This window comes from Streptomyces sp. NPDC004788, assembly GCF_053601115.1.
On record NZ_JBSGBF010000002.1, the window covers coordinates 1 to 56,064 of the forward strand.

The 56,064-nt window shown below is 74.4% G+C and carries 51 protein-coding genes and 1 pseudogene (1 of these 52 only partly in view); 26 read left to right on the forward strand and 26 right to left on the reverse strand.

The window, feature by feature from the left end; translation table 11 throughout:
* Positions 1-471: 471 nt before the first annotated feature.
* Positions 472-1,239, forward strand: a complete 768-nt coding sequence (locus ACWEJX_RS01115) for a hypothetical protein (RefSeq protein ID WP_451605460.1) — start codon at positions 472-474, stop codon at positions 1,237-1,239.
* Between the two features lie 101 nt (positions 1,240-1,340).
* Here ACWEJX_RS01115 and ACWEJX_RS01120 read toward each other — a convergent pair whose 3' ends face one another.
* On the reverse strand, positions 1,341-2,378 hold the full coding sequence (locus tag ACWEJX_RS01120) for a LacI family DNA-binding transcriptional regulator (RefSeq protein ID WP_451605637.1): 1,038 nt from the start codon (positions 2,376-2,378) through the stop codon (positions 1,341-1,343).
* Between the two features lie 192 nt (positions 2,379-2,570).
* Here ACWEJX_RS01120 and ACWEJX_RS01125 point away from each other — a divergent pair, with 192 nt between their 5' ends.
* Positions 2,571-3,515: an ROK family protein gene (locus tag ACWEJX_RS01125; RefSeq protein WP_451605461.1), complete on the forward strand. Its 945-nt coding sequence runs from the start codon at positions 2,571-2,573 to the stop codon at positions 3,513-3,515.
* 188 nt (positions 3,516-3,703) lie between these two features.
* The gene (locus tag ACWEJX_RS01130) at positions 3,704-4,795 is read left to right on the forward strand and encodes an NUDIX hydrolase (protein WP_451605462.1); all 1,092 of its coding nucleotides are present in this window, start codon (positions 3,704-3,706) and stop codon (positions 4,793-4,795) included.
* Between the two features lie 140 nt (positions 4,796-4,935).
* Here the strand turns inward: ACWEJX_RS01130 and ACWEJX_RS01135 are convergent, their stop codons facing one another.
* The 3 genes from ACWEJX_RS01135 to ACWEJX_RS01145 form a co-directional block, all read right to left on the reverse strand.
* Positions 4,936-5,514: a hypothetical protein gene (locus ACWEJX_RS01135; RefSeq protein ID WP_451605463.1), complete on the reverse strand. Its 579-nt coding sequence runs from the start codon at positions 5,512-5,514 to the stop codon at positions 4,936-4,938.
* Positions 5,515-5,553: 39 nt separating this feature from the next.
* Positions 5,554-6,261: an MBL fold metallo-hydrolase gene (locus tag ACWEJX_RS01140; protein WP_451605464.1), complete on the reverse strand. Its 708-nt coding sequence runs from the start codon at positions 6,259-6,261 to the stop codon at positions 5,554-5,556.
* A gap of 93 nt (positions 6,262-6,354) precedes the next feature.
* Positions 6,355-7,722, reverse strand: coding sequence for a M20/M25/M40 family metallo-hydrolase (locus tag ACWEJX_RS01145; RefSeq protein ID WP_451605465.1), 1,368 nt, complete (start codon positions 7,720-7,722; stop codon positions 6,355-6,357).
* A gap of 177 nt (positions 7,723-7,899) precedes the next feature.
* Between ACWEJX_RS01145 and ACWEJX_RS01150 the strand changes: the two genes are divergently transcribed.
* A complete protein-coding gene (locus ACWEJX_RS01150) occupies positions 7,900-9,261 on the forward strand; it encodes a geranylgeranyl reductase family protein (protein ID WP_451605466.1) in 1,362 nt (453 codons plus the stop codon).
* Between the two features lie 93 nt (positions 9,262-9,354).
* Here the strand turns inward: ACWEJX_RS01150 and ACWEJX_RS01155 are convergent, their stop codons facing one another.
* Complete coding sequence (locus tag ACWEJX_RS01155) at positions 9,355-9,849, reverse strand: nitroreductase family deazaflavin-dependent oxidoreductase (RefSeq protein ID WP_451605467.1); 495 nt, start codon at positions 9,847-9,849, stop codon at positions 9,355-9,357.
* 149 nt (positions 9,850-9,998) lie between these two features.
* Here ACWEJX_RS01155 and ACWEJX_RS01160 point away from each other — a divergent pair, with 149 nt between their 5' ends.
* The 3 genes from ACWEJX_RS01160 to ACWEJX_RS01170 all read left to right on the forward strand — a co-directional run bounded on the left by ACWEJX_RS01160 (position 9,999) and on the right by ACWEJX_RS01170 (position 12,862).
* On the forward strand, positions 9,999-10,703 hold the full coding sequence (locus tag ACWEJX_RS01160; RefSeq protein ID WP_451605468.1) for a TetR/AcrR family transcriptional regulator: 705 nt from the start codon (positions 9,999-10,001) through the stop codon (positions 10,701-10,703).
* A 162-nt stretch (positions 10,704-10,865) separates the two neighbouring features.
* Positions 10,866-12,167 carry a sensor histidine kinase gene (locus ACWEJX_RS01165; RefSeq protein WP_451605469.1) on the forward strand — a complete coding sequence of 434 codons (1,302 nt, stop codon included), beginning with the start codon at positions 10,866-10,868 and terminating at the stop codon, positions 12,165-12,167.
* 23 nt (positions 12,168-12,190) lie between these two features.
* A complete protein-coding gene (locus tag ACWEJX_RS01170) occupies positions 12,191-12,862 on the forward strand; it encodes a response regulator (RefSeq protein WP_451605638.1) in 672 nt (223 codons plus the stop codon).
* Positions 12,863-13,030: 168 nt separating this feature from the next.
* Here the strand turns inward: ACWEJX_RS01170 and ACWEJX_RS01175 are convergent, their stop codons facing one another.
* The 3 genes from ACWEJX_RS01175 to ACWEJX_RS01185 all read right to left on the reverse strand — a co-directional run bounded on the left by ACWEJX_RS01175 (position 13,031) and on the right by ACWEJX_RS01185 (position 16,192).
* Entirely contained in the window at positions 13,031-13,780 is a 750-nt protein-coding gene (locus ACWEJX_RS01175) for a maleylpyruvate isomerase family mycothiol-dependent enzyme (protein ID WP_451605639.1), read from the reverse strand.
* Positions 13,781-13,871: 91 nt separating this feature from the next.
* Positions 13,872-15,092, reverse strand: coding sequence for an MFS transporter (locus tag ACWEJX_RS01180; RefSeq protein ID WP_451605470.1), 1,221 nt, complete (start codon positions 15,090-15,092; stop codon positions 13,872-13,874).
* A gap of 221 nt (positions 15,093-15,313) precedes the next feature.
* Positions 15,314-16,192 carry a glycosyltransferase family 2 protein gene (locus ACWEJX_RS01185; protein WP_451605471.1) on the reverse strand — a complete coding sequence of 293 codons (879 nt, stop codon included), beginning with the start codon at positions 16,190-16,192 and terminating at the stop codon, positions 15,314-15,316.
* A gap of 403 nt (positions 16,193-16,595) precedes the next feature.
* Here ACWEJX_RS01185 and ACWEJX_RS01190 point away from each other — a divergent pair, with 403 nt between their 5' ends.
* From ACWEJX_RS01190 to cpt, 3 genes are all read left to right on the forward strand, one after another.
* Entirely contained in the window at positions 16,596-17,828 is a 1,233-nt protein-coding gene (locus ACWEJX_RS01190; protein ID WP_451605472.1) for an ROK family protein, read from the forward strand.
* Between the two features lie 11 nt (positions 17,829-17,839).
* Positions 17,840-18,634, forward strand: a complete 795-nt coding sequence (locus ACWEJX_RS01195; protein ID WP_451605473.1) for an SAM-dependent methyltransferase — start codon at positions 17,840-17,842, stop codon at positions 18,632-18,634.
* 79 nt (positions 18,635-18,713) lie between these two features.
* Positions 18,714-19,244: a chloramphenicol phosphotransferase CPT gene (cpt, locus tag ACWEJX_RS01200; protein WP_451605640.1), complete on the forward strand. Its 531-nt coding sequence runs from the start codon at positions 18,714-18,716 to the stop codon at positions 19,242-19,244.
* Positions 19,245-19,295: 51 nt separating this feature from the next.
* Here the strand turns inward: cpt and ACWEJX_RS01205 are convergent, their stop codons facing one another.
* Both ACWEJX_RS01205 and ACWEJX_RS01210 read right to left on the reverse strand, forming a co-directional pair.
* Positions 19,296-19,880, reverse strand: a complete 585-nt coding sequence (locus ACWEJX_RS01205; RefSeq protein WP_451605474.1) for a DUF4865 family protein — start codon at positions 19,878-19,880, stop codon at positions 19,296-19,298.
* Positions 19,881-19,975: 95 nt separating this feature from the next.
* Positions 19,976-20,548 carry a TetR/AcrR family transcriptional regulator gene (locus ACWEJX_RS01210; RefSeq protein WP_451605475.1) on the reverse strand — a complete coding sequence of 191 codons (573 nt, stop codon included), beginning with the start codon at positions 20,546-20,548 and terminating at the stop codon, positions 19,976-19,978.
* Positions 20,549-20,783: 235 nt separating this feature from the next.
* Between ACWEJX_RS01210 and ACWEJX_RS01215 the strand changes: the two genes are divergently transcribed.
* The 3 genes from ACWEJX_RS01215 to ACWEJX_RS01225 all read left to right on the forward strand — a co-directional run bounded on the left by ACWEJX_RS01215 (position 20,784) and on the right by ACWEJX_RS01225 (position 24,564).
* The gene (locus ACWEJX_RS01215; protein WP_451605476.1) at positions 20,784-21,089 is read left to right on the forward strand and encodes an SHOCT domain-containing protein; all 306 of its coding nucleotides are present in this window, start codon (positions 20,784-20,786) and stop codon (positions 21,087-21,089) included.
* Complete coding sequence (locus ACWEJX_RS01220; protein ID WP_451605477.1) at positions 21,086-21,856, forward strand: ABC transporter ATP-binding protein; 771 nt, start codon at positions 21,086-21,088, stop codon at positions 21,854-21,856. Before ACWEJX_RS01215 ends, ACWEJX_RS01220 begins: the two co-directional genes overlap by 4 nt.
* Positions 21,857-22,011: 155 nt before the next feature.
* Entirely contained in the window at positions 22,012-24,564 is a 2,553-nt protein-coding gene (locus tag ACWEJX_RS01225) for an ABC transporter permease (RefSeq protein WP_451605641.1), read from the forward strand.
* Positions 24,565-24,740: 176 nt separating this feature from the next.
* On the opposite strand, the gene ACWEJX_RS01230 is transcribed toward ACWEJX_RS01225, so the two are convergent.
* Together ACWEJX_RS01230 and ACWEJX_RS01235 are read right to left on the reverse strand one after the other, a co-directional pair.
* Positions 24,741-25,298: an ATP-binding protein gene (locus ACWEJX_RS01230; RefSeq protein ID WP_451605478.1), complete on the reverse strand. Its 558-nt coding sequence runs from the start codon at positions 25,296-25,298 to the stop codon at positions 24,741-24,743.
* 216 nt (positions 25,299-25,514) lie between these two features.
* Positions 25,515-25,817: a hypothetical protein gene (locus ACWEJX_RS01235; protein WP_451605479.1), complete on the reverse strand. Its 303-nt coding sequence runs from the start codon at positions 25,815-25,817 to the stop codon at positions 25,515-25,517.
* Positions 25,818-26,058: 241 nt separating this feature from the next.
* Here ACWEJX_RS01235 and ACWEJX_RS01240 point away from each other — a divergent pair, with 241 nt between their 5' ends.
* Positions 26,059-27,177 (forward strand): PLP-dependent cysteine synthase family protein, encoded by a 1,119-nt coding sequence (locus ACWEJX_RS01240; RefSeq protein WP_451605480.1) that lies wholly within the window; start codon positions 26,059-26,061, stop codon positions 27,175-27,177.
* Here ACWEJX_RS01240 and ACWEJX_RS01245 read toward each other — a convergent pair.
* The 3 genes from ACWEJX_RS01245 to ACWEJX_RS01255 form a co-directional block, all read right to left on the reverse strand.
* The gene (locus tag ACWEJX_RS01245; RefSeq protein ID WP_451605481.1) at positions 27,137-27,637 is read right to left on the reverse strand and encodes an SRPBCC family protein; all 501 of its coding nucleotides are present in this window, start codon (positions 27,635-27,637) and stop codon (positions 27,137-27,139) included. The two genes, ACWEJX_RS01240 and ACWEJX_RS01245, sit on opposite strands and share 41 nt — an antisense overlap.
* A gap of 224 nt (positions 27,638-27,861) precedes the next feature.
* A complete protein-coding gene (locus ACWEJX_RS01250; RefSeq protein ID WP_451605482.1) occupies positions 27,862-28,368 on the reverse strand; it encodes an SRPBCC family protein in 507 nt (168 codons plus the stop codon).
* Positions 28,365-29,225, reverse strand: coding sequence for a DeoR/GlpR family DNA-binding transcription regulator (locus tag ACWEJX_RS01255; protein WP_451605483.1), 861 nt, complete (start codon positions 29,223-29,225; stop codon positions 28,365-28,367). Before ACWEJX_RS01255 ends, ACWEJX_RS01250 begins: the two co-directional genes overlap by 4 nt.
* A gap of 185 nt (positions 29,226-29,410) precedes the next feature.
* Between ACWEJX_RS01255 and ACWEJX_RS01260 the strand changes: the two genes are divergently transcribed.
* Positions 29,411-31,885 (forward strand): hypothetical protein, encoded by a 2,475-nt coding sequence (locus ACWEJX_RS01260; protein ID WP_451605484.1) that lies wholly within the window; start codon positions 29,411-29,413, stop codon positions 31,883-31,885.
* Here the strand turns inward: ACWEJX_RS01260 and ACWEJX_RS01265 are convergent.
* The 5 genes from ACWEJX_RS01265 to ACWEJX_RS01285 all read right to left on the reverse strand — a co-directional run bounded on the left by ACWEJX_RS01265 (position 31,855) and on the right by ACWEJX_RS01285 (position 38,108).
* On the reverse strand, positions 31,855-34,281 hold the full coding sequence (locus ACWEJX_RS01265; protein ID WP_451605485.1) for a right-handed parallel beta-helix repeat-containing protein: 2,427 nt from the start codon (positions 34,279-34,281) through the stop codon (positions 31,855-31,857). The genes ACWEJX_RS01260 and ACWEJX_RS01265 overlap by 31 nt on opposite strands.
* 101 nt (positions 34,282-34,382) lie before the next feature.
* Complete coding sequence (locus tag ACWEJX_RS01270) at positions 34,383-34,988, reverse strand: Rv1733c family protein (protein WP_451605486.1); 606 nt, start codon at positions 34,986-34,988, stop codon at positions 34,383-34,385.
* Positions 34,989-35,184: 196 nt separating this feature from the next.
* Positions 35,185-36,018: an MOSC domain-containing protein gene (locus tag ACWEJX_RS01275; protein WP_451605487.1), complete on the reverse strand. Its 834-nt coding sequence runs from the start codon at positions 36,016-36,018 to the stop codon at positions 35,185-35,187.
* A 46-nt stretch (positions 36,019-36,064) separates the two neighbouring features.
* Complete coding sequence (locus tag ACWEJX_RS01280; RefSeq protein WP_451605488.1) at positions 36,065-36,661, reverse strand: DUF6643 family protein; 597 nt, start codon at positions 36,659-36,661, stop codon at positions 36,065-36,067.
* A gap of 259 nt (positions 36,662-36,920) precedes the next feature.
* Complete coding sequence (locus tag ACWEJX_RS01285; RefSeq protein WP_451605489.1) at positions 36,921-38,108, reverse strand: glycosyltransferase; 1,188 nt, start codon at positions 38,106-38,108, stop codon at positions 36,921-36,923.
* 58 nt (positions 38,109-38,166) lie between these two features.
* Between ACWEJX_RS01285 and ACWEJX_RS01290 the strand changes: the two genes are divergently transcribed.
* From ACWEJX_RS01290 to ACWEJX_RS01320, 7 genes are all read left to right on the forward strand, one after another.
* Positions 38,167-38,955, forward strand: coding sequence for a glutamate racemase (locus ACWEJX_RS01290; RefSeq protein ID WP_451605490.1), 789 nt, complete (start codon positions 38,167-38,169; stop codon positions 38,953-38,955).
* Between the two features lie 77 nt (positions 38,956-39,032).
* The gene (locus tag ACWEJX_RS01295; protein ID WP_451605491.1) at positions 39,033-39,599 is read left to right on the forward strand and encodes a hypothetical protein; all 567 of its coding nucleotides are present in this window, start codon (positions 39,033-39,035) and stop codon (positions 39,597-39,599) included.
* A gap of 137 nt (positions 39,600-39,736) precedes the next feature.
* Positions 39,737-41,377, forward strand: a complete 1,641-nt coding sequence (gene lnt / locus ACWEJX_RS01300; protein ID WP_451605492.1) for an apolipoprotein N-acyltransferase — start codon at positions 39,737-39,739, stop codon at positions 41,375-41,377.
* 108 nt (positions 41,378-41,485) lie between these two features.
* Positions 41,486-41,968 carry an NUDIX hydrolase gene (locus ACWEJX_RS01305; RefSeq protein WP_403788852.1) on the forward strand — a complete coding sequence of 161 codons (483 nt, stop codon included), beginning with the start codon at positions 41,486-41,488 and terminating at the stop codon, positions 41,966-41,968.
* A gap of 55 nt (positions 41,969-42,023) precedes the next feature.
* A complete protein-coding gene (locus ACWEJX_RS01310; protein WP_451605493.1) occupies positions 42,024-42,935 on the forward strand; it encodes a 3-hydroxybutyrate dehydrogenase in 912 nt (303 codons plus the stop codon).
* Positions 42,936-43,073: 138 nt separating this feature from the next.
* A complete protein-coding gene (locus ACWEJX_RS01315) occupies positions 43,074-44,963 on the forward strand; it encodes a helix-turn-helix domain-containing protein (RefSeq protein ID WP_451605494.1) in 1,890 nt (629 codons plus the stop codon).
* Between the two features lie 59 nt (positions 44,964-45,022).
* On the forward strand, positions 45,023-46,243 hold the full coding sequence (locus tag ACWEJX_RS01320) for a CaiB/BaiF CoA transferase family protein (RefSeq protein ID WP_451605495.1): 1,221 nt from the start codon (positions 45,023-45,025) through the stop codon (positions 46,241-46,243).
* A gap of 27 nt (positions 46,244-46,270) precedes the next feature.
* On the opposite strand, the gene ACWEJX_RS01325 is transcribed toward ACWEJX_RS01320, so the two are convergent.
* Positions 46,271-47,125 (reverse strand): LysR family transcriptional regulator, encoded by an 855-nt coding sequence (locus ACWEJX_RS01325; protein WP_451605496.1) that lies wholly within the window; start codon positions 47,123-47,125, stop codon positions 46,271-46,273.
* 70 nt (positions 47,126-47,195) lie between these two features.
* Between ACWEJX_RS01325 and ACWEJX_RS01330 the strand changes: the two genes are divergently transcribed.
* Positions 47,196-48,083, forward strand: coding sequence for an EamA family transporter (locus tag ACWEJX_RS01330; RefSeq protein WP_451605497.1), 888 nt, complete (start codon positions 47,196-47,198; stop codon positions 48,081-48,083).
* Positions 48,084-48,300: 217 nt separating this feature from the next.
* On the opposite strand, the pseudogene ACWEJX_RS01335 reads toward ACWEJX_RS01330, so the two are convergent.
* Both ACWEJX_RS01335 and ACWEJX_RS01340 read right to left on the reverse strand, forming a co-directional pair.
* Positions 48,301-49,362: pseudogene (locus tag ACWEJX_RS01335) on the reverse strand (AI-2E family transporter); the annotation flags it as partial.
* Positions 49,363-49,519: 157 nt separating this feature from the next.
* Entirely contained in the window at positions 49,520-50,491 is a 972-nt protein-coding gene (locus ACWEJX_RS01340; RefSeq protein WP_451605642.1) for a serine/threonine dehydratase, read from the reverse strand.
* 240 nt (positions 50,492-50,731) lie between these two features.
* On the opposite strand from ACWEJX_RS01340, the gene ACWEJX_RS01345 reads away from it, so the two are divergent.
* Entirely contained in the window at positions 50,732-53,257 is a 2,526-nt protein-coding gene (locus tag ACWEJX_RS01345) for an MFS transporter (protein ID WP_451605498.1), read from the forward strand.
* A gap of 19 nt (positions 53,258-53,276) precedes the next feature.
* Here the strand turns inward: ACWEJX_RS01345 and ACWEJX_RS01350 are convergent, their stop codons facing one another.
* The 3 genes from ACWEJX_RS01350 to ACWEJX_RS01360 all read right to left on the reverse strand — a co-directional run bounded on the left by ACWEJX_RS01350 (position 53,277) and on the right by ACWEJX_RS01360 (position 54,754).
* Positions 53,277-53,411: a hypothetical protein gene (locus ACWEJX_RS01350; protein ID WP_451605499.1), complete on the reverse strand. Its 135-nt coding sequence runs from the start codon at positions 53,409-53,411 to the stop codon at positions 53,277-53,279.
* A 38-nt stretch (positions 53,412-53,449) separates the two neighbouring features.
* Positions 53,450-53,824, reverse strand: a complete 375-nt coding sequence (locus ACWEJX_RS01355) for a BlaI/MecI/CopY family transcriptional regulator (protein ID WP_451605500.1) — start codon at positions 53,822-53,824, stop codon at positions 53,450-53,452.
* A 198-nt stretch (positions 53,825-54,022) separates the two neighbouring features.
* Entirely contained in the window at positions 54,023-54,754 is a 732-nt protein-coding gene (locus ACWEJX_RS01360; protein ID WP_451605501.1) for a hypothetical protein, read from the reverse strand.
* Between the two features lie 183 nt (positions 54,755-54,937).
* On the opposite strand from ACWEJX_RS01360, the gene ACWEJX_RS01365 reads away from it, so the two are divergent.
* Positions 54,938-55,330, forward strand: a complete 393-nt coding sequence (locus tag ACWEJX_RS01365; RefSeq protein ID WP_451605502.1) for a nuclear transport factor 2 family protein — start codon at positions 54,938-54,940, stop codon at positions 55,328-55,330.
* 155 nt (positions 55,331-55,485) lie between these two features.
* Positions 55,486-56,064, forward strand: the 5' portion of a protein-coding gene (locus ACWEJX_RS01370) for an arylamine N-acetyltransferase family protein (RefSeq protein WP_451605503.1). Its footprint extends 243 nt past the window's final position; the window shows 579 of its 822 coding nt (coding positions 1-579); it begins with the start codon at positions 55,486-55,488; the stop codon falls past the right edge of the window.

Below are 56,064 nucleotides of genomic sequence, written 5' to 3' on the forward strand. Positions count from 1 at the left end.
GCGGAGGCGGCGCGGCTGGTGGCCGCGGTGACGGAGGCCGCGCCGGGCGGTGCGCCGGGCGGAGGCTTCGGGCCGCCGGTGGGGGCGGCGGACGGCGGGGTGTCGTACGGGCCGGGGGAACAACCCCGCGGCGGTTTCGGGCCGCCTGCGGGTGCGGCGGCGGTGGAATTCGGTACGCCAGGTGGGGCTGGGCCGTACGCGCCCGGTTCCGGGGGCGCGGCGGGCCCGGGCGGTCCGGCCGGTCCGGGTGGTCCGGCGATGAGCGGCTATGGCGGGGAGTACGGGGCGGCGGCAGCGTCCGCGGTGGCCGCGGGGGCCGGTGCGCCTGCCGGTGCACCGGGGGCGCCGGGCGTTGAGCCCGGCTCGTACGGCGGGTACGGAGCCGGTTATGGGACTGGGCAGGCGGCGCCGGTATCGGGCACCGCCCCGGCCGCGGAAGTTCAGCCGGGCGACGCCTCCGGCCTGGCGCCCGTGGGCGTCGACGGAGGCCGTGGGGCCGCGCCGGGCAGGGCCGCCGGGCGCGCGGCCGCACGGAGCGCCGCTCGTCCCAAGCGGCGCGGCCTCGTCGCGGCGGCCGTGGCGGCCGGGGTGGTACTGGTCGGTGGAGGCGTCACCTACGGGCTGATGGACCGGACGGCCGGCGACCAGGTGGCCGACGGCGGGCAGCGGCCCGGCGGTACGGCGAGCGACGAACCGGGGCGGGTGCTCGACGACCCGGCGGGCACCGCCGGTCCCACCGCCACCAAGACCCCCGGCCCCGCCGACAGCAGCCGCCCCGGCGACGCCGGTTCGGCCACGGCCGGCACACCCTCGGGGCGACCCTCCGACGAGGGCGGCACCCCCGGTTCCTCCGGTACGGAGCCGAGCACCCGGACGGGCGGCGCCACCGCCCGCACCCCCGGCGTCAAGACCACGACCGCCGCCCCGACCACCGCCGCGCCCCCGCCGCCCGCGACGAGCGGCGGCTGCACCGCCTCCGGGTCCTCGTCGATCTGCCAGGTGGTGTCGACGGCGACGAGCACCCGCTACGACGGCGGCGAGATGGGCACCGTGGCGCCCGGGCCGCAGCTGTTCTACTGCCAGGTGGACCTGGACCACTCGGAGACGTACGGGGGCCGCAGCAGCCGCTGGTGGGCGAGGACCGATGACGACGACGGCAACACGAACGTGTACGTCAGCGTCCTGCACCTGAGCGGCGGCGGGGCCGGAGGCCCGGTCGACGGACTGCGCATCTGCTAGCCGCCCGTGCCGCCACAGGAGGTGAACGGCCGTCGAGGGCGCGGCGATTCCGGCTCCCGAGCCCGGCAGGAGGAGCCCTGGGCAGGGGCCGGCCCGTCGGGTCAGCGCTCGGCCGGTGGCGCGATCTCGCCCGACCCGCGGGCGATCAGCCGCGTCCCCAGGACCACCGTCACCGGCGCCTCGGCCGCGCCGTCGAGGCGCCGGAAGAGGCGTTCCGCCGCCGTGCGGCCGAGGGCCGCCGCGTCCTGGGCGATGACCGTGATGCCGAGAAGGTCGGCGAGCTCGATGTCGTCGAAGCCGACGAGGGCGACGGGGCGTTCGCGCCCGGCGAGGACCCGTACGGCGGTGACGGTGACCCGGTTGTTGCCGGCGAAGACCGCGGTGACCGGCTCCGGGCCGGAAAGCAGCGCCTCGACCGCGTCGGCCACGCGCTCCGGGGCAGTCGTGCCGAGGGACACCCACTCCTCGGCCACGTCGAGACCGGCCTCCTCCATGGCGGCGCGGTAGCCGCGCAGCCGCTCGGTCGCCGTGTGGATGCGGGGCCGGTCGCCGATGAAGCCGATGCGGCGGTGACCGTGGGCGATCAGGTGCGCCACGCCCGCCCGGGCGCCACCGAAGCTGTCGGACAGGACGACGTCGGCGTCGATGCGGCCCGCCGGGCGGTCCACGAAGACGGTGGCGACGCCCGCGCGGATCTCCGGCTCCAGGTAACGGTGGTCGGTGCCCGCCGGGATGACGATCAGTCCGTCCACGCGCCGCGCGCACAGCGCGAGCGCCAGCTCTCGCTCCCGGTCCGGGTCCTCCGCGCTGGAACCGTTGATGAGCAGCGCGCCGTGCGCCCTGGCGACCTCCTCGACGGCGCGGCTGAGCGGACCGTAGAAGGGATCGGCCAGGTCCTCCAGGACGAGGCCGACCGACGCGGTGCGGCCCTTGCGGAGCACCCGCGCGCTGTCGTTGCGACGGAAGCCGAGCGCTTCGATGGCCTCCTGGACCCGGTGCTCGGTGTCGGGGGTGACGCCCGGCTCGCCGTTGACGACCCGGGAGACGGTCTTGAGCCCGACGCCCGCCCGGGCGGCGACGTCCTTCATCGTGGGCCGATTGCCGTAACGGTGCTCTGGGCGGCGGGCGATGTCGGCCACGGTGTGCGGTTCCTCCGTCATGCGTCGGTGCGGGGTCGGTGCGCGGTCGTGGTGCTGCCGGACCGACGCCGCAGCGCGGATGTCGATCTCGTCGCTGTCGAGCATAGGCCCTGGACAACGTTGTCAGAGCGGGGAAGACTGGTGCGGAAGACTGTAGGCCGCACCCACCGCCCCACGGAGACCCGGAGCCCCATGCGCACTGACCTCGTCGTCGCTCTCGACATCGGCGGCACCAAGATCGCCGGAGCGCTGGTCGACGCCGAGGGCCGTGTGCACGTCCGCGCCCGCCGGGCGACGCCCGCGCAGGAGGACGGCGAGACGGTGATGCGGGCGGTGGCGGACGTTCTCGGGGAGCTGGCCGCGGCCCCGGAGTGGGCCTCGGCCGGTGCCGTCGGCATCGGCAGCGCGGGCCCGGTCGACGCGTCGAACGGCACCGTCAGCCCGGTCAACGTGCCCGGCTGGCGCGACTTCCCGCTGGTCGAGCGGGTGCGGCGGGCCACGGGTGGACTGCCCGTCACGCTCGTCGGCGACGGCGTCGCCATGACCGCCGCCGAGCACTGGCTGGGCGCCGCGCGCGGCCACGACAACGCGCTGTGCCTCGTCGTGTCCACGGGTGTCGGCGGCGGCCTCGTCCTCGACGGGCGGGTCCACCCCGGCCCCACCGGCAACGCCGGTCACATCGGCCACATCAGCGTGGACCTGGACGGCGACCCGTGCGCCTGCGGCGGACGCGGCTGCGTCGAACGCATCGCCAGCGGGCCGTACGTCGCCCGCCGCGCCCTGGACCACGGCTGGCGCCCCGGTCCCGACGGCGACACCTCCGCAGCGGCGGTGGCCGCCGCCGCCCGCGCGGGCGACCCGGTGGCCGTCGCCTCCTTCGAACGCGCCGCCCAGGCCCTCGCCGCCGGAATCGCCGCCACCGCCTCCCTCGTCGAGATCGACATCGCGGTCGTCGGCGGGGGAGTGGCGGGCGCCGGCGAGGTCCTCTTCGCCCCGCTGCGCCGCAACCTCCGCTCGTACGCCACGCTCTCCTTCGTCCGGGACCTGACCGTCGTCCCCGCGCTGACCGGCACCGACGCCGGGCTGCTCGGCGCGGCCGCCGCCGGCCGCGGGGCGGGGGATCCGGTACGGAGCTGACGGCGCCGACGGTGCGGACGCCACCGGACGCGGGGCGCCTGAGGGGCGCGCGTCCGGCCGCGTACCGCCTCCGCCGACGCTCCCGCGTGCGCCGGTTCGCCCCGCCCGCCCCCGGGGGTTTCCGTGGCAGGGTGGTGCGGGCAAGCCACAGGGGGCAACCCCACAGGGGCAACCGCAGAGGGGGAATCGTGATCGTCTGGATCAACGGTGCGTTCGGCGCGGGGAAGACCAGCACCGCGCGCGAACTGGTCGATCTGATCCCGAACAGCACGCTGTACGACCCTGAGTCCACCGGCGGCGCCCTGCGCCTGCTGCTCCCGCAGAAACGTCTCGCGGAGGTGACCGACTTCCAGGACCTGCCGATCTGGCGCCGCCTGGTCGTGGACACCGCGGCCGCGCTGCTCGCCGAGGTCGGCGGAGTCCTGGTCGTCCCGATGACGCTGCTCCGGCAGGAGTACCGGGACGAGATCTTCGGCGGCCTCGCGGCCCGTCGCATCCAGGTGCGGCACGTCGTGCTCACTCCCGACGAAACGATCCTGCGCGACCGCATCGACAGCCGCGCCGCCCACGACGCGTCGGCGCCCGCGGACGCCGACGCCGTGCCACGCCCCGGCTCGGGGGAGAGCGCGGCGGACGCCGCCGCCCGGGTGCGCCGCTGGTGTCTCGACCACATCGAGCCGTACCGCACCGCCCTCGCCGGCTGGCTCGCCGCCGACGCCTACGCCGTCGACAACTCCGCCCGTACGGCCGCCGAGACCGCCCGCGCCGTCGCCGACGCCGTCACCGCCGGCCATGCCGCGCCCTGCGGCATCGTCCAGACGCCCGAGCCCACCGGCGAGACCCTGGCCGCCGGCGTCCTGCTCTTCGACGAGCACGACCGCTTCCTGCTCGTCGACCCCACCTACAAGCCCGGCTGGGAGTTCCCGGGCGGCGTCGTCGAACAGGGCGAAGCGCCCGCCCGGGCCGGCATGCGCGAGGTCGCCGAGGAGATCGGCCTCCACCTCGAAGCCGTACCCCGCCTCCTCCTCGTCGACTGGGAACGCCCCCAGCCGCCGGGTTACGGCGGCCTCCGCCTCCTCTTCGACGGCGGCCTCCTCCGCACCGCCGACGCGGCCCGTCTCCTCCTGCCCGGCGCCGAACTCCGCGGCTGGCGCTTCGTCACCGAACAGGAGGCCGCCGACCTCCTCCCGCCCGTCCGCTACCACCGCCTCCGCTGGGCCCTCAGGGCGCGCGAACGCGGCACGGTGCTCAACCTGGAGGCGGGCGTGCCGGTGGGCTGACCCGCGCCATCGGTCCACGGCCCATCGGCCGACGGACCACGCCGGCGGATCAGGTCAACGGACCGGGCCACCGGATCAGGTCGGCGGATCAGGTCAACGGACCGCGCCGCCGGATCTGGCCGCCGGACCAGGTCGGCGGATCAGGCCGGCGGACCCGGGCGCCGCCCGAAGCGGGCGGCGATCCGGTCGGCCACTTGGCAGAAGTTCCGCGGTAGCTCCGGGGCGCCCCCCGGCCCCTCCAGCCGGGCGATCTCCGTCCCGCCGTGCAGCACGCGCAGCACGGACCCGTCCGCTTCCCACCGGACCGTGCCCCAGCCGTGCGCCCACACCAGCGTCGTGCCCTCCCAGAGCTGGAGGTGCCGGGTGGTGGTGTGCAGCTGCAGGGGCGCGGCCTGGTCGCCGCCGCGGCGGCCGCTCCAGGCGGGCGCCGGAGCCGGCCACACCGGATAGGCGTTGAGCACCGTCTCGTTGGGCTCCAGGGCGTCCTTGTGGGCCCGGTCCTCCCGGCCCTGCCTCGCCCCCACCACCGTGCCGGCGACGACGCCGAAGACCGCGGACGGCGCCCCGAGCCACCAGCCGAGGCCCGTACCGAACCCCTCCACCAGCATGAACACGCAGCCGAGAAGCCCGCCGACCACTCCGCCGCCGATCCCGGCCCGACGCAGCCGCCGTGCCCGCACCGGGTCGCCCGAACCACCGGATGTGATCTCGCCCGTCATGAACCCCCCTGTCGACCGTCCGACGGGGGAGGACGTCGATCACACCCCGGCGGTTCCCGGGTCGCCCTGGGCCGCCGCCTTGGCCAACCGCTCCGCCGTGTCCTCCGTCACCGGCTCGCCGTGACCGCAGCACAGCACCGACGGGCGCAGTTCCGCGAGCCGGCGCATCGAGACAAGCGCCTCGGCACGGTTCACGTGGAAGACCCCGAACATGACGTCCGGGATCGAGGCCACCGTGTCGCCGCTGAACAGCACGCCGTGGCGCGGCAGATGGACCGCGATCGAGCCGGGGGTGTGCCCCGGTGTGTGCACCGCCACCGCGCCGTCGCCGAAGCCCAGCTCCTCGCCGTCGGACACCTCCCGGTCCACCCGGGTCGGCGGGGCCTCCGGCGTGGTCAGGCCGTGCTCGAAGAGGGGTCGTTCCCAGTCGAGCAAGTCCGGCTCGGGGACGGGGTGTTCGCCACGGATGACCGGAGCGTCCAGCGGGTGCGCGAGGATCTCCGCGCCGAAGCGGTCCGCGAGCTCCTGTGCCGCGCCCACGTGGTCGCGGTGGCAGTGCGTGAGCACGATCCGGCGGATCCGGGCGGGGTCGAGGCCCGCGCCGCGCAGCGCCGTCTCCACCTCCTGCGCCGAACCGGCCCAGCCGGCGTCGATCAGGGTCAGTTCCGTGTCGTCCCGCCACAGGTACGCCTGTCCGACGGAGAAGCGCAGCATGTGCAGGCGGGGAGTGATCTCCACGAGGTCCATGCCGCGAACGTACGGCGCCGGACCCGCCTGCCGGAGCGGTCTACGCTCTGGGCGAGTTCCGCCCAGAGCGTGACCGTCGTCCGGTCGGCGCGATCAACCCTGCTTCGAACGCGCGTAGTTCACCAGGAAGTGCGCCTCCGCGACCGACAGCCGCTCCAGCTCCTGCGGCGACACCGACTCGTTCACCGCGTGGATCTGTGCCTCCGGCTCGCTCAGCCCGATCAGCAGGATCTCCGACTCCGGGTAGAGCGCGGCCAGCGTGTTGCAGAGCGGGATCGAGCCGCCCATGCCGGCCGTCTGCATCTCCTCGCCCGGGTACGCGATCCGCATCGCCTCGGCCATCGAGGTGTACGCCGGGCTGGACGTGTCCGCCTGGAACGCCTGGCCCTGGCCCACCTGCTCGAAGCTCACCCGGGCGTTCCACGGCGTGTGCTTCTCGATGTGCGCGTACAGCAGCTCCGTCGCCTTCGCCGCGTCCTGGCCGGGCGGCACCCGCAGGCTGATCTGCGCGCGGGCCGTGGCCGGGATCGACGGCGTCGCGCCCGCCACCGGGTGCGCGTCGATGCCGATGACCGTCACGGCCGGGCGCGCCCAGATGCGGTCGGCGACCGTGCCGTTGCCCGGCAGGTCGACCCCGTCGAGCACCTTCGCGTCCTTCCGGAAGTCGGCCTCCGGGTACTGCAGGCCCTCCCACACCGCGTCCGCCGGCAGCCCGTCGATGACGGTCGAACCGTCCTCGGCCCGAAGCGAGTCCAGGACCCGGATCAGCGCGGCGAGCGCGTCCGGAGCGGCGCCGCCGAACTGCCCCGAGTGCAGGTTGCCCTGCAGCGTGTCGACCGTCACCCGGATCATCGTCATGCCGCGCAGCGTCGCCGTCACCGTCGGCAGGCCCACCCGGAAGTTGCCCGCGTCGCCGATCACGATCGCGTCCGCCGTGAGCAGCTCGGGGTGCGCCTCCGCGTACCGCTCCAGGCCGCCCGTGCCCTGCTCCTCCGAGCCCTCCACGATCATCTTGACCGTGACCGGCACCCCGCCGTTCGCCTTCAGGGCGCGCAGCGCGAGCAGGTGCATGATGAAGCCGCCCTTGCAGTCGGCCGCACCGCGCCCGTACCAGCGGCCGTCCTCCCGCTCGGTCAGCTGGAACGGCGGGGTCACCCACGCCGCCTCGACCAGCATCGGCTGCACGTCGTAGTGCGCGTAGAGAAGGACGGTCGGCGCACCGGCCGGGCCGGGCAGCACGCCGTACACCGACTGCGAACCGTCCGGCGTGTCGAGCAGCGCCACGTCCTGGAAGTCCTCCGCGCGCAGCGCGTCCGCCACCCAGTTCGCCGCGGCCTCGCACTCGCTGCGCGGCGCGACGGCCTCGTCCGCCACCGAGTGGAAGGCCACCAGCTCCGTCAGCTCCGCCTTGGCGCGGGGCATCAGGGACGCGACGGTCTCGGCGATCGGATTCGAGGTCATGGGGCACGCTCCTGGTGGGTGCGACGTTGTCAGAACGGCGCCGTGTCGGATGTACGGCGAACGCACGGCCGATCCTACGGCGCAGGGCGACACGGCCGGGCCCCGCTCCGGAGCTACCGAGCCGTAGGATGCGATCACAGCAGGAACCACCGGTCGGATCAGGAGCAGAAGCACATCGTGAGCAGCGAGAACGCAGACGCCGGAGCGGCGGAGGACGGCGTGGCCGAAGCCGGGGCGAACGGCCCGGACGGTCCGGCCGAGGGGCAGCAGGTGTGGGACGTGGTGGTGGTCGGCGCCGGACCGGCCGGCGCCTCCGCGGCCTACGCGGCGGCGGTCGCCGGACGCCGGGTGCTGCTCCTGGAGAAGGCCGAGCTGCCCCGTTACAAGACCTGCGGCGGCGGCATCATCGGCCCGTCCCGTGACGCGCTCCCGCCCGGTTTCGAGCTGCCCCTGCAGGACCGCGTGCACGCCGTCACCTTCCAGCACAACGGCCGCTTCTCCCGCACCCGCCGCTCCCGGCGCATGCTCTTCGGGCTCATCAACCGGCCCGAGTTCGACGCCCAGCTCGTCGAGCACGCCCAGAAGGCGGGCGCCGAGCTGCGCACCGGTGTCACCGTGAGCCGGGTCGAGCAGCACGGCCCGGCCGTGCCCGACCGCCGCACGGTCGCCGTCGTCCTCGCCGACGGCGAGACCGTCCTCGCTCGCGCCGTCGTCGGCGCCGACGGCAGCGCCAGCCGGATAGGCGCGCACGTCGGCGTCAAGCTCGGCCAGGTCGACCTCGGCCTGGAGGCCGAGATCCCGGTGCCCGCGTCGGTGGCCGAGGACTGGAAGGGCCGCGTCCTCATCGACTGGGGCCCGCTGCCGGGCAGTTACGGCTGGGTCTTCCCCAAGGGCGACACGCTCACCGTCGGCGTCATCTCGGCGCGCGGCGAGGGCGCCGCCACCAAGCGCTATCTGGAGGACTTCGTCGCCCGGCTCGGCCTCGCGGGCTTCGAACCGGCGATCTCCTCCGGCCATCTGACCCGCTGCCGCACCGACGACTCGCCGCTCTCCCGCGGCCGCGTCCTGGTCTGCGGCGACGCGGCCGGTCTGCTCGAACCGTGGACCCGCGAGGGCATCTCGTTCGCGCTGCGCTCGGGCCGGCTCGCGGGCGAGTGGGCCGTCCGGATCGCCGAGGCCGGCGACGCCGTGGACACGCGCCGGCAGGCGCTCAACTACGCCTTCGCCATCAAGGCCGGGCTCGGCGTGGAGATGGCCGTCGGGCGCCGGATGCTCGCGGTGTTCGAGCGCCGTCCGGGGCTGCTGCACGCGGCGATCACGGGGCTGCGGCCGGCCTGGCGGGCGTTCTCGGACATCACGCGCGGTTCGACGACACTGGCCGGCCTTGTGCGCGGCAACGGCTTCGCGCACCGCGCGCTCGACATGCTCGACCGCCGCATCGACACCTCGGCGGGCGTCGGTCCCGCGGGGCGGGGCGTCACCCCGCGCAAGGACGAGGCCGACGGCGCCGGCGAGGCCGGGGACGTCGAGACTCCCTGAGCGGTACGGGGGCGGGGTGAGCAGTACGGGGCGGGCCCGAGCGGCCCCGGTCCCGGGTGAGAGGGCGGTGCGGACCGGGTCCGCACCGCCCTCTCACGCGTTCGCGGCGGCGGTGGTCGTGGTGATGCGGAAGACGGGGTGCCTGGGCGCGATGGCGCGCAGCTGCTCGTCGGTGGAGTCGGGCCCGACGCCCTGGAAGAACACCCCGACCTCGGCCTTCCAGCGCTTGAGGTACGCGCGGAGGATCACCGGCTTGTCGTCGTCCGCGACCTCCAGGGCGGTGAAGGGCTGCGCGTGCTTGCCGAGGTGCAGCTCGCCGCCGCCCGCGGCCCGCATGTTGTGGGTCCACTGGACGTGGCCGCGCGGGGCCACCAGGTACTGGGCGCCGTCCACCGTCAGCAGGTTGACGGGGGTGCGGCGCCATTCGCCGCTCTTGCGGCCGCGCACGGCGAGGACCCGGGAGCCCCAGACGCTGAACCCGCGGCGGGTCAGCCAGGCGACGGTGCGGTTGAAGACGTTGACCGTGAACCAGCCGGGCTTGATGACGTGGGCGGAGGGCTGGGCGGGCTGCGCGGGCTGAGCGGACATCGGGAGCCTCCTGGGCGTAAAGGGTGAGCGTTGCTCCGAAGTGTGAGCACTGCTCTCGCTTGAGAACAGTGTGCACGGATCGGCGCTCTCAAGCAAGAGCGGTGCTCTCGTTTCAGTGCGCTGCTCCGAAACATGGCAGACTGCTCTCCATGACCGCCGTTCAAGGAGCCCGTGCCCGCGCCCGGATCGAGATCACCGCCGCCATCAAGGACGAGGCCCGCCGCCAGCTCGCCGCCGAGGGCGCCGCCAAGCTCTCCCTGCGCGCCGTCGCCCGCGAGCTGGGCATGGTCTCCTCCGCGCTCTACCGCTACTTCCCCAGTCGCGACGACCTCCTCACCGCGCTGATCATCGACGCCTACGACGCCGTCGGCGCCGCCGCCGAACGGGCCCACGCCACCGCCGAGGCCGCCGACCCGCACGCCCACCTCGCCCGCTGGACCGCCGTCTGCCGCGCGATCCGGGCCTGGGCCGTCGAGAACCCCCACGAATACGCCCTCATCTACGGCTCTCCGGTGCCCGGCTACACCGCACCCCGGGACACCGTCGACCACGCCGCCCGCGGCGGACTCGTCCTCGTCTCCATCGCCCGCGCCGCCTACCACGACAAGGGCATCGCCCCGCCCCCGCTCCCGGCCGGCCTCCGCCCCGAGGCCGAGCGCCTCGCCGCCGACCTCGCCCCCGACCTCCCCCCGGCCCTCGCCATCGCCCTCGTCTGCGCCTGGGCCGAGCTGTTCGGGCTGATCTCCTTCGAGCTGTTCGGCCAGTTCAACAACGTCATCGAGGACCGCGACACGTTCTTCGCGACCGCCGCGGAACGCCTCGGCCGCGAGGTCGGGCTGCTGCCCAAGCCGTGATGGCGCCCGGGCGCCGTCGCGGGCGCCGTCCCTTCGGCGGCCACCTCTCCCGTACCCGCGCCCTCGGAGCCGTACTCCCACCCCCCGTACTCCCCGTGGAGTACGGGTGACCACCCCGCCCGGCTGACGCCACCGCGCCCCGCCCCGGTCTAGCGTGGCCGCATGGACGAACAGCCGACCCGCACCCCGGCCCCCGGCAGCCCCGGGCCGCCGGACGAGTACGGGCCGTGGCGCCGCAGGCCCGGGCGCCGTCGCGGCGGGCGCTGGGAGCGGCGCGGTCACGAGCGGCGCGGCGGGCGCTGGGAGCGGCGGAGGTACGAGCGGCGCGGCGGGCTGCCGTGGCCGTCGACCGTCGCGGTGGCCGTCTTCGTGCTCGTCGGCTCCGGGTTCGCCGCCCACAACCAGCCCGACCGGGTCGCGCTCGACGCGCTCGGCCGGACGCTGCTCGTGCTCGACGCGGCCGCGCTGCTGCTGCGTCACCGCCGGCCCGTCCCGGTGGTGTTCGGCGTGTCGGCGGTGACGCTGGCGTACCTGGCCGCGGGATACCCGTACGGCCCGGTCTTCGTCGTCGTCGCGGTCGCCTGCTTCGCCGCCGTCGTGCACGGGCACCGGCACGCCGCCTGGTGGGCGCTCGGCGGCCTTTGGGCGGGGCACCTGCTCCTGGCCCACTGGTTGTACCGCTATCTGCCGCCCGACGGCGACGGCCCCGCCCCCTGGGGCCAGGAACTCCCGGCCGCCGCCTTCGTGGTGGCGATCCTCGCCGCCGCCGAACTCGTCCGCGTCCGCCGCGAGCAGTGGGCGAAGGAGCGCGCCGAGCGGGCCGCCGCCGAGCGGCGCCGGGCGGACGAGGAACGGCTGCGGATCGCCCGCGAGCTGCACGACGTCCTCGCCCACTCCCTCTCCGTGATCAACGTGCAGGCCGGCGTCGGCCTCGCCCTCCTCGACTCGGACCCGGGCCAGGCCCGTACCGCCCTCACCACCATCAAGGCGGCCAGCAAGGAGGCGCTCGGCGAGGTGCGGCAGGTGCTCGAAACCCTCCGCGCCCCCGGTGACGCGCCCCGCGCCCCCGCGCCCGGCCTCGACCGGCTCCCCGAACTCGTCGAGCAGGCCGCGGCCGCCGGACTCACCGTGACGACCGGGACCGAGGGCCGGCGCCGCCGGCTCCCGCCCGGTACCGAACTCGCCGCCTTCCGGATCGTCCAGGAGGCACTGACGAACGTGGTGCGCCACTCCGGTTCGCGCACCGCACGGGTCGTCGTCGGCTACGGACCGGCCGCGCTCGACCTGCGGATCGACGACGAGGGCCCGGCCACCGGCGACGACGCCGGAGGCAGCGGCCACGGACTCGCCGGCATGCGGGAACGGGCCGCGGCCCTCGGCGGCACCATCGAGGCGGGCACCCGGCCCGACGGCGGCTTCCGGGTGCACGCAAGCCTGCCGCTCCGCCCCGAGGAGTCCCCGTGAGCTCCGTGAACCCCGCGAGCCCCGTGATCAGCGTCCTGCTGGCCGACGACCAGTCGCTCGTACGGGCGGGCTTCCGCGCCCTCCTCGACGCCCAGCCGGACATCGAGGTGGCGGGCGAGGCCGCCGACGGCGAGGAGGCGGTGGCGCGGGTGCGCGAACTGCGCCCGGACGTCGTCCTGATGGACATCCGCATGCCGCGCCGGGACGGCCTCGCCGCCACCCGCCTGATCACCGCCGACCCGGAGCTCGGCGCGGTGAAGGTGGTCATGCTGACCACCTTCGAACTCGACGAGTACGTCTTCGAGGCCATCCGCTCCGGTGCCTCGGGCTTCCTCGTCAAGGACACCGAACCCGACGAACTCCTGCGCGCCGTACGGGCGGTGGTGGCCGGCGACGCGCTGCTCTCGCCCGGCGTGACCCGCCGGCTCATCGAGGAGTTCGCGGCCCGCTCCCGGCCGCCGGCCGGCGGGGCGGCCGCGTCGCTCTCCCCGCTCACCGACCGGGAGCGGGAGGTGATGGCCCTCGTCGGCCTCGGCCTGTCCAACGAGGAGATCGCACGCCGTCTCGTCGTCAGCCCGCTCACCGCCAAGACCCATGTGAGCCGCACGATGGTCAAGCTCGGCGCCCGCGACCGGGCCCAACTCGTCGTCCTCGCCTACGAGTCGGGCCTGGTCCGCCCCGGCTGGCTCGGCTGACGGGCTCGGTCCGGTCCTCGCCGGCTCGGCTGATGGGCCGGGTCCGGTCCGGGCTGGCTCGGTTGACCAGGCCGGTCCGGTCCCGGCCGGCTCGGCTTACGAGGCCGGTCCGGTCCTGGCCGGCTCGGCTGATGGGCCGGGACCTCCGCGACTCGCGCGACTTCCGCCCTACGACCAGGTGATGGCCGACTCGTCCCGCCACAGCCGGGCGAGCGACGCGTCCCCGGCCACGGTCACCGCGTCCTGCGGCAGCCGGTTCCACAGCGTCAGGTAGAGCCGGTCGGCGGGCCCGCTCAGCTCGCAGTCGGCCGGCCCGTCGGCGGTCGTCTCCGTCCGCGGCGCCTCCGGCGACAGCCGTACGGTCCACACGTCGCCGGTGTCCGTGGCCCGTACGCGCAGGGTGCGCGGCTCCGCCGTACGCACCCGGCTGCGGTCGCGCGCGTGGAAGGCGCGCAGGAGTTCGTCGATGCCGTCGGCGGCGACCGCCGGGTCCACCGGCCCGAAACCCGGCTCGCCCACGAGCGCCGACTCGGCGTCCGCCCGGTGCACCGTCGTCTCGTGCGCCTGGCGCCGCGCCCAGAACGCGAGCGGTGACGGCGCCGGCAGGAAGGTCCAGCACTCCAGGTCGGTGGGGGCCGAGCGCAGCGTGTCGACGAGCCGCTCATGCCCCTCGCGGACGTAGGAGAGGAGCGCGTCGCCGTCGAGGTCGGTCTCGGCGGCGGCCGGCCCGCCCTCGGTGCGGCGCTCGGCGACGAGGGCGGTGGCCCAGCGGTGGACCGTCGTGGTGTGCCGCAGCAGATCGCGGACCCGCCAGCCGGGGCAGGTCCGGACCTCCGCGTCGGGCCCGGCCGCGGCGGCGGCCGCCACGAGGGCCTTGCCCGCCGCGTCGAGCGCGTCGATGTGCCGGTCGATGCTCAGATTGTCCATGATGCGGATTATGGCCGTGAGGAGCCCTCCGCGGCTCGAACTCCGGGGCGGCGCGCGCCTGTCAGCCGACGGCGGGCACCCGTCAGCCGACGGCGGGCACCCGGGCCCCGCGGGAGGCGTACCCCATGACGGCGGCTCCGGCGGCCAGCACCGCGACCGTCGTGAGCGCCGCCGGCAGCGAGAACCAGTCGGCGAGGAAGCCGATGGCCGGCGGCCCGAGCAGCATCCCGCCGTAGCCGAGCGTCGAGGCGGCGGCGACACCGCCGGGTCCGGCGAGGGCGCCCGCGCGGGCGACGGCGACGGGGAAGATGTTGGCCAGGCCGAGCCCGGTCACGGCGAAGCCGAGGAGCGCGGCCCAGACGGTCGGCGCGAGCGCCCCGAGCAGCATGCCCGCGGCGGCGGTGAGCCCGCCCGCGACCAGGGTGCGGGTCTGCCCGAGCCGTTCGAGCAGCGCCGTGCCGGAGAGCCGGCCGGCCGTCATGGCGAGGGCGAAGAGGGAGTACCCGGCCGCCGCCACCCCCGGGTGCGCCCGCAGGTCCTGCGCCAGGTGCAGGGCGCCCCAGTCGGCCAGCGCGCCCTCCCCGTACGCCGTGCACAGCGCGATCACCCCGAAAACGAGGACCGCGCGACGGGACCCGGAAGGCCGTCCTGCGTCCGTACGCGCGGGCAGCGACTCGGGCGGGGCGGGGGAGGGGTGGCGGAGCAGTACGGGCCCGGCCGCGGCGGTCAGCAGCAGCCCCGCGAACGTCAGGCCGAGCAGGTGCGCGGTGGGCGACAGGCTCCCGGCGACCAGCCCGCCGAGTCCGGCGCCCAGCATGCCGCCGAGGCTGAAGGCCGCGTGGAAGCTCGGCATCACGGGCCTGCGCAGCGCGGCGACGAGGTCGACGGCCGCGCTGTTCATGGCGACGTTGATGCCTCCGTACGCGGCGCCGAAGAGCAGCAGGACCAGGCCGAGCGCCAGCGGGGAGCGGGTGAGCGGCGGCAGGGCGAGGGAGAGCGACATCAGGACGGCGGTGGCGACGGTCACCGGGTGGCTGCCGTAGCGGCGGCAGAGCCGGCCGGTGAGCGTCATGGTGACGACGGCTCCGGCGGACACGCCCAGGAGCGCGAGGCCGAGGTCGCCGGCGGACGCGCCGGTCTGCTGCTTGATGGCCGGGATGCGGACCACCCAGCCGGCGAAGAGGAAGCCGTCGAGGGCGAAGAAGAGGGTCAGGGCGGAGCGGAGGCGGGTCAGGGGGAGGGGCGCGGTGTCTCCGCGGGATCCCCCCGATACGGGCAGCTGGACTTTGTTTAGTAGCGGCACAAAGTCAGGATAGGGGTGGCCCGGGGCTGGATACAAGCCGGGCCCGCGCGGTCGGTGTCCCGTCGGTGCCGCGTCGTGCTCCCGTCGTGGTCCCGTCGTGGTCCGGTCGTGGTCCCGTCGTCGTCCCGCCGTCGTCCCGGAAACGGCGAAGGTGGCCGTGCCCGTCGGGGCACGACCACCTTCGCTGTTCGGAGACCGGAGTGCGTAAGCCGGAGGATCGTTCAGATGACCGGCGGGCGGCCGAGGCGACTCATCCGCCAGACCGTCGCCCAACGCATCGGGCGCCGTGCGCCGCCCGGCCGGCGCACGCCCTCCGCGAAGCCGGCGAACCAGGCGCGCAGGCCCGGCGCCGAGCGGGTGCGGGCCAGGGTGAGCAGGGTCCAGACGCCCAGGTAGACGGGGACGAGCGGGGCCGGCAGGTTCCGCTTGGCTAGCCACACGCGGTTGCGCGCGGTCATCCGGTAGTAGACGGCGTGCCGGGCCGGGCTGGTCTTCGGGTGCTGGAGGAGCAGGCCCGGCTCGTACCGGACGGTCCATCCGGCGTCGAGGGCCCGCCAGGCGAGGTCGGTCTCCTCGTGCGTGAAGAAGAACTCCTCCGGCCAGCCGCCGACCTCGTCGAGCATCCGCATCGACAGGCCGTGGCCGCCGCCGAGGAACGTGGTCACCTCGCCGCCGCGCATCGGGTCCTTCGCGCCGAGCCGGGGCACGTGCCGGCGCTGGGTCTCGCCGTTCTCGTCGGCGATGCGGAAGGAGACGATGCCGAGCGCCGGCTCCGCCTCGTACAGGTCGGCGAGCCGGCGGAACACGTCCTCGTCGACGAGCAGCCCGTCGTCGTCCAGGTCCACGAGCACGTCCACGTCACCGAACGCCCGGAGCGTCTCGATGGCCACGTTCCGGCCACCCGACACCCCGCGGTTCTCCGGCAGCTCGACCCCGTGGACGCCGTCCGGGAGCTCGGCGAGCGACCCGGCGCCGTTGCCGACCACGACCACGCGGGCCGGCGGCTCGTCCTGCATGGCGACGGAGTCGAGCAGCGCCCGCAGCTCCTTCGGTCGCGTGCCCATCGTCAGCACCGCCACACCCACCCGCGGTCGTGCCACAGCCCACTCCGTTCGTTGCCGTCTCCCCGGGATTTCGTATCCCGGATCCAGTCTCCCGGACTCCGTGTCCGCGATCACGTATCCGGGATCCCGCCTCCCGGATCACGTATCCGGGATCCGGCCTCCTGGATTTCGTATCCGGGATCCCGCCTCCTGGATTTCGTATCCGAGATCGTTTATCCCGGATTTCGTATCCGGGATGCTGTGTCCGGGATCTCATCTACGGGATCTCCGCCGTCCAACACCTCCGGGCCGCGATGCCGGCGGCCAGGTGACCGGAACCGTGCACCTGGAGGGAACGCGCCGCGCGGCCCCGTTCGTCTCCGTCCCGGGCAGGGGCGGGACCCGGCCAATGGCGGGTGGCGGGGGACCCGGGTGGGGCGATCATGGGAGACTCGCCAGCATGAACGGCAAGGCGACGACGACCCGGACACGGCTGGACAGAGGGCGCAGCGCGCTCGGACCCGCCCTCGAGCTGGTGCACACGGGCAGGGCACCGACGCGCGCCGTGCTCACCGCCGAACTCGGTGTCACCCGGGCCACCGCCGGAGCCGTCGCCGCCGAGCTGGAGGCGCTCGGCCTCATCCGCGTCGACTCAAACCCGGGGGCCGCAGCCGGTTCCCAGGGCCGCCCCTCGCACCGCCTCACGGTGGCCGAGAACGGCCCCGTGGCGCTCGCCGCCCAGGTCCACGCCGACGGCTTCCGGGCCGCGCTCGTCGGACTCGGCGGCACCATCGTGGCCACCGCGCCCGGCTGCGTCACCGTCTCCGAGGACCCGGCCCAGGTGCTCGGGGCCGTCGTCGAGGCCGGGGCCGCGCTGCTCAGGGCCAGTGGACGCCGCTGCGTCGGCGCGGGGCTGGCCGCGCCCTCCGCGGTGGCCGAACCGGAGGGCACCGCCCTCAACCCGCTCCACCTGGCCTGGCCGGCTGGTGCGCCGGTACGGGAGATCTTCGCCGAGCAGGTACGCGCCGCCGGCATCGAGGGCCCCGCCTTCACCGGCAACGACGTGAACCTCGCCGCCCTCGCCGAGCACCGCCACGGCGCCGGCCGGGGCGCCCGGGACCTGCTGTGCGTCGCCACCGGGCACCGCGGAGTCGGCGGCGCGCTCGTCCTCGACGGGCGCCTGCACACCGGCAGTTCGGGCCTCGCGCTCGAGGTCGGCCATCTCACCGTCAACCCGGAGGGCCGGCCCTGCCACTGCGGCTCCCGTGGCTGCCTCGACGTCGAGACCGACCCGCTCGCCTTCCTCACCGTCGCCGGCCGCGCTCCCGGACCCGAGATCTCGCTCCTCCAGCAGGCCCGCGACCTGCTGCGCGACCACCTCGACGAGCCGGAAGTACGGGCCGCCACCGAGGAGTTGATCGACCGGCTCGGCCTCGGCCTGGCCGGGCTCGTCAACATCCTCAACCCCGACCGGATCATCCTCGGCGGCCTGCACCGCGAACTCCTGGCCGCCGACCCGAACCGGCTGCGCGCCGTGGTCGCCGACCGCAGCCTGTGGGGCCGCAGCGGCGGCGTACCGATCCTGCCCTGCACCCTCGACCACAACAGCCTGGTCGGCGCGGCCGAACTCGCCTGGCAGCCGGTCCTGGACGACCCCCTCAAAGCGCTGGGCGGAGCGACGCACGCCGACTAGGGTCCGTTCCCGTGACCCACGTTGACCATCATCCGCCGAACAGCGCCCGCACCGACGGCCCGCCGCCGCTCGGCACCGGACTCACCTTCCACGGCCCGCTCTCCGAGGCCCGGGCCGCCCGGATCGTCGAGCGCCTGGCGGCCGCCGCGCCCGGCACGGTCCTGGACATCGGCTGCGGCTGGGGCGAGTTCCTGCTGCGCGTCCTGGCCGCCGTCCCCGGCGCCCTCGGCGTCGGCATCGACATCAACAGCGCCGACCTCGCCCTCGGCCGGCGCCTCGCCACCGAGCGGGGCCTGGCCGGACGCGTCGAGTACGCCGAGGAGTCCGCGCGCGGCACCGGCCGTGGCCCCGCCGACACCGTCCTGTGCATCGGCTCCAGCCACGCCCTGCTCGACCCCGATCAGCCGCACGACCCGGGCGCCGCATTGCGCGAGCTGCGCAGGCTGGTACGGCCCGGCGGCCGCGTACTGCTCGGCGAGGGCTTCTGGGAGCGCACCCCGACCGACAGCGAGCTCGCCCGGATGTGGCCCGGCGCCCGGGCCGGCGACCACCTCCCGCTCGACGCCCTCGTCGACCTCGCGATCGAGGAGGGATTCCGCCCGGCCTGGGTGGAGACGGCGACCCTGGAGGAGTGGGAGGAGTTCGAGTCCGGCTACCGCCACGCCGCCGAACTCTGGCTCGCCGCCCACCCCGACCACCCCCTCGCCCCCGAGACCCGCGCCCGGGTGGACCGCCAGCGCGCCGCCTGGCTCGGCTACCGCTCGATCCTCGGCATCGCCTATCTGACCCTGGTCCCGGTCGACTGAGCGCAGCCCCGCGCGTCCGTCGCGAAATTCGATTCTCACGGAGCCGAGCCGGCCCTACCGTGACCCCGTGACGACTCAGGTGATCATCCTCAACGGCGGTTCCAGCTCCGGGAAGAGCGGGATCGTGCGCTGCCTCCAGTCCGTACTCCCCGATCCCTGGCTCGCGTTCGGCTGCGACTCCTTCATCGACGCGCTGCCCGCGCGGCTGCGCGACGGAAGCGGTGCCGAAGGCTGGATCGAGTTCGCGGACGACGGCAGCGTGATCGTGGGGGAGAGGTTCCGGGCCTTGGAGGCGGCCTGGACCACCGGCATCGCGAGCATGGTCCGGGCCGGCGCCCGGGTCGTCATCGACGACGTCTTCCTCGGCGGCGCGGCCTCCCAGGAACGCTGGCGGAAGGCCCTCGACGGCGTCGACGTGCTCTGGGTCGGCGTCCGCTGTGACAGCGCCGTCGCCGCGGGCCGCGAGATCGCCCGCGGTGACCGCGTCCCGGGCATGGCCGCCGCCCAGGCCGAGCTGGTCCACCAGGGCGTCAGCTACGACCTGGAGATCGACACCACCCGCACCGAGTCCCTCGACTGCGCCCGGGCCATCGCCGCCCGCCTCGGCTGACCCGCCCGCCTCGGCCGCTCCGTCCGCCTCCGCTGAGCCGTCCTCACTGGCTCACCACTGGCGTCCGGGCACGATTCCGGTCCGGCCGGGGGCCGACAGATGGAGCACCTGGAAGCGGTCGGCGTTCGGCTCGGCCGCGCCCTCGTCCGCCCACAGGGTGAAGGTGAGCAGCTCCCAGTGGCGCGGATCGACGGCCACGGCGCGGGCCACCACGCCGTCGCCCTTCGCCTCGACGAGGTGCCGCTCCAGGGACCTCTCGACCGCCTCGGCCGGGTCGAGACGGGCGGGGACGGGCCTGCGCGTCCGCGTCGCCGTGCGCGGCGCGGACGCGGCGGCCGGGCCCTCGTCGTACGCGAGCACCGTCCAGTGCTGCACGACGGGCCGCCCGAAGTCGTTCACGATGCCCTGGAAACCTGGGCCCCACAGGAACGAGTTCATACCGGTGGCGCTCGCCCACAGATAGAACGGCGCGTACTGGTTGACCGGCGAGCCGTCGGCCCGTTCGCGCATCAGATAGGCCTTGATGCCGAGGCCGGGGAAGTCGTCGAGCAGATGGCCCCGGGTCGCGACCCGTTCGCGGATGATCCCCATGTCGTAGTCCGCGGGAAGCGTGATGTCGTACTGCATGGCGTGCATGGGACGGGCTCCTGAGGTCGCATGAGTGGGTCGGGACGGCGGTCGGGGGCGGCGGCCGGCCCTGTGTTCGGATCAGCAGCCGGGGTTCCGGCGGGTCAGCGGTCGGTACGGGCGGACAGCAGCGCGAGCAGACCGCGTACGGCGGTGTCGAAAGCGGCGGGGGAGCCGGCTGCGCGGGCCAGGACGTAACCGCCCTGCAGGGTCGCGACGATCGTCGAGGCGACCTCCTCGGCGCGCAGCGGACCGCTGAACTCCCCGCTGTCCAGGCCCTCCTGGACGATTCCGGCGAGCCGGTCGCGCAGCCAGTCGAGCGTCTCGTCGACCGGCGCGCGCAGCTCGGCGCTGGCGATCACGTCCGGGTCCATCGTCAGCCGCCCCACCGGGCAGCCGCGCAGCACGTCCCGCTCGCGCAGCAGATACGCCTCGATGCGCGCGTACGCCGGTCCCGGCCCGCCGAGCGCCGCCTCCGCCGCCGCCCGCAGCTCCTCGGCGGTGCGGCGGATCGCGGCGAGGGCGAGGTCGGGCTTGCCGGTGAAGTGGTGGTACATGCTGCCCTGGCCGGCACCCGCCGCCTGCTGGATGGCCTTGGGGCTGGTGCCGACGTAGCCCCGCTCCCACAGCAGGTCACGGGTGGCCTCGATCAGTCGCTCGGACGCGCTCGCGCTCATGACTCTCACTGTACATACCAGTAGGTACAGCGTCGAGGGCCGGAGTCCAGCAGGCCGAGTCGGAAGCCGGTCGAGTCGGAAGCCGGCCGAGGAGCAGTCGCCCCGGGCCCTTGTACTCCCCCTGTCGTACGCGCGAAGCCGCTGGCCGTACGACGACTTGGGGCCCCTTCGCGAGCGAGTCTCGAACCATCACGAACCACCCCGACAGGCAGCAGCATCCGAGGAGCTGACCGACATGAACACCCTCGCCTACGCGGGCCCCGGCCCGTGGATCCTCTTCTTCCCGCTCGTCTGGGCGGCCGTGATCGTCACCGTGGTCACGGTCGTGCGCCGCCGCCGCTTCGGCTGGGGCCGTCCCGGTGGTCCGGGCGGCTTCGGCGGTCCGGGCGCCTCCGCGGTCGACGAGCAGTCGCCGATCGCACTGCTCGGTCACCGCTTCGCGGCCGGCGAGATCGACGAGGACGAGTACTGGCGCCGGCTGACCGTCCTTGAGGAGCAGTTCGGCCGTCGTCCCTCCGAGGACAAGAGGCGGCGGGCATGACCACCACCGCACTGCGAGCCGACGCCCGCCCCGCCGCCGCCCGTGTCGTCGACGCCGTGAAGGTCTACGGCGGCGGCGACACCGAGGTCAGGGCCCTGGACGGGGTGAGCGTCGACTTCCCGGCCGGCCGCTTCACCGCCATCATGGGCCCCTCCGGCTCCGGCAAGTCCACCCTGATGCACTGCGCCGCCGGCCTCGACACCCTCACCTCCGGCTCCGCCCTCATCGGCGACACCGACCTCTCCGCCCTCGACGACCGGCGCCTCACCCTGCTGCGGCGGGAGCGCATCGGCTTCGTCTTCCAGGCCTTCAACCTGCTCCCGACCCTGACCGTCGCCGAGAACATCACCCTGCCCCTCGACCTCGCGGGCGCCGCCCCCGACCCGGCACGGCTCGACTCCCTCATCGACGCGGTGGGCCTGCGCGACCGGCTCCACCACCGGCCGAGCCAGCTCTCCGGCGGCCAGCAGCAGCGGGTGGCCGTGGCCCGCGCCTTCGCCGGCAGCCCGGACGTCGTGTTCGCCGACGAACCGACCGGCAATCTCGACTCCCGCTCGGGAGAGGAGGTGCTGCGGCTGCTCGGCGACACGGTGCGGAGCACCGGCCGGACCGTGGTGATGGTCACCCACGACCCGGTGGCCGCCGCGCACGCCGACGAGGTGGTGTTCCTCGCGGACGGGCGCCTGGTGGATCGGATCCAAAATCCGACATCCGATCTCGTTCTGGACCGGATGAAGTCCCTCGACAGCAGGGGAGCGGTGACATGACTCGGCCCGAATCAGATCTTGGATCCAACATCCCGGCGATTGGATCCAATACCCCGGCGACGGGATCCAATATTTCCGCTCCTGGATCCAAGATCCCGAAGCTCGGACCCGACATCCGGGATCCTGGATCCGACATCCCGGCTTCTGGATCCAGGATCCCCACCACCCTGCGCCTCAGCCTGGCCTCCCTCCGTACCCACCGCCGGCGCTTCCTCGGCACCTTCGCCGCCGTCCTGATCGGCGTCGCCTTCCTCACCGGCACCCTCGTCATGGGCGACACCCTGCGAGCCAGCTTCGGCACCCTCTTCGCCGACGCCAACAGCGGCACCGACGCCGTCGTCCGCAGCACGAACGTGGTCACCGTCGCGGGGCAGGCGCAGGGCACCCGCAGCCCGGTCGACGCTTCCCTCGCCGACCGCGTCGCCCAGATCCCCGGAGTCGCCGCCGTCGTTCCGCGCATCGAGGGCGCGGGTCAGCTCGTCGGTGCCGACGGCAAACCGATCGGCGGCCAGGGCCCGCCCACCCTGGCGGGCAACTGGATCCAGGATCCGAAGCTCAACCCGTATGCCCTGGCCGAAGGCCGCGCCCCGCAGAAGCCCGGCGAGGCCGTCGTCAACCGCGCCGCCGCCAAGGCCGGACACCTCACCATCGGCTCCACCACCGTCCTGCGCACCCCCGACCCGGTGCGCGTCACGGTCGTCGGCCTCGCCACGTTCGGCGGCGCGGACGGGATGGGGCAGGTCACCTACACCGGCCTGACCCGCGCCGACGCGGAGAAGTACCTCACCCCGAAGCCCGGAGCCGCCACCGACATCCTCGTCCGGGCCGGCCCCGGCACCTCCCAGCAGGCCCTGGTCGACGCACTGACCCCCGCACTCCCCGACGGCGTCGAGGCCATCACCGGACAGCAGGCCACCGACGAGAGCAACGAGATGATCTCCGGTCGCTTCCTCGACCTCTTCACCACCTTCCTGCTGGTGTTCAGCGGCATCGCCCTGCTCGTCTCCGTCTTCTCCATCCACAACACCTTCGCCATCGTCGTCGCCCAGCGCACCCGCGAGAACGCCCTGCTACGCGCCCTCGGCGCCGCACGCCGCCAGGTCGTCACCATGACCCTCACCGAGGCCGTCGCCGTCGCGCTCCTCGCCTCCGCGGCCGGACTGCTCGGCGGCATCGGCATCGCGGCCGGCCTCCAGGCCCTCTTCCCGGCCGTGGGATTCCCCTTCCCCGACGGGGACCTGGTGATCAGCGGGACGTCGCTCGGGCTGCCGTTCGCCGTCGGCCTCGCCGTCTGCACCGGCTCGGCGCTGCTCCCCGCGGTCCGCGCCGGGCGCACCGCACCCCTGGCCGCCCTGCGCGAGACCGCGGTCGACGACCCGGCCGCCTCCCGCACCCGTACCGCGGCCGGAGCGGGACTGCTCGTCCTCGCCGTGGCCCTGGTCCTCGCCGGCGTCCTGGCCACCCCGTCGCTGTGGCTCGCGGGAACCGGGGCGGTGCTCGCACTCGTCGCGTTCGTCGTCCTGGGCCCGGTTGCCTCTTCGTACGCGATTCGGGCCCTCGGCGGCCCGCTGCGCGACACCACCCGCGCACTCGCCCGCCGCAACGCGCTGCGCAGCCCCCGGCGCACCGCCGCCACCGCCACCGCGCTCATGATCGGCGTGGCCGTCGTCTCGCTCTTCACCGTCTTCGGCGCATCGCTCAAGGCGACCATGGACGACACCGTCTCGCGGTCCTTCGCCGGCGACGTGGCCGTCAGCGCCCCGTCGTTCGGCGCGGGCGGCAGCGGGCTGAGCCCGCACCTCGCGCCCGCCGTGGCCGCGCTGCCCGAGGTGGACACGGCGGTCGGCCTGGGCAAGGGCATCGCCGAGGTCGACGGCCGGGGCCGCGCCCTGACCGTCACCGACCCGGCCGCGCTCGCCCGCACCTTCGACCTCGGTACGGTACGGGGCTCACTCGGCGCGCTCGGCGCGGACGGGATCGCGGTCGCCGCCGACGAGGCCACCAAGACCGGGCTGGCCCCCGGCCGCACGGCCGAACTCGCCTTCACCGACGGCACCCGGCACACCTTCACCGTCAAGGCCGTCTACGAACGGGCCGACCTCGCCGGCGACTACCTCCTCACCCGCCAGGCCTGGGCCCCGCACCACACCCAGGACGCCGACCGGCTGGTCGCCGTCACGTTCAAGGACGGCGTCTCCGCCGACGCGGGCGAGCAAGCCGTCGAACGCGTCGCGGCCCGCTACGGCAACCCCGAGGTCCAGACCCGCGCCGAGTACGCCCGGTCCTCGGCGGCCGGCATCGACATGATGCTCACGCTCGTCTACGCGCTGCTCGCCCTCGCCGTCCTCATCGCCCTGCTCGGCATCGCCAACACCCTCACCCTCGCCGTCCACGAGCGCACCCGCGAACTCGGCCTGCTGCGCGCCGTCGGTCAGACCCGTCGTCAGCTGCGGGCCATGGTCCGCTGGGAGTCCGTCCTCGTCGCCGCTTTCGGCACGGCCGGCGGGCTCGTGCTCGGCGCCTTCCTCGGCTGGGTCCTGGTGCGCGCCTCCGACGGCTCGTCGGACAGCGCGTTCGTCTTCGCGCTGCCGCCCGCCCGACTGGCGGTCGTCGCCCTGGTCGGTCTCGCCGCCGGCGCCGTCGCCGGCTGGCGCCCGGCACGGCGGGCGGCCCGCCTGGACGTGCTGCGGGCGATAGCGACGGAGTGACGGGCCGGGGATCCAGGATCCGGGATCCGTAATCCGGGATCCGGGATCCGCGAGGTTGGATCCGGGATCCGCGAGGTTGGATCCGGGATCCGAGAGGCTCGATCCGAGAGGCTGGATATCGGGTCCGAGATCCTGGATCCGATATCCCGGGCCCGCCCCCCGACCAGGCCGCCCCCTCAGCGTGCCAGTACCGACCGACCCGCCGCCGGCGCGTGCAACGGATCCTCCATCTCGCCGAACGGGACCGTCTCCAGGTCGCGGCCGGTGAACGGGCCGGCCGTCGTGGCGCCGTAGACGGTGTGGGCGAGTGGGGCGAGGGCGACGGGGGAAGGCGGGGCCTGGAGGGTGAACCAGACGATCTTGCCCGAGTCGTGCGGGCGGACGCCCCAGCTCTCGCTGAGCGCCTCGACGATGGCGAGGCCGCGGCCCGAGGTGGCGAACTCGTCCCCGCTGTCGCCCGGTTCGCAAAGGTCCGGGAACCGGGGGTCGTTGTCGCGGACCGAGACGGTGAGGCGGTCGAGCAGCAGCTCGACCTCGACCGTGCACATCTTGTCCGGCTGGGCATGCCGGTGAACATTGGTCAGGAGCTCGGTGACACCGAGCGAGGCATGCTCTATCAAGGCATCGAGCTGCCAGTGGCGCAGATGCGCCGAGACGATCCTGCGGACCTGACCGATCCGCGACGGCTGGGCCTGTAGCTCCACCGTCCAATACCTGCTGGGCTCGCTGATCACGGCTGCGACTCCCCGAAGTGAGGTCCGGAAGAAGACGGAGATTCGGATCTGTCATGCGGTGTAGCAGGACGGTGGCTGGTTCGCAGCGTCACCGCCGGTAAACCCTCGGTGAGGTGGTTCCAGCGTGAACCAGTGGTGAAAGCGCCGCAACTCGCGGCGACCCGCCGCAGGTCAGCCCCATGTCAGCCCCATGTCAGTCCCCGACTCGGCTCCCCCTCAGCCCCCGGTCTTCGCCTTCTTCAGGGCCTCTAGGAGGCGCCCCGAGCCCGAGATCCGGTAGCGCGTGCCGTTCACCGTCGCCACCGCCTCGTCCGGCTTCGCGAACCACGGGCGGCCCGCCCGTACCGTACCCAGCGGGGCGCTGTCGATCTCGCTGCCGTAGCTGGTCAGGAGGGACAGCCGGCCGTCCTCGATGCGGACCTCGCCGGCGCGCGTCAACGACCGGGGCCAGCGGTCGATGCGTACCCCCGTGGCCGTGAACTCGGGCTCCGGCTCGGGCTCGGTAACGGCTTCGGACATGGGCTCCGCCCCCTTCGCGCAGACTGCCTCCTCCCAGTGTGCCGGGCCGTCGTCACCGGCACCAGAACCGCCCGCGCCACGCCTCCCCACACGCCGTCTGCAAGGCACTCCTATGGAATCTCAAAGGGAACGTTTGCCCAGGTGAGAGCGGTATTGTCGGTCAGTGGGCAAGCCCTTCCGGCAATCCCTCCGGGCACCCCGCGGCCACCCCGACGCGCACCACGAGAAGAGGCAGGCACGCATGACCAGCACCACCAGCCCCATGGCCACCATCGACGTCGACCGCAGCGACCCCGGCTACCGGTCCTGGCTCAAGGAGGCCGTCCGCAAGGTGCACGCGGACGCGAACCGTTCGGCCGACACCCACCTGCTGCGCTTCCCGCTGCCCGAGAGCTGGGGCATCGACCTGTACCTCAAGGACGAGTCGACCCACCCGACCGGCAGCCTCAAGCACCGGCTCGCCCGCTCCCTCTTCCTCTACGGCCTGTGCAACGGCTGGATCCGTCCCGGCGCGCCCGTCATCGAGGCGTCCAGCGGTTCGACCGCGGTCTCCGAGGCGTACTTCGCCAAGCTGATCGGCGTCCCGTTCATCGCCGTCATGCCCCGCACCACCAGCCCCGAGAAGTGCCGTCTGATCGAGTTCCACGGTGGGCAGTGCCACTTCGTGGACGACTCGCGCACCATGTACGAGGAGGCCGCGGCGCTCGCCGAGCGCACCGGCGGCCACTACATGGACCAGTTCACCTACGCCGAGCGGGCCACCGACTGGCGCGGCAACAACAACATCGCCGAGTCGATGTACGAGCAGCTGAAGCTGGAGCGCTACCCGGAGCCCGCGTGGATCGTGGCCACGGCCGGCACGGGCGGCACCTCGGCGACGATCGCCCGTTACGTGCACTACATGCAGTACGACACCCGGATCTGCGTCGCCGACCCCGAGAACTCCTGTTTCTTCGACGGCTGGACGCACCACGACCCGAACGCCACCTCCGACTGCGGCTCCCGCATCGAGGGCATCGGCCGGCCCCGCATGGAGCCGAGCTTCGTGCCCGGCGCCGTCGACCGCATGATGAAGGTGCCCGACGCGGCGAGCGTCGCCGCCGTCCGCGCCCTGGAGACCGCGATCGGCCGCAAGGCGGGCGGTTCCACCGGCACCGGCCTGTGGAGCGCGCTGAAGATCGTCGCCGAGATGGTCGCCGAGCGGCGCACCGGCAGCGTCGTCACGCTGATCTGCGACCCGGGCGAGCGCTACCTCGACAAGTACTACTCGGACGACTGGCTGGCCGCCCAGGGCCTCGACATCGCGCCCTACTCCGCCGCTATCGACCGCTTCCTGGCGACGGGTGTCTGGCCGGAGTGAGCCGCCGGTCGAGCCGGCGCACCGCGTCGCGGAACGACAGGCCGATCCCCGGCCGGGCCAGCCGCAGGCCGGCGGTGAACGGGCGGTTGCCGTCGACGGCCATGGTCCAGCGGACCCGGGTGCCACCGGCGGCGGGGGAGAGGGCCCACTCCTCCAGCATCGCCGTGACGCCCGGCGCGTTGGTCGTGTCGACCCGGTACGCGTAGCGCGCGTCCGGGTCGGCCGCCATGATCGTCTCCTCGAAGGAGACCCCGCCGCGCAGCCGGATCGCCCGGCCCGCGCCGTCGTCGGTGGGCGACGCCGTCCGGACCGCCGAGAACCAGGCGGGCCAGCTGCCCACCTCCACCGCGAGCGAGCGGTAGACGGCGGCGGGCGGGGCGGCGGCGACCGCCGAGAAGACCAGGCGGACGGGCGCGGACGCGATGAAGTCGAGCTCCACTTGCCTCAGTCGGCGTGCCATGGACCGTACCTCCCATGGGGCGGGTCTGCGCGGAGCGCACACCCTAGCTGACACCCGTTCAGTTGCCCAGCGGGCCCCCTCTGCCGGGACTCCTCTGCCGGGCCCCCTCTGTCGGGCCCTCTCTGTCGGGCGCCCCATGCGACGTCACGCCCGGCTGCCCAGCGGGCCTTCCGCCCCCCCGCCCCCGGGTCCCCGGCCCCCAGCCTCCGCTCGGGCCGCCCCGCTCAGCCCAGCAGCCCGTCGAGCGCCCGGCCGAAGACCACTCGCCCCGCCGCCGCGAGCACGGGGTCGAAGGCCGCCGGCACGCCCCGGAGCCTTAGCTCCTCCGTCCACACCACCCGACTTCCCGCCCCGGCCGCACCGCCCGAACCGATCGCCCCGGCCGCATCGCCCGCACCGCCCGAACCGATCGCCCCGGCCACTCCGGTCGCCGGGGTCACCTCGAAGGCGGCCCAACCCCGTACCGTCCGCCCGTACTTCTCCAGTCGGCACACCCCGGTCCGCCCGGCGGCCGGTGGCTCGAAACGTACGACCTCCATCGGGTCGTCGAAGCCCAGGCGGCCCACCCCGGTGCGGGCCGTGAACCGGGTGCCCACGCCGTTCGGGCCCGCCGTCAGCACCGTCGTACGGGTGAGCGGGACCTGTCGGCCGTGCGCCGGCCAGTCCGTGAGCCGCCGCCACACCTCGTCCGGCGACAGGGGAACGGCGCGCTCGATCCGGAACCGGCTCACTCCGGCTCCGCCCCGCTTCCGACCGGCTCCTCGCCGGGGCCCTCACCCGCCACCACCAGGCCCGGCAGGTGCTCCGCCATCTCCTCGCGCACCTCCGGCGACAGCCCCGGGTCCGTCACCAGGGTGTCCACCTCGTCGAGCCGTGCGAACGAACTCAGGCCCACCGTCCCCCACTTGGTGTGGTCCGCGACCACCACCACCCGCCGTGCCGAGCGCACCAGACGCCGGTTGGTCTCGGCCTCCGCCAGGTTCGGCGTCGACAGACCGGCCTCCACCGAGATGCCGTGCACCCCGAGGAACAGCGCGTCGAAGTGGAGCGAGCGGATCGCCTGGTCGGCCACCGGCCCGACCAGGGCGTCCGACGGGGTCCGTACGCCGCCGGTGAGCACCACCGTCGCCGCCCCGGGCCGGGCCTCGCCGCCCGAACCGGTGTGCTGCGCCTCGTAGAAGACGTCCGCGACCCGCACCGAGTTCGTCACCACCGTCAGGTCCGGGACGTCGAGCAGCTGCATGGCCAGCGCGTACGTGGTCGTGCCACCCGACAGCGCGATCGCCGTCCCCGGCCGCACCATGGCCGCCGCCGCCCGCGCGATCTCGTCCTTGGCGCCCAGTTCGAGCACCGACTTCGCCTCGAAGCCCGGCTCGTGGGTGCTCGCCTCCACCACCGGCACCGCGCCGCCGTGCACCTTCGCGAGCATGCCCTGGCGGGCCAGCGCGTCCAGGTCCCGGCGGACGGTCATGTCGGAGACGTTGAGACGGCGGGTCAGCTCGTTGACCCGTACGCCGCCGCGCCGGCGCACCTCGTCGAGAATCAGGGCGCGCCGCTGCTCCGCGAGGAGGTTCTGATTGTCACTCACCGCCGGGGCCGGTCCTTTCGAGGGAAATCTGGGAAATCTGAAGCCGGAAAATCTGGGAAATCTCAAGTGGAGGGCCGACGGATTCGGTGAGAGCCGTGCCGTCGGGCCCGGCCGTCCGCGATCCTGGTTGCCTGCCGTCGAATCCTCGCACCCGGATCCTCCCATCCAGAGAGGGAGTCACCGAAGTGTCCCCTGCCACACCGGACCCGAAGACCGGGCCGGACCCGAAGACCGGGCCGGACCCGCGAACCGGGCCGGACCCGAAGAACGGGGGTGCGGCGCTCGAACTGCTCGTCCACGGCGTGGGCGGAGCCACCCCGGCCGACATGCTGGACGAGCCGCACACGGTGCGGGTCACCGGTGACAAGACGGCCGCGGTGTACCGCCGCAGGGACGACGTCGACGCTGAGGAACACCCCGAGCGGTACGCCGACGGGCCCGTCCCGGAGGCGTACTGCTGGTCCAACCTGACCTCCGGCAACGGCACCCGCGCGCTGTGGCTGCTGCTCCTGCCCTTCATGGTCGCCAACCTCGCCCACTGGATGCGCCCGCCCACCGAGGGCCGCGCCGGACTCGTCCGGCTCTACGGCGTCCTGGTCCGGCTCGTCGCCCTCACCCTCACCGTGCTGCTCACCGCGGCCGCCTGCGAGGTCGCGCTCGATCTGACGGCCTGGCAGTGCGCGGGCTCCGGCGCCTGCGCGGGGCAGCGCTCCTGGCTCGGCTTCCTCTCCGCCGGGCACGGCGGCTGGTGGTCCGCGCCCGGCCGCCGCCTCGCCCTCGCCGCCGTGGTGCCCACCGCGCTCGTCGGTCTGCTCTGGTACCTGTCCAACCGCACCTGGAGCGCGTACGAGGCGCAGCGCCCGCCCACGGGTTACGACTCCGAGCCCGGCGCCCCGTCGTCCGGGGCCGCCGCCCGGCCCGGCGACACCGAGGCCGCCGACGCCACGAGTCCCGACCCGGCCACCCCCGTCGAACTGCGGCCCGCGCTCGGCCGCCCCGGCTTCTGGTACGGGCGCCGGCTCGTCGCCCGGCTGCGCGCCGCGCACACCACCGCCGGCTTCCTCACCGTGGCCGCCGCGCTCGCCGGAGCCGCCGGCGTCCACGACCACCGCGCCGACCCGGGATCCGTACGCACCTTCCTCGGCTGGGCCCTGGAGAGCGCCATCGCGGTCCTTGCCGCCGCCGTCGTATGGGTGGTCTGCCGCCGGGGCCGCAGCGAGAACACCCTCGACCTCAAGCTCGAACGCGCCGTCGTCTCCTGGCTGCCCGCCACCGCCCTGCTGCTGCTCGCGCTCACCGCCGTGCACACCGCCTGGGCCCGCCCCGGCTGGCGCTCCACCGGCACCCTGCCCGGCAACGCCGTCTTCGGCACCCTCACCCTCGCCCAGGGCGCCCTCGTCGTCGCCCTCGGCGTGGTCGCGCTGCTGCTCCACCGCCCGCGCCGCGATCCGCGCACCGCCCTGTCCGGCCTCGGCGGCCCCGCCGTCGCCATGCTGGCCTGCGCGCTCGGCGGCGTCATGTCCGGTGGTGTCGCGCAGCGGGTCGCCGACTGGCTCGACGGGTCCGGCACCCCCGGCACCGGTGACGGCCTCATCACCGGACCGCCCGTGCTGCTCAGCTGGCAGGCGTCCGTCATCCCGGTCCTGCTCCTGCTGCTGATCGTGCCGACCGCGCTGCTCGTCGTCCGTACGGTGCTCACCGCCCGTCGGCTCCGCCCCGCCGTCGACGCCGCCTACCGGGAGGCGGACCCCGACCGACTGCGCACCGACCAGATCGCGGCGGTACGGGCCGGGGCCGGGCTCACCGACTCGGCGCCCGTCCTCGTCGGCGTCGTCTCCGGCGCCACCCTGCTCCTGGGCGCCGTCTCCGTCGCCGGGGCCTGGGCCAGCGGCAACGTGCCCGGGCGCGCCTTCGACGGCGCCCATCCGGCGATCGCGGCCGCCGCCACCGCCGCCCAGTCCCTCGGCTCCTGGATGATCGGCTTCGGCTTCCTGCTCTTCGTCACCTGGGGCCGCCGCGCCTACAAGGACGCCTCCGCCCGCCGCACCATCGGCATCCTGTGGGACGTCGGCACCTTCTGGCCGCGCGCGGCCCACCCCTTCGCCCCGCCCTGCTACGCCGAACGCGCGGTGCCCGACCTCACCTGGCGGATGAGCTCCTGGACCCGGCAGACCGGCGGCCGGCTCGTCATCTCCGGCCACTCGCAGGGCAGCGTCCTCGCCGCGGCCGCCGTCTGGCAGCTGCCGCCCACCACCCGCGCCCGGGTCGCGCTGCTCACCTACGGCTCCCCGCTCGAACGGCTCTACGGGCGCTGGTTCCCCGCCTACTTCGGCCCCGAGTCGCTGCGCGGCCTGCACCGCACCGTGCACTGCTGGAGCAACCTCTACCGGGCCACCGACCCCATCGGCGGACCCGTCCGCGTCCCGGCCGACGACGACCGGCCGCCCGTCGACCGGCCGGAGCTGCTCGACCCCGTCGCCTACGGCCGCACCCGCGAACACCCGCTGCCCGAACCGATCCTGGGCCACTCCGACTACCAGGCCGATCCGGCCTTCGCTGTCGCCCGCTCCCAACTGCTCGACCGGCTGCCGCCCGCCCTGCCCCGGCAGCGGGACAACGGCGCGACCGTTCAGGGCAGTTCGGGAAGGTCCTCCGGATAGAGCAGGGTCAGGTCGTCCGTGCTCGGCGCCACGAGCGCGGCGACCCGGCCCGCGTGCCGCTCCACCATCGACTCGAACGTCTGGCGCGCCGTACGGCCGTTGCCGAAGGTCGGGCCCTTCGGCAGCTCCGCGAAGTACTTGAGGAGGGCCTCGTCGGCGCCGGCCGCCAGCCGGTACTCGTGGTCCTCCGCCTGCTGCTCCACGATCCGCAGCAGCTCCGCCGGCACGTAGTCGGTGAAGGTGATGGTCCGTGAGAAACGGGACGCCACACCCGGGTTGACGGTCAGGAAGCGCTCCATCTCCGCCGTGTACCCGGCGACGATCACGACGACCGCGTCCCGGTGGTCCTCCATCAGCTTCACCAGCGTGTCGATCGCCTCACGGCCGAAGTCCCGCCCCGAGTCCTCGGGCGACAGCGCGTACGCCTCGTCGACGAACAGCACGCCGCCGCGCGCCCGGTCGAAGGCCTCCTGGGTGCGGATCGCCGTCGAGCCGATGTGCTCGCCGACCAGGTCCACCCGGGACACCTCGACCAGATGACCGCGCTCAAGGACCCCGAGCGAGGCCAGGATCTCGCCGTAGAGCCGGGCCACCGTCGTCTTGCCGGTGCCGGGGTTGCCGGTGAAGACGAGGTGACGGCGTGCGGACACCACCTTCAGGCCGGCCTCCTGGCGGCGGCGGCCCACCTCGATCATGTTGGTGAGGGTGCGGACCTCGTGCTTGACGCTCTCCAGGCCCACCAGGGCGTCGAGTTCGCCGAGCACCTCCTGGGACGAGCGGGCTGCCGGGACCGCGGGTGCGGCTGCGGGTGCGGGTGAGGGCGGGGCGGCGGCCGGGCGGGACGCGGGGACCGTGCCGAGGAGTCCGCCCGTCGGCGGGGCGGACTGGGCGGCGGTCAGGACGGAGCCCGGGGCCGGCGGTGTGCGCAGCCGGCTCTCGTCGCTGGTGCAGTCCTCGACGACCTGGCCGTCCTCGGGGAACTCGTAACCGCCGCGCGCGCACCGCTCCGTACGGCACCTGCGCAGCGCGGTCCGGCAGCCGTCCATGACGTGGAAGCCGTAGCCGCCGCTGCCCGTCACCCGGCAGCCGAGGAACGAGCCACGGCCCTCCGCCGACACGTAGAACCCGGCCTCGGCGGGCGAGGTGACCGTGCACCGCTCGATCGTCGGGTCGGCGCCCTTGGTGACGATGACTCCGGTCTGCACGGCGTCGATGGTGCAGCCGGCGAGCGTGCCGCCGCTGCCGTGGTCCCGGAACCAGGCACCCGTCGACGCCTCCCGGATCCGGCAGTCGTCGAGCTGCGCGGTCGCCCCGTCGCTCACCGACACGGCCGTGTGGCGCACCTGCGACAGGTCGCTGTCGACGACGTCGGCGCGCGAGCCGCGGTCCAGGACGAACAGCGCGTCGGGCACGTCGTGCACCCGGCAGGAGTCGAGGACGGCGGTCGCCCCGTCGCTCACCCAGACGGCCGGGTAGTCCCCGGTGCTGTCGTGGATCTCGCACTGGTTGGCGTCCACCCGGGTCCCCGGGTCCCACACGGACAGGCCGTTGCGGCCGAACCGCCGCACCGTCGAACGGGTGAGGGTGAGCACCGACCGGGAGCGCAGGTCCACGGCGTTCTCGGGGATGTCGTGGATGTCGCAGTCGGAGAGCGTGAGCACCGCGTCCGTGTCGAGCGTGATGCCGTCGGCGGAGGTGCGGTGCACGGCGGAGTCACTGAGGTGCGCGGTGGCCCGGGCCGCGATCTGCAGGCCGGCGCCCTTGATCTCGTACACCTCGCAGCCGATGGCCTCCAGGCCGCTGTTCTCGCCGTTCACGGTGATCCCGGCGCCGGAGGCGTGGTGCACCCGGCAGCGCTCAAGACGGGGGTGGGCGCCGCCGCGCACGGAGATCCCGGACTGCCCGGCGGACACGACCTCGCACTCCTCGAACACCCCGCCCGCGCCGTCGAGTACGGCGATCCCGACTCCGGCCTGATTGTCCACCGTGCACCGCCGCACCGTCGGCCGCGCCGCGCCGCGCACCTCGAGGCCGGCCGCCGAACGCGTCAGAATGCGCAGGTCGAGCAGCTCGGGCGTGCCGTCCTCGACGAGCAGCGCAGGCGCCGCCGCGTCCTGCCCCTCGATGTGCAGGTCCTGGAGCGTGGCCGAGGCCCGTACCGTCAGCGGCACCCCGTCGGCGGGCGCGATCCGCACCGAGCCCGTCATCCCGTCGCCGCCCCGCAGGGTCACGGCCCGCTGGACCACGAGGTTCTCCCGGTAGGTGCCGGGCGCCACGGTGAGGACGTCGCCGTCGCCCGCGGCCTCCAGGGCGGCGGCGAGGGAGGCGTACTCGCCCGTGCGGCGCCGCCACCGCGACGTGCCGGTGTGGGTCACCTGGACCGTGCCCTGTGCCATGGGTGTGCTCTGCCCCCACCTCGTGCGTCGGATCCGATGCCCCACCGTAGCGCGCGCGGCGCCGCCGGGTTGACGGGTCCGGCGTCTGTCCCCTCAGGGGGTCAGCTGCCCGTACCCGTACGACCCCAGTCCGGACCGACTTGGGCCCAGGCGCGGTCGAGACGCGCGTACCGTCGGCGCACCAGCCGTCGTACGACGAGGCGGCGGCCGCTCTCGACCAGGAGCCCGGCGAGGAGCGCCACGGTGAGCCCGGCGACCAGGGCGTGGGCCCGTGCGGTGTCCGGGTGCATCGGCGGGGTCACGGGCCGGCCGGACCGGTCGGTCCACAGCGGGAAGGTGGCACCCGGGTGCGCCTGCTGACGGGTGGTGGTCACCGTGCCGGTGCGGATCGTGCCGTCGGGCGCGGCCCAGTCGGCCACCACGGACGGCCGGAGCCGCTCCTCCGCGGCAAGATCGGCGGGCTGCCGGCCGGGTACCCGGTCGGCGGGCCGGATCACCCGGGCGACGGTGGGGACGCGTTCCCGCAGCTGGACGCGGACGGAGCGCTGCAGCGAGGCGTCGGCGGAGACGCCGGCGGCCCAGCCGGCCGCGGGCACGGCCAGGCAGAGCAGCACGGCGGCCACCAGCGCCACCCATGCCTCGACCAGGTCGGTGGTCCGGCGCAGGGGATTGTGCCGCCAGCGCCAGAGCCCGGTGGCTGCACGCACGCTCCGCACCCCCTCGTCTCGTCGACGGCCCGCGAGGGCCCTTCGGCGGTTGCCGCTCTTCCAACGAGTGTGACCCGGGGGTGGGTTCCGCGCCTCTCGGGAAGAATCCGGCGGTCGGTGGTCGGTGGTCGGCGGTCGGCGCGGCGGGTGGTCGGCGGGCGGTCGGCGGGCGGTCGGTGGGAGATCGGCGGTCGGCTCAGTCGAGGATCTTGACCGGGTCGCCGACGCGGATGGTCCCGCGGTGCTCGGGCACCAGGTTCTGGCCGAAGACCAGCTGGTTGCCCTGCTTGCGGTGCCGGCCCAGGGTGCGCAGCGGCTCCTTGCCCCGCTCGCCGCTCCGCTGGTCGGTGGTGGTGACCACGCAGCGGCCGCAGGGCTTGGCGACCCGGAAGACGACGTCGCCGATGGCCAGGCGGCGCCAGCCGTCCTCGGCCCAGGGCGCGGTGCCGTCGATGACGGCGTTGGGCCGGAAGCGGTTCATCGGCAGCGGTCCCTCGTCGGCGTGGTCGCCCTGCGCGATCAGGGAGTTGAGGGCGTCGAGCGAGGAGGTCGTGGTGACGAGCAGCGGATAGCCGTCGGCGAAGCTGACGGTCTCGCCGGGCAGCGCGAACTCCGGGTCGACGGGCCGCCGGTGGGCAGGGTCGTCCATGTGGACGAACCGCACCTCGTTCCCCAGATAGCCGCTGAACCAAGCGTCCGCCGCCGCACCCGCCGGGACCGACTGCACGACGGTGCCGAAGACGTCGACGCCGATCGTGTCGTCGGGCCCCGACAGCTCGGGCACCTCGACCATCAGCGGCTCACGGCCGGGCGCGGACAGCGCGACACCGCCGCCCGGCAGCAGTTCCGCGGACGCCAACGCCAGCCGCGCGTGCTGGCGTTGGGTCACGACCTTGCCCGCGGTGTCCACGACGGCCCAGCGGCGGTCACCGGCCAGTCCCCATGGCTCGACCTCCGCCTCCGCGGGGGCGAACCCGCGCAGTGCCTTGACCGGGTGGACGTGGACGGAGCTCAGGACAGGAATCGGCATGACGCCATCCTGCCAGTCGCTCCACCGGCCCAGAAGGCCGGTCCCGTCAGTAGCCGCGACCCTGGTAGGGGCGGTTGTACGGGTCGTCGTACGGCGCGGGCGCGGGCGCCGGAGCAGGGCGCGCCGCCGGGCGCATCGCCTCGTACCCGGTGGCCATCGGGCGCGGCTGCTGCGCCTGCGGGGCCGGGTAACCGCGCGGGGCGGCGGGCTGCTGCGGGATGTACGGCGCGGGGGCGGCCTGGAGCGGCACGGGCGCCATCAGCTGCGTCGCCGGGGCCATCTGCGCGGCGGGCGCCATCTGCGGGGCCGGGGCCGGGAACGGTGCCATGGCCGGTGCTGCCATGGCCGGGGTCATCTGCGGGGCGGCGGGCTGCGGGTAGCCGTAACCGCCGTTGCCGCCGTACGCCGGGGCGGGCGGCTGCGGGGAGGGCGCCGCCGGAAGGGCGGGCAGGGCCGCGGGCAGCGCCGGCAGGTAGCTGCTGCTTCCGGAGAAGCCGCTGCCGGTGTCGTACGCGGAGGGCACTCGGATCGGGGCGATCTGAGGCGTGCCCCGTTCTGCGACGAGGGAGTCGTAGATCGGAGTGTCGGGGAACGACGGCGCGGTGTGGTAACCGCCTCCGTAGGTGGAGCGCGGGGAGGTCATGGCCATAAGTTAAGCCCACGATGTGCTGTCTGGGGAGTCCGGTAAGAGGGTTGTTTGAAGCGTTCGTTGAGACCACCGAACGGCAATGTGAGCGAACCAGACAAAATCGGTCGCGCCGCAGGTCAGCGATCTTGAAAAAGCCGAGTTCGGGAGGGGTTACCCGTGGGTTGCGAGGGTGCCCGTGATGCCCGTTCTCAGTGCCGTGTAAAGGAATCTTGACGTTTCGGCAGGCGCGGTGTGCGCGAAATTGGCCCGATGTTCAGGAACCGGGATGAGTACCGGGCGCGGATTCCGGCCGGGCGTAAGTGCGTCCCTTCCACGCCGCGCCCCGCCCCCGATAGTGCTGCACCGCCGAGTCCACCGTCATCAGCAGATAGAGCAGCGCGGTGAACGGCAGCAGCGGCGCGAGCCAGGCCGGCTGACGGTAGTAGCGCAGCATCGGCAGATACGTGAACGTCATCACCGCCCACGCGGCCGCGCCGGCCCACGCCGCCGGAGCGTCGTCCGTGAGCAGCCCGGCCGCCAGCGTCACGGGCGGCGCCAGATAGACGAGCGCGAGGCCCGCTACCGTACCGAGCAGCAGCAGCGGGTCGTGCCGCAGCTGCGCGTACGCGCTCCGCGCCACCATCCGCCACAGGTCGGCCAGGCGCGGGTACGGGCGGATGCTGTCCACCCGCTCGGCGAGCCCCAGCCAGACCCGTCCGCCCACCCGCCGTACCGCCCGGGCCAGCGAGACGTCGTCGATCACGGCCTGCCGGATCACCTCCGGCACCCGGGCCCGCTCCGCCGTCTCGGTCCGGAGCAGGACGCAGCCGCCCGCCGCCGCCGTGGCCAGCGGACGCCGCCGGTTGATCCAGCGGAAGGGATAGAGCTGACAGAAGAAGTAGACGAAGGCCGGGACGATCAGCCGCTCCCAGCCGCTCGCCACCCGCAGCCGCGCCATCTGCGACACCAGGTCGAGCCGGTGCCCGGTCGCGGCGGTGACGAGGAGCCGCAGACTGTCCGGCTCGTGTGCGATGTCCGCGTCCGTCAGGAGCAGGAACTCCGGCACGCGCGCGCGTGCCAGCGCCATTCCGTGGCGCAGCGCCCACAGCTTGCCCGTCCAGCCGGGCTCCGGCTCGCCCGGCCGGACCACGGTCAGCGGCAGCCCGCCCCGGCTGCGCGCCAGCTCCTCGGCGAGCCGCCCGGTGCCGTCGCTGCTTCCGTCGTCGACGAGGATCACCTCCGCCGGGCCCGGATAGTCCTGGGCGAGCAGCGACGGCAGGCTCAGCGGCAGCACCTCGGCCTCGTCCCGGGCGGGGACCACCACCACGACCCGCGGCCACTCCTCGGGCGCGCTCGTGGGGTGCGGCAGGCGCTGGTCCGTGCGCCAGAAGAATCCCTGGCCGAGGAGCAGCCACCCCCAGACGGCCAGGGAACCGGTCGCGATCCAGGCAAGCGGGCTCATTCGCCGCAGTCTGCCCCAGATCGCCGGGGAATCAAGGGCGGTCGGCTAGGGTGACCGGGTGAAGATCGCACTGATGGACTCCGGAATCGGCCTGCTCCCGGCAGCGGCGGCTGTCCGCCGCATGCGGCCCGACGCCGATCTGGTGATCTCCTCCGACCCGGACGGCATGCCCTGGGGCCCGCGCACGCCCGAGGGCATCACCGAGCGGGCCCTCGCCGTCGCCCGGGCCGCCGCCGCGCACCGGCCCGACGCGCTCATCGTCGGCTGCAACACCGCCACCGTGCACGCCCTGGAGGCCCTCCGCGCCGAGCTGGAGCCCCGTATCCCGGTGATCGGCACCGTGCCCGCCATCAAGCCCGCCGCGATGGGCGGCGGCAAGGTCGCCATCTGGGCCACCCCGGCCACCACCGGCAGCCCCTACCAGCGCGGACTGATCGACGACTTCGCGAACGGCGCCGAGGTCACCGAGGTGCCCTGCCCCGGCCTCGCCGACGCCGTCGAGCACGACGACGAGACCGCCGTACGCCGGGCCGTCGCCGCGGCGGCCGAACTCACGCCCCCGGACGTCAGGGCCGTGGTCCTCGGCTGCACCCACTACGAGCTGGTCGCCGAACTCATCCGGTCGGCCCTGCACCGTACCGACGAGCAGCCGCCCGTCGTTTTGCACGGCTCCGCCGGGGCAGTCGCCGCGCAGGCGCTGCGGCGGATCGGCGCCGAGGCCGACCCGGCCGCGGCCCCGACCGGCGGGCTGACCGTGCTCCTGAGCGGCCGGACCGGCGAACTCCCGAAGGCCGCGCTGAGCTACGCGGAGGGCCGCTCCCTGGCGGCGGCGGCCACCGCGCGCTGAGCCTCCGGGGCGCACGGGGCGTACCCGTACGACTCCGCCGAGGCGCCGTGACAACGGAACGTGCGTAGGCTGTCACCATGAGGGACCACTCTGTGAACCAGGGTCCCGAGGGACCCGCACCCCCGGTCTGGACCGGACGCGCGACCAACCGGATGCAATGGCTGCCGGCCGTCGCCGGGGTCGCCTGCATGGCGCTCGGCATCGCGCTCGCCGTCAGGTCGTCGTGGACGTCCGGCATCGCGCCGCTCCTCATGGCCGTCATCGGCTGTGTCGCCGCCGGTCTGCTCGTGCTCTTCGGCACGCTCGCCTTCGTGCACGTCGCCGTCCGCGTCGACCAGCGCGGCATGGAGGTCCGCTGCGGCCACATCGGCGTACCGCGCCGCCGCATCCCGCTCTCCCACGTCGTCGACGCCGACTTCGCGCCCTCCGTCACCCCGCGCCAGTGGGGCGGCTGGGGCTACCGCTGGCGCCCCGAGAAGGGCACCGCGGTCGTCGTCCGCCGCGGCGAGGGCCTGATCCTGCGCCTCGGCGACGGCCGCACCTTCACCGTCACCGTCGACGACGCCGAATCCGCGGTCCACGCCATCCGCTCCCTCCTCCGCCCGACCCCGCCCCCGACACCGACGGGCCGGGCGAGCGCCTGAGGGCGCGCAGGCGCGAGGCCCCGTGCCGCCGGGCGGGGCCGCGGGCGGGCCGGTCTCGGGGAGAGCGAGGCTCACGGGGGCGCCCGGGCGCGGGCCGCGCTCCTGTCGCGTGCGCCGCGCGCCGTAGACTCCGGCACGTGAGCACCACCATCGCACCTGCCGACGTGCCCGAGTCCCCCGTTCCCGCCACTGCTCGCGCGCGGGGCCGTGGTCTGCGCCGGCTGCTGCGCCCGGGCGCGGCCGTGCTGTCCGGACTGCTGCTGTTCCTGAGCTTCCCGCCCCGGCCCCTGTGGTGGCTGGCCCTGCCGGCCTTCGGGCTGCTCGGCTGGACCCTGCGCGGCCGTCGGCTGCGGGCCGGATTCGGGCTCGGCTATCTGGCCGGCCTCGGGTTCCTGCTGCCGCTGCTCGTGTGGACCGGCGAGGAGGTCGGGCCGCTGCCATGGCTGGCGCTCGCCGCCGTGTCGGCGCTGTTCATCGGGGTCGTGGGCCTCGGCATCGCCGCCGTCTCCCGGCTGACCGCCTGGCCGGTGTTCGCCGCCGCCGTCTGGATCGCCGGCGAGGCGGCACGCGCGCGCGTGCCGTTCGGCGGCTTCCCCTGGGGCAAGATCGCCTTCGGCCAGGCGGACGGCGTCTTCCTGCCGCTCGCGGCCGTCGGCGGCACCCCGGTGCTCGGCTTCGCCGTCGCCCTGTGCGGCTTCGGCCTGTACGAGGTGCTCCGCCAGGTCCTGGCCCGCCGCGCCGCCGCCGGGACCGACGCCGCGCAGGCCGGGACCCGGACCCGTGCGCCGCGCGGCCCGCTGCTCGCCGCTGCCCTCGCCGTCCTCGTACCGGTCACCGGCGCGCTCGCCGCGATGCCGCTGGTGTCGGACGCGGCCGAGGACGGCACCGCCACCGTCGCCGCCGTGCAGGGCAACGTGCCCCGCCTCGGCCTCGACTTCAACTCCCAGCGCCGCGCGGTCCTCGACAACCACGCCAACCGCACCAAGGAGCTCGCCGCCGACGTGCGGGCGGGTCGCGAGCCGCAGCCCGACTTCGTGCTGTGGCCGGAGAACTCCTCCGACATCGACCCGTACGCCAACCCCGACGCGTTCGACGTCATCAGCCAGGCCGTGGCGGACATCGACGCGCCCACCGTGATCGGCGCCGTGATCGCCCCGCCGACCGGCAAGCTGCGCAACACCCTCATCCAGTGGGACCCGAAGAAGGGCCCCGTCGCCGAGTACGACAAGCGCCACGTGCAGCCCTTCGGCGAGTACATCCCGATGCGGTCCTTCGTCCGCCTCTTCAGCAGCGACGTCGACCGGGTCCGCCGCGACTTCGGCCCCGGGCACAAGGTCGGCGTCTTCGACCTGGCCGGTACGAAGGTGGGCCTCGCCACCTGTTACGAGGCGGCCTTCGACTGGGCCGTCCGGGACACCGTCACGCACGGCGCCCAGCTGATCACCGTGCCCAGCAACAACGCCACCTTCGGCCGCAGCGAGATGACCTACCAGCAGCTCGCCATGTCCCGGGTGCGCGCCGTCGAGCACAGCCGCAGCGTGGTCGTGCCGGTCACCAGCGGCGTCAGCGCGGTCATCCGGCCCGACGGGACGATCGTCGCGCAGACCAAGCTGTTCACCCCGGACGTGCTGGTCGAGAAGGTGCCCCTGCGGTCCTCGCTGACCCCGGCGACCCGGATGGGCATCCTGCCCGAGATGCTGCTCCTCGTGGTCGCGGCGGGCGGCCTCGGCTGGTCGGCGGCGCGCTCGGTGCGCGCCCGCGGGGCCCGCACGGCCTGACCGGGAGCCGGACCGGTCCCGACGGGGCCTGACCGGGCCAGACCGAGGTGTGCATACCGCCGGACCGGGGGCGGACGGGGTCTCGCGGAGATGATCTAGGGTCGAGTCATGGGCACCCCTGACTTCATCCGCGACCTCCGCGCCTCCGCCGGCCACCAGCTGCTCTTCCTGCCGGGCGTGTCCGCCGTCGTCTTCGACGACCGCGGACGCGTGCTGCTCGGGCGCCGCGCCGACACCGGGATGTGGGCCATCGTCGGCGGCATCGTCGAGCCGGGGGAGCAGCCCGCCGCCTGCGCCGTCCGCGAGGTGTACGAGGAGACCGGCGTGCGCTGCGAGGTGGAGCGGATCGTGCTCGTCCAGACCCTGCGCAAGCCGGTCGTCTACCCCAACGGCGACCAGTGCCAGTTCATGGACGTCTCCTTCCGCTGCCGGGCGGTCGGGGGCGAGGCCCGGGTCAACGACGAGGAGTCGACCGAGGTCGGCTGGTTCGAACTGGACGCGCTTCCCGAGATGAAGCGTTTCTCCCACTTCCGGATCGAGAAGGCCCTCAAGGACGAACCCACATGGTTCGACACCACGGCTCTGGGCTGAACTGTGTGCCCGGCACACATCGGTCGGGGGTGTGCGGCTCCCTAAGGTGCGGAGCATGAGCGTCCCCACCAGCACAGGACCCACCACAGGACCCACCACAGGACCCACCTCGGGACCCGCCGTGGACCCGGCCGCCGCGCCCGGACCCGCCGCCCTCGCCGTGCCCGAGTCCGGCGCCCCCGACCTCTCCGGCCGCACCGCGCTCGTCCCCGACCTCTCCGGGCGCACCGCGCTCGTCACCGGTGCGGCCGGTGGCATCGGCCGCGCCTGCGCGCTGCGGCTGGCCGCCTCCGGGGCCGTCGTCAGAGCCGTCGACCTGGCCGCCGACGGGCTCGACGCGCTGACCGAGGCAGCCCGCGCGCTGCCCGGCCGGGTCGAGCCGCGACCGCTCGACCTCACCGACCTCGACGCCGCCGAGGCACTCGCCGCCGGCACCGACATCCTCGTGAACAACGCCGGGCTCCAGCTCGTCCGCCCCATCGAGGACTTCCCGCCGGACGTCTTCCACACCATCCTCACCGTGATGCTGGAGGCGCCCTTCCGGCTCATCCGCGGCGCGCTGCCCGGGATGTACGCGCAGGGCTGGGGCCGGATCGTGAACATCTCCTCCGTCCACGGACTGCGCGCCTCCGCGTACAAGTCCGCCTACGTGGCCGCCAAGCACGGGCTGGAGGGCCTGTCGAAGACCGCGGCACTCGAAGGCGCCCCGCACGGCGTCACCTCCAACTGCGTCAACCCCGGTTATGTGCGCACGCCCCTCGTCGAACGGCAGATCGCCGACCAGGCCGCCGCCCACGGCATCTCCGCCGACCGGGTCCTGACGGACGTCCTGCTCAAGGACTCGGCGCTCAAGCGGCTGATCGAACCCGACGAGGTCGCCGAGGCCGTGCTCTACCTCTGCGGCCCGCACACCTCCTTCGTGACGGGCACCTCGCTCACCCTCGACGGCGGCTGGACGGCCCACTGACGCGCACGAGGCCCCGCGAGCCCCGCGAAGCCGCCGAACCGAGAACCCACGAGCCCCACGCGCCCACCTCCCCGTTGTCCACAGGCGGTTGTCCACAGGGCTGGTGCGACCCCCCGTACGACAGGTATCCCTGTGACCATGACCCACGAACAGGCCGTCTACCTGGAGCTCCTCGCCCGCGGCGCCGCGACCGAGGCGTACGACCGCCCCGTGCTGCTCGCCCGTGCGGGCGGCGCGGGGCCCGCGGAGCTGGCCGAGCTGGAGCAGGCCAAGCAGCTCGCACTGCGGGTCCGGGCCGAGCTCGAGGGCCGGCGGCGGCGCGAGGCCGAGTTGTCCGCGCTCTTCGAGACCGCGCACGACCTCGCGGGCCTGCGCGACCTCGACGACGTGCTGCGCGCCATCGTGCAGCGCGCCCGCTCCCTGCTCGGCACCGAGGTGGCCTACCTCAGCCTCAACGACCCGGCCCGCGGCGACACCTACATGCGGGTCACCGAGGGCTCCGTCTCGGCCCGGTTCCAGCAGGTCAGGCTCGGCATGGGGGAGGGGCTCGGCGGACTCGTCGCCCAGACCTCCCGGCCGTACGTCACCGACGACTACTTCCAGGACGAGCGCTTCCAGCACACCGAGGCCATCGACAGCGCCGTCGGCGACGAGGGCCTCGTCGCCATCCTCGGCGTGCCGCTCACCCTGGGCAGCCAGGTCATCGGCGTCCTCTTCGCCGCCGACCGGCGCGCCCGCGTCTTCGAGCGGGAACAGGTCGCGCTGCTCGGCTCCTTCGCCGCGCACGCCGCCGTCGCCATCGACACCGCCAACCTGCTCGCCGAGACCCGCTCGGCCCTCGCCGAGCTGGAGCGGGCCAACGGCATCATCCGCGAGCACAGCGGGGTGATCGAGCGCGCCTCCGAGGTCCACGACCGGCTCACCGAACTGGTGCTGCGCGGCGGGGGCGTGGACGACGTGGCCGCCGCCGTCTCGGAAGTCCTCGGCGGCGCCGTCGAATTCGTGGAGGAGCGGCCCGGGCCCGCCAGGATCTCCGCCGGTCACGCCACCCGCCACGGCGACGACTGGGTGGCCGCCGTCTCCGCCGGCGGCGAGACCTTCGGCGCCCTCGTGCTGCGCGAGCGCCCCGACCTCGACCCCGTCGACCTGCGCACCCTGGAGCGGGCCGCCCTCGTCACCTCCCTGCTGCTGCTCGCCCGCCGCTCCGCCGGAGAGGCCGAACAGCAGGTCCGCGGCGAACTGCTCGACGACCTGCTCGACGCACCCGACCGCGACCCGCGCCTGCTGCGCGAGCGCGCCGCCCGGCTGCGCACCGACACCGCCGCCCCGCACGTGGTGCTCGCCGCCCGCATCGACCGGGCCGGCGCCGGGACGGAGGCGGACGCCGGAGGCCGGGAGAGCGCCGACCGGCAGCGGCTGCGCTCGGCCGCCTCGCATCTGGCCGCCACCCGCCACGGGCTGGCCTCGGCCCGCGACGGCGGCACGGTCCTGCTGCTGCCGCTCGGCCCCGGGGAGCGCGCCGCCGACCTGGCCAGGCAGACCGCGAAACACCTGGGCGGCGCCCTCCGGGAGCCCGTCACCGTCGGCGCCTCCGCCCCCGTCACCGCGCCCCTCGCCCACCCCGAGCGAGTCGCACCGGCCTACGCGGAGGCCCGCCGCTGCCTGGACGCGCTGCGGCTGCTGCACCGTCAGGGCGAGGGCGCGGCCGCGGAGGACCTGGGGTTCCTGGGCCTGCTGCTCGCCGACGCCCGGGACATCGAGGGCTTCGTCGACCGCACCATCGGCCAGGTCGTCGCCTACGACCGGCGCCGGGGCACGGAGCTGGTGCGCACCATGGACGCGTATTTCGCGAGCGGGATGAGCCCGGCCCGCACCAAGGACGACCTGCACGTCCACGTGAACACCGTGGCCCAGCGCATCGACCGGATCGGCCGGCTGCTCGGCCCGGACTGGCAGTCCCCGGCCCGCGCCCTGGAGATACAGCTGGCCCTCCGCCTGCACGCCCTCTCGGACGCCGTCATACGCTGAACCGGCCGCCCGGCCGGCGCCAGTCCGGCTCCCGGAGCCCGTACCGCCCCGCACCGCCCATGGAAGGCCGCCCCGTGACCCCACCGCCCGCACCCGATCCACTGCCGCTCGCCGGCATCACCGTCGTCAGTCTCGAACAGGCCGTGGCCGCGCCCTTCGCCACCCGCCAGCTCGCCGACCTCGGCGCCCGCGTCATCAAGGTGGAGCGGCCCGGCGGCGGGGACTTCGCCCGCCGCTACGACACCACCGTGCACGGCGAGTCCAGCTACTTCGTGTGGCTCAACCGGTCGAAGGAGTCGATCACCCTCGACCTGAAGACGGACGGCGGCCGCGCGGTCCTGGAGGAACTGCTCGGCCGCGCGGACGTGTTCGTGCAGAACCTCGCCCCCGGCGCGGCGGCGCGTCTCGGCCTCGGGCCGGAGGCCCTGGCCGAGCGGTTCCCCTCGCTGATCGCGGCCGGCCTCTCCGGTTACGGCACCAGCGGGCCGTGGTCCGAGCGCAAGGCGTACGACCTGCTCGTGCAGTGCCAGACCGGCCTGGTGTCGCTGACCGGCAACGAGCACGGCACGGCCCGCGCCGGCGTGTCGGTGGCGGACATCGCCGGCGGGATGTACCTCTACAGCGGCATCCTCACCGCCCTGTTCACCCGCGCCACCACCGGAGTCGCCCGCGCCGTCGAGGTGTCCCTCTTCGAGGCGCTGGCCGAGTGGATGCACCAGCCCGCCTACTACACGCGGTACGGCGGCACCCAGCCGCCGCGCATCGGCACCCGGCACGCCACGATCGCGCCGTACGGCGCGTTCACCGCGGCGGACGGCAAGGAGGTGCTGTTCTCCATCCAGAACGAGCGCGAGTGGGTCGCCCTGTGCGAGCGGTTCCTGGAGCGGCCGGAGCTGGCCGACGACCCGCGGTTCGCCACCGGCTCCGACCGGGTCGCCCACCGCGACGAGCTCGACGCGCTGGTCGCCGAGCGCTTCACGCGGATCGACAGCGTCGCCGCCGGCAAGCTCCTCGACGAGGCGGGCATCGCGAACGCGGGCGTGAACGACATGGCGGAGTTCCTGGCGCACCCCGTGCTCGAGGCCCGCGAGCGCTGGCACGACGTCCGGATACCCGGCGGCGCCCGGGTGCCCGCCCTGCTGCCGCCGGCCGACCTGTCCGGCACCGCCCCGCGCATGGACCCGGTCCCCGCCGTCGGCGAGCAGACCGAGAGCATCCTGGCGGAGCTGGGCCGCACGCCCGCCGAGATCGACACCCTGCGGGCGGGCGGAGCCATCTGACCGGGCCCGGCCCCGGCGCCACGGCCGTCAGGCCGTGCGGTAGAGACCGGTGAGCAGTTCGATCACCGCCTGCGTGGCCGGGTGCGGGTCGTCCCGCCACCAGGCCAGGCGCACCGCGACCGGCTCGGCGTCGCGCACCGGGCGGTAGACGACACCGGGCCGGCGGTACTGGCTGGCCGTCGCCTCCGCGCTCATGCCGATGCGGCGGCCCGTGGAGATCGCGGTGAGCCAGTCGTCCACGTCGTAGGTGTCCTCCGTCGCCGGCCGGGCGTCGGGCGGCCACAGTTCCGGGGTGGTGGTGCCGGTGCGCCGGTCGATGAGCAGCGTGTGGCCGCTGAGATCGGCGAGCCGCACCGAGCGGCGCCGGGCCAGCGGATCGTCGGCGGCCATCACGCACAGCCGCCGCTCCAGGCCCACGATCGCCGAGTCGAACCGCCGGTCCTCGACGGGTCTGCGCAGCACGGCCAGGTCGCAGGAGCCCTCGGCGAGCCCGGCGCTCGGCGTGTTCACCCGGATCAGCTGCAGCTCCGTGCCGGGGTGCGCGGCGGCCCACTGCCGCTGGAACGCGGGGGTGTGCCGGCCGAGCGCCGACCAGGCATAGCCGATCCGCAGGGCCGGCTCGCCGGACCTGGCCTCCCGGACCAGCTCGTCGGCCTCGGCCAGGACCCGGCGGGCGTGCGCCACCACCCGTACGCCCGTCGCCGTCGGCGTCACCGAGCGGGAAGTACGGCGCAACAACCGCACGCCCAGGGCCCGTTCGAGCGCGGCCAGGGTCCGGGAGACGGCCGCCTGGGACACGCCGAGCGCCAGGGCCGCGTCCGTGAAGGTGCCCTCGTCGACGATCGCGACGAGACAGCACAGCTGGCGCAGTTCCACATCCATACGCCAAGCGTATAGATCGACGCCGTACATGCATTTTGTGCAAGGGGAACCCGGGAGGACGATCCTGGGCATGCCCACAGCCTCCACCGCCGCCGCCGGGCCCGCCGTCACCGCGGAGCCCCCGCACCGCACGTCCCCGGCCGGTGTGGCCGCCATGCTCGGCAGCGGCCTGTCCACCCAGATCGGGGCCGCGACCGGTTCCCTCGCCTTCCCCGTGCTCGGCCCGGTCGGGGTCGTGGCGGTCCGCCAGTACGTCGCCGCGGTCGTCCTGTTCACCATCGGCCGCCCCCGGCTGCGGGAGTTCACCCGGCACCAGTGGCAGCCCGTGCTCGCCCTCGCCGTCGTGTTCGGGACCATGAACCTCTCCCTCTACACGGCCATCGACCGCGTCGGCCTCGGCCTCGCCGTGACCCTGGAGTTCCTCGGCCCGCTCACCATCGCGCTGGCCGCCACCCGCCGCCGGGTCGACGCCTGCTGCGCGGTGCTCGCCACGGCCGGTGTCGTCGTCCTCATGCGCCCGCAGCCCACCACCGACTACCTCGGCATGGGCGCGGGCCTCCTCGGCGCCTGCTGCTGGGCCGCGTACATCCTGCTCAACCGCACCGTCGGCCGCCGCATCCCCGGCGCCCAGGGCAGCGCCGCCGCGGCCGGGATCTCCGCCGTGATGTTCCTGCCCGTCGGCCTCGTCGTCGCCCTGCGCCACCCGCCGACCGCCGCCTCGCTCGGCTACGCCGTCGCCGCCGGCGTGCTCGCCTCGGCCGTCCCGTACCTCGTGGACCTGTTCACCCTGCGGCATGTGCCCCCGGCGGCGTTCGGCCTCTTCATGAGCGTCAATCCGGTGCTCGCCGCGCTGGTCGGCTGGATCGGCCTCGGCCAGCACCTCGGCTGGGCCGACGCGGCGGCCGTCGGAGCCGTCGTCACCGCCAACGTCGTGAGCATCGCCACCACAGGCCGCTGAGGCGCCCCCTCCGCCGGGGCCCCCGCCTGCCCTTCGCTGCGCCTTCCGGAGGACCGTCCGCCGGGCCCTTCGTCGCTGAGTCCTTCTTCCCCGGGCCCTTCTTCCCCGGGCCTTCCGTCCCCGGCCTCTTCTTCCCCGGACCCTCCATCCCCGGGCCTTCCGTCGCCGGCCCCTCCGTCCCCGGGGCATCCGGCGGGCTGCTCTCCCCCGTCGTCGCGGCCCGCTCTCCGGCGCGGGCCGCGCGCAGCGTCGTGTAGACCGCCCACACGACCGACACGATGGGCACCGCCACCACCGCACCGACGACGCCGGCCGCGATCGTCCCCGCGACGACCGAGATCGCGACCACCAGCGGATGCAGCCGCACCGCCCAGCTCATCACCAGCGGATGCAGCAGATGCCCCTCGATCTGGCCGATCACCACGATCAGGGCGATCACGATCCCCGCCACCAAAGGACCCTTCGACGCCAGCGCCACGACGGCCGCGATGGCGAGCGCGATCGGCGAACCGAACATCGGGACGAACGCCGCCGCGAACTCGAGCAGCGCGAGCGGCACGGCGAGCGGCACCCCGAGCACCCACAGCGCGAGCCCGACCAGGATCGCGTTCGTGGCCGCCACGAGCACGATCCCGTGGGTGTACCCGGTGAGCGTCCGCCACGCCGCCCGCGCCCCCAGATCCGTACGGTCCTGCACGGAGTCCGGCAACTGGTCCCGGAACCACACCCAGTGCCGGTCACCCGAATGGATGAAGAACACCGAGGAGAAGAGCGCGAGCACCAGCGTGGCCAGCACCTCGACCAGCCTGCTCGCCCCACTCAGCGCCCGGCTCACCAGCGTCGAACGGTGCGACGACAGGAACTCCCCGATCCGCGACTGCACGTCGGAGAGCGCCTTCGGATTCATCCGGAACGGCGGCTGCTGCAACCAGTGCTCGATCCGGTCCACACCCGTCCGGAACTCCCGCACAAGCGTCGTGCTCTCACCCGCCACCGCCGCACCCACGAGCGCCAGTACCCCGAGCACGAGCGCGATGCTGCCGAGCAGCGTCAGCGCCACCGCGAGCCCGCGCGGCACCCTCTTCGCGACGACATCGGCGACCGGCCGGAGCAGGGCGGTGACCACCAGGCCCAGGAAGACCGCCACCCCGATCTCGTGGAACCGCCCGAGCACCGCGAACAGCGCGTAGACGAACACACCGACGGCGAGCAGGCGCCACGCGTACGCGGCGGCCGTACGGAGGAACGGGGCGACCGCGGGAGGAGTGCCTGGCTGCATGGCCTTCGACGTACCACCGAGACCCGCCCGCCCCACGCCAACGCCCCGACATTCGCCCGACCGGGTCGCGCCGCACCGGCGTCCGACCGGGTCGCGCCGCACCGGCGTCCGACCGGGTCGCGCCGCACCGGCGTCCGGCTGGGGCGCGTCCGTCGGATCAGCGGCCGGGCGCCAGGTCCGAGGGGTCCGTGTTCGCGCCGCACAGGACCACGCAGACCTTCTCGCCCGCGGCGGGGCGGTAGGCCGGGGCGGGGGAGGTGAGGGCCGCGTAGGCCGTGGCGGCGGCGTGTTCGACGGCGAGGCGGTGGGAGTCCCAGAGGGCGCGGCGGGCGCGGACGATCTCGGCGTCCGGGACCAGGACCGCGTGGACGCCGTCCTGGCGGGCCGCGTGGACGGCCGCCGCGGAGGCGCGGCGGGCGCCGAGGGAGTCGGCGGCGACCGAGTCTACGGTGACGTCCACGGGTCCGCCGGCGGCGAGCGCGGCGTGGAGAGCCCGGCAGTTCTCCGGCTCGACCGCGACCGTACGGACGCCGTGCCGCCGGGCGGCCGCCGCGACGCCCGCGAACAGACCGCCGCCGCCCACCGACACGACGACCGTGTCGAGACCGGGGACCGCCCGGCGGATCTCCTCCAGCAGGGTGCCGGCCCCGGCGGCGACGAGCGGATGGTCGTACGCGTGCGAGGCGAGCGCCCCGCTCCCGGCCGCGAACTCCTCGCAGGCGGCCAGCGCCTCCGCGTACTCCGCGCCGACGAGCCGGACGTCCGCCCCGTAACCGCGCAGCCGGTCGACCTTCACCTGGGGCGCGGTCTCCGGCAGGAAGACGGTCGCCCGCACACCCTGTTCCCGCGCCGCCCAGGCGCACGCGAGTCCCGCGTTGCCGCCGGAGGCGATGGTCACCCCGGCCTCCGGCAGGGTGCCGGACTCGGCGTGGGCGCGCAGGAAGTTCCGCGCGCCGCGTGCCTTGAAGGAGCCGGTGTGCTGGAGGAACTCCAGGGCCAGGAACACCTCGGGCCCGCCGCTCCGCTCCGCCGCGGGCACGACGGCGACGGGGCGGACGAGACCGGCGATGCGCTCGGCGGCGCGCTTCACCTCGTCGTACGTCACGCGGGGCTCGGTCGGGGTCTCGATCGAGGGTTCGTTCGGGAGGTCGTTCGGGAGGTCGTTCGAGGGTTCGGTCCGGGGGTCGGTCTGCACGGTGTTCCTCCCGGGAGGGCCGAGGCATGGGGGACGGGCGGTCTGGGCGCCGATCATGACATCACGCCGGCCTCGGGAACCACCCCGGCGGGGGCCCGGACGTGGTTGCGGTTGCACACACAGTTCGTTCGATCACACGACCTGACGAGGGAAGTTGCACTATCTTCCTCTCCTGTGGACCAGTTGACCGCCGAAGACCCCACCCGCATAGGCCCCTACCGCCTCATCGCCCGCCTGGGCGCCGGCGGCATGGGCCTGGTCTATCTGGGGCGTTCCGAGGCCGGACGCACCGTGGCCGTGAAGGTCGTCCAGGCCGAGTACGCGGGGAACCCGGAATTCCGCAGACGTTTCGCCCGCGAAGTGGCCGCCGCGCGGCTCGTGGGCGGCGCCTGGACCGCGGCGGTGCTCGACGCCGACCCCGAGGCCGCCGTGCCGTGGGTCGCGACCCAGTACATCCCGGGCCCCGACCTGCACACCGTCGTGGCGGACGACTTCGGGCCGCTGCCCGAACCCTCCGTACGCGCCCTGGCCAACCGGCTCGCCCTCGCCCTCGGCGCCGTCCACGCGGCCGGCCTGATCCACCGCGACCTCAAGCCGTCGAACGTCCTCGTCACCGTCGACGGCCCCCGCGTCATCGACTTCGGCATCGCCCGCGCGATGGACAGCCTCGCCGGGGACAGCCTGCACACCCGCACCGGCATGCTGATCGGCTCGCCCGGCTTCATGTCGCCGGAACAGGTCCGCGGCCTCGAACTCACCCCGGCCAGCGACGTGTTCTGCCTGGGCGCGGTCCTCGTGTACGCGGCGACCGGACGCCATCTCTTCGGCGCCACCGACACCGGGCTCAACGCCCACCTGTTCCGCGTCGCTGAGGAGGAGCCGGACCTCACCGGCGTACCGGAGTCGCTGGTCGACCTCGTACGGGTCTGCCTGGCGAAGGACCCGGCCGCCCGGCCCACGCCCCGCGAGGTGGCCGAGCGCACGGCCGAGGACCTGCCGGCGGAATGGCTTCCGGGATCCGTGCTCGCCCAACTCGGCCGTCATGCCGCCGAGTTGCTGGACTTCGCACCGCCGGCGCCGCCCGGCGTCCCGGCGCAGCCCGACCCCCGCCTCGCGCTCGCGCAGCAGCCGGCGCCCGTGCCTCCGCTGCCCGCGTACGCGCCGACCGCGCCCGGATACGGGGGCGCGGCCCCCTACGCCCCGACGGCCCCCGGGTACGGCGCGCCCGGGTACGGCGCCCCGCCCTGGCAGCCGCAGGACGCGGAACCCCCGTATCCGCGCAGATGGCTGGCGCTCGTGGTGGCCTGCCTGGTGACGTTCCTCGTGCCCTTCGAAGCGACACAGCTGAACATGGCGATCCCCGCCATCCAGATGGACCTCCGGCTCGAAACCGACGGGCTGGGCCTGGTGTTCCGGGTCTACGTCGTCGCGCTCGCCGGACTGCTGCTGCTCGGCGGGCATCTCGCCGACCTCCTCGGGCGCAAGAAGACCCTGGTCATCGGCCTCGCCGGCTTCATGGTGGCCTCCGCACTCGGCGGCTCGGCCGGCAGCGAGGGGCTGCTGATCGGGGCCCGCGGCCTCCAGGGCGCCTCCGCCGCGCTGTTGACATCGGCCGCGCTGTCCCTGGTCGCCGCCGCCTTCACCGACCCGCGGGAACGCCGTACGGCCTTCGGCGTCTACGCGGCCGTCATCGGCGCCGGCACGTTCCTCGGGATCTGGGCCGGCGGGACGCTCCTCGAGCTGGCCTCCTGGCGCATGTCCGAATACGCGACCGTTCCGCTGGCCGTCGCCGCTCTCGTCGGCGTCCTCTCGCTCGCGGCCGAGCGCCCCGCACCCGGCGCCGGAGCCCGTCTCGACGTGCCCGGCCTGCTGTTCGGCTCCGCCGGGCTCGTCCTGCTCGTCTACGCATTCGAACGGTTCGGCACGATGGGCTGGACCGACGTCCTGGCCGTGGTCCTCGGCGTGGTCGGCCTCGCGCTCCTCGTGCTCTTCCTGTGGTGGCAGACGTGGACGGCGAGCCCGCTGATGACACCCCGGATGCTGACGGATCCCCGTCGTGCCGGGGCGCTCGTCACCCTGCTGCTGCTCGGCGTCGGGACGGTGATCATGTACTCGGCGCTCGTCTTCCGGCTCCAGACCGGCTACGGCTACTCCCCGATGCAGGCCGGGCTCTTCGTGCTGCCCGCGGTCGTGGCCCAGGTCGTCGCGGCCACGGCGGTCGCCGCCAGGATCCAGCAGCCCAGCGCCTCCGGCTTCCTCATCGCCACGGGCGCGGGACTGACGGCCGCCGGGATCGCGTTCCTCGTGTTCTTCCAGACCCCCGGAGAGTACGCCGGCCAACTCCTGCCCGCCCTGCTCCTCGTCGGCTTCGGCACCGGCCTCGCCTACATGCCGCTCTACGCCGTCCTCACCGAGGGGATCGCCCGGCCGCTGACCGGCGGTGCGGCGGGCGCCGCCGGCTCCGCCGGGCAGCTCGGCGAGGCGATCGGCGGAGCCGTGCTCAACAGCGCCATCGTGGCCCAGCTCGCCGAGGTCGGGCACGATGGCGGTGGATCCGGCTACGGCGAGGCGGTGCTCGGTGCCAACAACACGAGCCTGTGGTGGGCCGCGGGCGCGGCGCTGCTCGCCGCGCTGGTGGGCGGCCTGACGGTCCGGGCCCGTCCGGGGGCGGGGACCGGCGCGGGGCCCGGTCAGCTCTGACCCGTACCCCGTCCCCTTCTCACGCCCGCAGCGTCGTCCACGGCCGCGACCCGTGCTCCGCCGGCGTACCGTCCAGGATCCGGGCCTCGCGCACGGCCGGGTCCAGGGCGATCGTGGCCAGGCTCGCCCAGCGGCTCCCCAGCGGGGCCGGCAAGGGCGTACGTGGGGAGGGCGGGGGCCGCCTTCACCCCGTCACTCCGCTGCCGGGGCCCGGCCGCCGATCGTGCGCAACGCCTCGCGGAGCGCGGCGATTTCACCCTCGTCGAGGTTCTCCACGAAGCGGACGAGCGCGGCCGGCCGGTCCTCGCTGGCGTCCAGGCCGTCCTCCATCAGGGCCGCCGCGTACGCCTCGCGGGTGGCCGCGGCCCGGTACACCCAGACCCGGCCGTCGCGGGCCCGGGTGAGGTAGTCCTTGTGGAAGAGGATCGTGGTCACGGTCGTCACGGTGGTGTACGCGACCTCCCGGTGCCGGTTGATGTCGTCGACGATCTCGCGCACCGTGGCCGGGCGGTTCCACCGCCAGAAGCGGTCCATGATCTCCGCTTCGAGATCCCCCAGCCGCCGCATGGGCCCGATTTCCTCTCCGCTCCACCGACTTGTCGTGGGGGTCATAGTAGACGCGCGGTTCGCGGGGGCGGCCGGGTCGGGCGGCAGTCGGCGTCGGCGCCCGGCCCGGGCTGGGTCGGGCCGGGCGCGAGTCGGGGCTTCGGCTGCCCGGGTCGGGTCGGGCCTGGCGAGAGTCGGGGCTGCGGCCGCCCGGGCCGCTCAGGCCGTGGACTCCCAGGCGGTCAGCAGGCCGTCCAGCCAGGCCGGCGGCAGTTCGGCCGCGTCCCATTCCTCGCGCAGCGGCTCCTCGTCCGTGACCAGACGCTCCAGGACCGCGATGCTGGTGGGGGAGTGGAGCAGCGTGTAGCGGCCGTGGATCGCGATCGGGCTGCCCGGGCCGAACTCCGCGTACATCCGCTCCACATGGGCACGGTGGGTCGAGGCGAACTCGGTGAGCCGGCCCGCGTAACCGGCCCGGCGCCGGGCGGTCATCGTGCCGAGGACGGCGGTCAGGATCTGCTCGGAGACCTCGGGGTCGAGGTCGGACTCGGCGGTGAAGGAGAGGTGGAGCGGGAGCACCGCGACCTTCGCCCGCTCGACCTCCATCCGCGACACGGGCGACCGGGGGCCGGTGGTCGCCGCGGACGGCTCGTGCCCGACGGTCGCGCGCAGGGTCCGCTCGGCGAGCGCGGCGAGTTCGGCGGTGGCCGCGGTGGCGCCGTCGGCCCAGCCGGTGGCGTAGGGCTCGTCCTTGCCCTCGGGTGCGCGCCCGGCGAGGGCGGCGAGTTCGTCGTGGGCGAGCGCGAGCGCGCCGGCCTCGACCAGGCCGATGAGCTGCTCCGCGTCGCCGGACCAGACTCCGGCCCGGGCCAGTAGTTGGACCAGCGTCCGCTTCGCGTTGAGGACGTCGACCGCGTCCAGACGCTGCTCGGCTTCCTCGGTGGCGTTCATGGGGTCCTCCTCGTCGCATGGGCCGCGCCGTCGTGAGCCTACGTGGCGGCGGGTGGTCAATGTGACGGGGCACACGGCCGGGCGGTCCCTGGACAGGTTCGACGCGCCTCTCTAGTCTCGTGCGCACCTATTCAATTTATTGAGTAAGTAGTCCATACTCGCACCGTGGGACGGAGCAGGAGCATGCACCCCTTTCGCAAGGCCGTAGAGGACCGCGACGCCGCCGCCATCGAGGCACAGCTCGCCGAGAACGTCGTCTTCACCAGCCCCGTCGCCTTCCGGCCGTACCTCGGAAAGGCCGTCACCGCGGCGATCCTGCGCGGTGTGATGCGGGTCTTCGAGGACTTCACGTACGTACGCGAGATCGCCGACGTCGGCGGACGCGACCACGCCCTCGTCTTCACCGCCACTGTCGGTGGACGCACCATCCAGGGCTGCGACTTCCTCCACTTCGACGAGGAGGGGAAGATCGACGACTTCACGGTGATGGTCCGCCCGTTGTCGGCGGCGCAGGCGCTCGCGGAGGCGATGGGTGCGCAGTTCGAGCAGATCGCGAAGGAGGCGGCGGAGGCGTAGAGCCGGGGCGTGGGGGTGGCGGGGGGCGCTGGACGGTGGGACGTGGGCGTGGGTGCGGGCGTGGGGGGTGCGGCGCGCGGCTGGCGGGGCACGGGTGGGCGCGGGGCATGGGCAATCCCCGGCGCGAACGGCGGGCGGCTCCGTAGGGTGGCGTCATGATCATCGACCTCCACGCCTACCTCACCCGCATCGGGCTCCCCGGAGGGCATCCCCCCACCGTCGACACGCTGCGTGCCGTCCACCGCGCGCACATGCTGGGCATTCCCTTCGAGAACCTCGACCCCGTCCTCGGCAGCGCGCCCTCGCTCGCCCTGGCGGACCTGGAGGCCAAGCTCGTCCACGGCGAGCGCGGTGGCTACTGCTACGAGCAGAACACCCTGCTCGCCGCCGCGCTCACCGCGCTGGGCTTCCGGGTCACGCTGCTCACCGCGCGCGTCCTCGTCGGCGCGAAGCCGGGCGAGATCCGGCCCCGCACGCACATGCTGATGCTCACTCAGGTCCCCGGTGAGCCGGTGCCGTTCGTGACGGACGTCGGCTTCGGCAGCATCGGCGCCCTCCTCGAACCGATCCCGCTGATCGCCGGCGCGGAACTGCACGACCTGCCGCGCCACCACCGCCTCGTCCAGGAGCCGCACGACGGTCCGCTGGAGCTGTGGAAGCTCCTGACGTACGTGCCGCAGGACGACACCTGGGAAGACCAGTACTCCTTCACGGTCGAGCCCTTCGAGGCCTGC

What these genes read in the sequence shown, in the direction of transcription:
- ACWEJX_RS01125 (WP_451605461.1), top strand. Translation starts at nt 2,571, where the DNA reads ATGCGCACTGACCTCGTCGTCGCTCTCGACATCGGCGGCACCAAGATC.
- ACWEJX_RS01135 (WP_451605463.1), bottom strand. Translation starts at nt 5,514, where the DNA reads ATGACGGGCGAGATCACATCCGGTGGTTCGGGCGACCCGGTGCGGGCA.
- ACWEJX_RS01140 (WP_451605464.1), bottom strand. Translation starts at nt 6,261, where the DNA reads ATGGACCTCGTGGAGATCACTCCCCGCCTGCACATGCTGCGCTTCTCC.
- ACWEJX_RS01145 (WP_451605465.1), bottom strand. Translation starts at nt 7,722, where the DNA reads ATGACCTCGAATCCGATCGCCGAGACCGTCGCGTCCCTGATGCCCCGC.
- ACWEJX_RS01155 (WP_451605467.1), bottom strand. Translation starts at nt 9,849, where the DNA reads ATGTCCGCTCAGCCCGCGCAGCCCGCCCAGCCCTCCGCCCACGTCATC.
- ACWEJX_RS01160 (WP_451605468.1), top strand. Translation starts at nt 9,999, where the DNA reads ATGACCGCCGTTCAAGGAGCCCGTGCCCGCGCCCGGATCGAGATCACC.
- ACWEJX_RS01165 (WP_451605469.1), top strand. Translation starts at nt 10,866, where the DNA reads ATGGACGAACAGCCGACCCGCACCCCGGCCCCCGGCAGCCCCGGGCCG.
- ACWEJX_RS01190 (WP_451605472.1), top strand. Translation starts at nt 16,596, where the DNA reads ATGAACGGCAAGGCGACGACGACCCGGACACGGCTGGACAGAGGGCGC.
- ACWEJX_RS01205 (WP_451605474.1), bottom strand. Translation starts at nt 19,880, where the DNA reads ATGCACGCCATGCAGTACGACATCACGCTTCCCGCGGACTACGACATG.
- ACWEJX_RS01210 (WP_451605475.1), bottom strand. Translation starts at nt 20,548, where the DNA reads ATGAGCGCGAGCGCGTCCGAGCGACTGATCGAGGCCACCCGTGACCTG.
- ACWEJX_RS01215 (WP_451605476.1), top strand. Translation starts at nt 20,784, where the DNA reads ATGAACACCCTCGCCTACGCGGGCCCCGGCCCGTGGATCCTCTTCTTC.
- ACWEJX_RS01220 (WP_451605477.1), top strand. Translation starts at nt 21,086, where the DNA reads ATGACCACCACCGCACTGCGAGCCGACGCCCGCCCCGCCGCCGCCCGT.
- ACWEJX_RS01235 (WP_451605479.1), bottom strand. Translation starts at nt 25,817, where the DNA reads ATGTCCGAAGCCGTTACCGAGCCCGAGCCGGAGCCCGAGTTCACGGCC.
- ACWEJX_RS01240 (WP_451605480.1), top strand. Translation starts at nt 26,059, where the DNA reads ATGACCAGCACCACCAGCCCCATGGCCACCATCGACGTCGACCGCAGC.
- ACWEJX_RS01245 (WP_451605481.1), bottom strand. Translation starts at nt 27,637, where the DNA reads ATGGCACGCCGACTGAGGCAAGTGGAGCTCGACTTCATCGCGTCCGCG.
- ACWEJX_RS01265 (WP_451605485.1), bottom strand. Translation starts at nt 34,281, where the DNA reads ATGGCACAGGGCACGGTCCAGGTGACCCACACCGGCACGTCGCGGTGG.
- ACWEJX_RS01275 (WP_451605487.1), bottom strand. Translation starts at nt 36,018, where the DNA reads ATGCCGATTCCTGTCCTGAGCTCCGTCCACGTCCACCCGGTCAAGGCA.
- ACWEJX_RS01280 (WP_451605488.1), bottom strand. Translation starts at nt 36,661, where the DNA reads ATGACCTCCCCGCGCTCCACCTACGGAGGCGGTTACCACACCGCGCCG.
- ACWEJX_RS01285 (WP_451605489.1), bottom strand. Translation starts at nt 38,108, where the DNA reads ATGAGCCCGCTTGCCTGGATCGCGACCGGTTCCCTGGCCGTCTGGGGG.
- ACWEJX_RS01295 (WP_451605491.1), top strand. Translation starts at nt 39,033, where the DNA reads ATGAGGGACCACTCTGTGAACCAGGGTCCCGAGGGACCCGCACCCCCG.
- ACWEJX_RS01305 (WP_403788852.1), top strand. Translation starts at nt 41,486, where the DNA reads ATGGGCACCCCTGACTTCATCCGCGACCTCCGCGCCTCCGCCGGCCAC.
- ACWEJX_RS01310 (WP_451605493.1), top strand. Translation starts at nt 42,024, where the DNA reads ATGAGCGTCCCCACCAGCACAGGACCCACCACAGGACCCACCACAGGA.
- ACWEJX_RS01315 (WP_451605494.1), top strand. Translation starts at nt 43,074, where the DNA reads ATGACCCACGAACAGGCCGTCTACCTGGAGCTCCTCGCCCGCGGCGCC.
- ACWEJX_RS01320 (WP_451605495.1), top strand. Translation starts at nt 45,023, where the DNA reads ATGGAAGGCCGCCCCGTGACCCCACCGCCCGCACCCGATCCACTGCCG.
- ACWEJX_RS01325 (WP_451605496.1), bottom strand. Translation starts at nt 47,125, where the DNA reads ATGGATGTGGAACTGCGCCAGCTGTGCTGTCTCGTCGCGATCGTCGAC.
- ACWEJX_RS01330 (WP_451605497.1), top strand. Translation starts at nt 47,196, where the DNA reads ATGCCCACAGCCTCCACCGCCGCCGCCGGGCCCGCCGTCACCGCGGAG.
- ACWEJX_RS01355 (WP_451605500.1), bottom strand. Translation starts at nt 53,824, where the DNA reads ATGCGGCGGCTGGGGGATCTCGAAGCGGAGATCATGGACCGCTTCTGG.
- ACWEJX_RS01360 (WP_451605501.1), bottom strand. Translation starts at nt 54,754, where the DNA reads ATGAACGCCACCGAGGAAGCCGAGCAGCGTCTGGACGCGGTCGACGTC.
- ACWEJX_RS01365 (WP_451605502.1), top strand. Translation starts at nt 54,938, where the DNA reads ATGCACCCCTTTCGCAAGGCCGTAGAGGACCGCGACGCCGCCGCCATC.